The organism is Paracoccus aurantiacus (genome assembly GCF_007993065.1).
Lineage (GTDB): Bacteria > Pseudomonadota > Alphaproteobacteria > Rhodobacterales > Rhodobacteraceae > Paracoccus > Paracoccus aurantiacus.
In genome coordinates, this window is record NZ_VOPL01000003.1 from 389154 (window position 1) to 435274 (window position 46121).

Below are 46121 nucleotides of genomic sequence, written 5' to 3' on the forward strand. Positions count from 1 at the left end.
ATGTGGGTCCGTCGCTGGCGTCTTGGTGGTGGCGAGGCCGGGCTGGAATGGTCGGCCCATGCGCATCGCAGGCCTTCGGGCGAAGATGTCATCGGGCGCGACATGGCGCGGGCCTCTGTCGAACTGGACTGGCGCAGAACCGAGATCATGCCTGTCGGCCTTGTCGCGACCGGAGCAGCGGGTCTGGGCGCCGATTTTTATTCGATCCGGGATGACAGCCGCTATGACGACACCGTCACGCGCGCGCGGCCCTGGCTGTCGACGGAACTGCGCTTTCCGATGACCGGCAGCGACGGCACGGCATCTTACGTGCTGGAACCCGTGGCACAGCTTGTCTGGTCACCCCGCCGCGATTCCGACGACGATGCCGTCCCGAACGAGGACAGCCGGCAGATCGAGTTCGACGAGGGCAACCTGTTCTCGCTGTCACGCTATCCGGGCTGGGACGGCCGCGAAACGGGACTGCGCGCCAATCTGGGCGTGACATGGACGCGCTTCGACCCGGCCGGATGGCAGGTGTCGCTGGCCGCCGGACGGATCTGGCGCGATGACGACGAATCAGATGATGAAACGCCGGACCTGCTGCGCGGAACGCGGTCGGACTGGCTGCTTGCCGGTCACTATTCCGACATCTCGGGCCTCAGCGTCGCCAACCGGGCGCTGTTCAACGACGCGAGCGACATCACGCGGGACGAATTGCGCATCGGCTGGGCCCGGCCGGGACTGGAGCTGAGCCTTGGTTATCTGTGGATGAAGGCGGACCAGTTCGAGGATCGCGACACCGACCTTTCTGAACTGACCGGCGAAGTCGGCTGGCAGGTCGCCGAAGGCTGGTGGGCCACCGCGCATAGCCGCCACGATCTGGAAGAAAATCGCGCACAGCGCGCGGGCCTCGGCGTTACCTATCAGAACGAATGCCTCGCGGTTGAATTCAACGCGTCGCGGCGTTTCACCGACACGGATCAGGTCAATCCCGAAACCGACGTTGGCCTGTCGGTCAGGCTTGGCGGGTTCGGTCAGCAGGATCAGGGCAAGGGCACAGTGGCGCGGCGCGCGTGCATGCGCTAGATTGGCGCAAAATAATCAAGGGGGCATGGTAACATGCGGCAGTTTCTTCTTTCCGCGGCCTTCGCGGCGACCCTTTTCGGGCCGATGGGCACTCCGGTTCTGGCGCAGGATTTCTCGCCGGTGGTCTATATCAACAACTCGGTCGTGACGCGCTACGAGATTGATCAGCGGATCCGGTTCATGCAGGTGCTGAATGCGCCGCAAACCAGCGCCGCCGAGGCCGAGAAGCTGCTGATCGAGGATCGCCTTCGCCTTGAAGCGGCCAGACAGATCGGCGTCGAAGTCAGCGATGTCGGTCTGGAAGAGGGCCTCGCGGAATTTGCCGGGCGCGCCAATCTGACAACGGGCGAATTTATCCAGCTTCTGGAACGCAATGGTGTCGACAGACAGGCCTATCGCGACTTCATCAAGGCCGGCGTCGCCTGGCGCGAGGTCGTTCGCCGACGCATCCTGCCCTCGGTCTCGGTTTCAGATGCCGAGGTGGATCAGGCGATGAAGCGCATTATCGAAACGCCGATCGTCACGGGCGTGCTGCTGTCGGAACTGATTATGCCCGCACCGCCCGGACAGGAAGAAGCGGTCATGGCACGGGCCGAAAATATCGTCGCGACCGTCAGCAGCGAGGCCGCGTTCGCAGATGCCGCGCGCCGTTATTCGGCGACGCCGTCGCGCGACCGGGGCGGACGGCTGGAATGGATGAACGTCGACAATATGCCCCCGAGCCTGCGCCCCATCGTTCTGGGGCTGAGGCCCGGACAGATGACACCGCCGCTCAGCATCCCGGGCGCGGTTGTCCTGTTCTATCTGCGCGACACCCGCGGCCAGCTGCGTCCGGGCGCGAACGAGCAGACGCTGGATTATCTGACCGTGACGTTCCCCAGCATGGCGGATGCGCAGCGCGCCGCTTCCCAGTCGCATACCTGTGGCGAGCTTTACGTGTTCGCCAATGGCCTTCCCGATCAGCAGGTCCGCCGCGAGACGGCAGGTCAGGGTTCGATCCCGGCCTATACCGGCGTCCTGCTCGCCTCGCTCGACAAGAACGAAAGCACGGTCGTGGATCGTGGCGGGGCCGCGGATGTCGTGATGCTGTGCGACCGGACGCCCGCATTGCTGGCTGGGCTGGAAGCTGGTCCTGTGGCAACGGCGACGCAGGAAGGCGGGGAAACGACCGGCGCAGATGCCAATGCGCTTCCGCAACGCGAGGCCGTGCGAGAGCAGATTTTCAACCGCAAGATCTCTCAGGCCGCGGACGCATTTCTGGCCGAGCAACGGGCCGATGCGGTCATCCGCCGGCCGTGACGTGACGCGCCCGATCATAGTGACCTGCGGCGAGCCCGCAGGCATCGGGCCGGAACTTGCGCCGAGACTTCTGGATGCGGGGGTGCCATTCGTCTGGCTTGGCGATCCGCGCCATCTTCAGGGCGGCACGGACTGGACTGAAATCGAAACCCTCGACACCCTGCCGGATCAGGGACTTGCCGTCCTGCGTCACGATTTCGCGGCACCCGCCATGCCGGGCCGGATCGACCCTGCAAACGCGGCAGGTGTGATCGACGTGATCGAACGTGCGGTTTCACTGGTCATGGACGGGCAGGCATCCGGTATCTGCACGATGCCGATCAACAAGAAGGCGCTGAAGGACGGCGCCGGTTTTGGCTTTCCCGGCCATACCGAATTTCTCGCCCATCTTGCGGGAAACGCGACTGTCGCGATGATGCTGGCCTCGACGACCGTTGATCCGCCCTGCCGGGTTGTCCCGGCGACGATCCACATCGCGATTTCCGACGTGCCGGACGCGCTGACGCCTGACGCGCTGGAAAGCGCGATCCGGGTGACGCATGACGCGCTGATCCGCGATTTCGGCATTTCCGCACCGCGCCTCGCCGTCGCGGGGCTGAACCCCCATGCAGGCGAAGGCGGCGCGATGGGCGTCGAGGAAGTTGACTGGATCAACGCCCTGCTGGATCGGCTTCGCGACGAAGGGATGCGCATTTCTGGCCCCCTGCCCGCCGACACGATGTTCCACGCCCCGGCACGCGCCCGTTATGATGCGGCGATCTGCGCCTATCACGATCAGGCCCTGATCCCGGTCAAGACGCTGGATTTCGCGGGCGGCGTCAATGTGACACTCGGCTTGCCGTTCATCCGCACCTCGCCCGATCATGGCACGGCGCTTGATATCGCCGGGAAAGGCATTGCTGATCCCGACAGCGCCATCGCTGCGCTGCGCATGGCCTGGCAGCTTGCGCAATCGCGAGGCCGCGGCGCATGAGCACCATCGACGGTCTGCCCCCGCTGCGAGAGGTGATTTCGACGCATGATCTGCGCGCGAAAAAGCAACTTGGGCAGAACTTCCTTCTGGATCTGAACCTGACCGCCAAGATTGCACGGCAGGCCGGCGATCTGACAGGCAGCGACGTGCTGGAAATAGGTCCCGGTCCTGGCGGCCTGACGCGCGGGCTTCTTGCAGAGGGCGCGCGCCACGTCCTCGCCATCGAAAAGGACGCACGCGCACTGCCCGCCCTGGCAGAGATTGCCGAGGCCTATCCGGGCCGGCTGAGCGTCCTTCACGGCGACGCGCTGGAAATCGACCCTCTTGCGCATCTGACGCCGCCGATCCGGGTCGCCGCCAACCTGCCCTATAATGTCGGGACGGAACTGCTGATCCGCTGGCTGACACCGCCAGCATGGCCGCCATTCTGGGAATCGCTGACGCTGATGTTCCAGAAGGAGGTGGCAGAGCGTATCGTCGCGAAGCCCGGCAGCAAATCCTATGGTCGCCTCGCGCTTCTGGCGCAGTGGCGGGCGGATGCGCGGATCGTCATGCAACTGCCGCCGGAAGCCTTCGTGCCGCCACCCAAGATTCATTCTGCCGTGGTTCACCTGACCGCGTTGCCAGCGCCACGCTATCCTGCCGATCCTGCCGTATTGTCACGAATAACCGCCGCTGCCTTCAACCAGCGCCGCAAGATGCTGCGCGCCTCACTGCGCGGGCTGCACCCGGATATCGAGGTCATGCTGGAAGCTGCGGGCATCGCACCCACCGCACGCGCGGAAGAGATCGACCTGGAACATTTCTGCGCACTGGCGCGGATTCTGGCCGAAGCCGGTCCGCAGGATCGCCAGCGCTGACCCGAAGCGGTGTGAACGGTTGCGCATCACTGCGCGAAAATTCCCTCCCAATCGCGAAACCCCTTGATCTCTATCGGATTGCCTGACGGATCGGCGAAGAACATGGTCGATTGCTCACCCGGCTCATCCTTGAAGCGGGTTTGCGGCGCAAGGATGAAATCGACCTTGGCGGCCTCCAGCCGGTCGGCGAGCGCGCGCCAGTCGTCCTGGCGCATCACCAGCCCGAGATGCGGCATGGGCACCATGTGATCGCCGACCTTGCCGGTGTTTCCGGTCTTGAATGGGGTGCCAAGATGCAGGCTGATCTGATGGCCGAAGAAGTCGAAGTCGACCCAGCTGTCGGTGCTGCGTCCTTCCTTGCAGCCAAGAACGCCGCCGTAGAAGGCACGCGCTTCGTCCAGATCGGTAACGTGATAGGCAAGGTGAAAGCGGGTATCCATGACGGCCTCCTCGGGTAAACGTTGCCGTCAGCGTGCACTGTGCGAATGGCCGGGCCAAGTCCCATGCCGAACTACGGCGAACAATATGACGTCAGAAATGAAACAGACCCTTCACCTGATGGCGAAGGGCCTGTCTCCTCCCGCGTCGGATGCCCTGACCTCCCCGCCCGGCACCCTGCGTATTCCATTGCGTCGCGATGCATTCACATCTGCTTTACATTCGATCTCTTCTGCCTGACCGAAGGGCAGGCTGTCAACAGGACATGTGACAATTTGCCCGGTTGAACGCTTGACGCACCGCCCCCGCAGGCGCATGACAGCCGCGAACAAGGCACAGGAGTCTCGCATGTCCCGCACCGTTTACCTCAATGGCGAGTATATTCCCGAAACAGAGGCCAAGGTTTCTATCTTCGACCGCGGTTTCGTGATGTCCGATGGCGTCTATGAGGTGGTCAGCGTCCTGGACGGCAAGCTGATCGACTTCGACGGCCATCAGGCGCGCCTGAACCGCTCGCTTGACGCGCTGGAAATCGGCAACCCGATGCCAGATGCTGATTATCTGGCGATGTTCCGCGAACTGGTCGCGCGCAACGATATCACCGACGGCATGATCTATCTGCAGGTCACGCGGGGCAATCCGGGCGACCGCGACTTCGCCTATCCGCCCAAGGACACGCCACAGACGGTTGTGGCCTTCACCCAGTCGAAGCCCGGCCTTGCCGACAATCCAGCGGCGCAGTCTGGCTGGAAAGTCATCACGGTGCCGGACGAACGCTGGGGCCGGCGCGACATCAAGACGGTGCAGTTGCTGTATCCGTCCATGGCCAAGATGGCCGCCAAGGCACAGGGCGCGGACGATGCCTGGCTGGTCGAGGAGGGCAAGATCACCGAAGGCACCTCGAACAACGCCTATATCGTCAAGGGCAACACAATCATCACGCGCGAATTGTCGCATGACATTCTGCACGGCATCACCCGCGCCGCCGTGCTGCGCCTTGCGCGCGAGGCGCAGATGACCGTCGAGGAACGCGGCTTCACCCCGGATGAGGCCAAGCAGGCAGACGAGGCTTTCGTGACCTCGGCATCCGCCTTCGTGATGCCGGTCGTGTCCATAGACGGAGCGAAGATCGGCACCGGAACGCCCGGAAATGTGGCGGCAAGACTGCGCGAGATCTATCTTGACGAGATGCGCAAGACCGCGCTGTAATCCCGAAAGACCCGGCCATCGCGCCGGGTCTTTTGCTGTGACGGGCCGGGCGACAGTGCAGCCAGCGGCTGTTTCAGCGCCGTGCCTCGGTCGCCATGCGCACGGCAAGTCCGGCCAGCACGGTTCCCATCAGCCAGCGCTGCGCGACCATCCATGCCGGGTGGCGCAACAGAAAGCCTGCGAGGCCGCCAGCCGTCACGGCAATTGCCGCATTCACGGTGACGCTGATTGCGATCTGAACACCACCCAGCACCAGCGACTGCGCCAACACACTGCCATGGTCCGGGCTGATGAATTGGGGCAGCAGCGACAGATACATCACCGCAATCTTCGGGTTCAGCAGATTGGTCAGCAGCCCCATCGCGAACAGTCTGCGCGGCCCGTCCTTCGGCAGCGCCTTGACCTGAAAGGCCGAACGCCCACCCGGCCTGACCGCCTGCCAGGCCAGATACAGAAGATAGCCGGCCCCCGCGAACCGCAGCGCGTCATAGGCATATGGCACGGCCATGACAAAGGCGGTGATCCCGAACGCTGCGCAAAGCATATAGACCGCAAAGCCCGTGGCCACCCCGGCAAGCGAGATCAGCCCCGCCACGGGCCCCTGCGAGATTGAGCGCGAGATCAGATAGATCATGTTCGGCCCCGGCGTCAGCACCATTCCAAGTGCAATTGCGGCAAAGGCCAGCAGGTTGGTCATGTCAGGCATGGCGATCTCTCATCCGGGTCGCCGCACAGCATAGCTGCGCGCCGCCCGCGCACAACCACAATCGCGCGGGTATTGAACCCGGCTTGCAACCTGTCAGTCTGGGTGCAGGGCAACGCGAAAGGCGGCAGCATGTCATCCCCGGACGAGCAGGACGGCAAAGGACAGCCGGGCACGCATTTCTTCATCGCCGCCATAGTCGTCGCGGTGGCGATCTGGCCCATCGGCTTTGATCTGGGCGCGTATGGCACGATCTTCTTTGACAGGCTGCTGGAGATCTGGGCGATCTCGGTCGCAGCACTGCTGGCTGGGCTGCTGGTCGACCGAAAGCGCGATCAGGACATCCTGACCCGCCGCGACGTGCTTTTGCTGGCGCTGCCAAGTCTGTGGCTGCTTACGACAATACTGCGTTTCGAAACCGGCAGTACTCCCATGCGCTGGCTTAATGACGCATTGATGTTTGCGACCGGCTTCTTCTCGGTGCCGCATATCATTCGCGTGACACTGCCAATCGCCATGCCAGAGGTGTTGGCCGTGCGCGGACGGCGCCAGAGCCTGAACCTTGCAGTGCTGACCCTGATCATCGCGCTGGCATCGTTCCTGCTCGGCTATCGCAATGACCTGATCATGACCTGCGAAGACTTCCGTGTCGCCGGTGACGATCTGCCGACGAACTGCCGCCAGACCGAAGAACGCTATGAACACGGTCGCTTCCGATTTCCGGATTGACCGCCCCCTACCGTGCGCCGACGCGAAGCACCGGCGCCAGTGCTACTGCGCAAAGCGCCAGGCCGGCCAGCATCGCGAAGGACACGGGCAGCCCGGTCAACTGGGCAACAAAGCCGACAACGGGCGGACCCAGCAGCATGCCACCATACCCCACCGTCGCAACGCTCGCGATGGCCGGGCCGGGTGCCATATCGGGATCGTTCGCGGCGCGCGAGAATACCAGCGGCATGACCACCGCGTAGCCAATGCCGATCAGCGCGAAGCCGAAAAGCGCCACCACAAGATTGCCTGTCGCAATGACGACCGATAAACCGAATGCCGCGATCAACCCGCTGAGCCGCGTCACCCTGACCGGCCCAAGCCTTTCGATGAAGAAGCCGCCAGACATCCGGGTCAGCACCATCATGAGACTGAATGCGGCATAGCCGAGCGCTGCCTGTGCCTCGCTGACCTCGGGCAGACGGGCAAGGAAAACCGCGCTCCAATCCGCCATCGCGCCTTCGCCCATCGAGATTGCGAAAGCGACAAGTCCAACCAAGGCAAGCCTGCCGGTCGGCAGCGCGAAAAGGCGCGTCTTTGCGGCAGTGGCACCGGTTGCGGACAGAACAGCAGGACGCGGTTCCTGCGCCGGGATCATCATGGCAAGCGCGATAACCCCGCCCAGAACAGCCGTAATTGCGAAGTGGCTGATCGGCGCCAGTCCCATGCGCACAGCAACATAGCCGCTGGCCGCGCCTACCCCCGCGCCCAGGCTGAACATGGCATGAAAGATTGACATGGTCGCGCGCCCCATGCGGTTTTCGACCCGCGCACCCCAGCCGTTCATCGCCACATCCATCGAGCCGTGCAGCGCCCCAAAGATGAATAGGGCGATACCCAGCATCAACGGCGTCGGCGCAAGTGCCAGGCCGATCAATGCGGGGCAATAGATGATCGCGCAGATGACCGTCATGCGCGACGCGCCGAGCCTCTCGCTCAGCCCGCCGGCAAGCGGAAAGGACACGATCGCGCCTCCTGCCAGTGCCAACAGCAGGAACCCCAATGTTGCCTCGGACAGTGCGAAGCTTTCCTTGAAGCCCGGCACGCGCGATGCCCAGACACCGAACAGCAGCCCGTTCAGCGTAAAAGCCGCCGTGACGGCGCGCCAGCCGGCATCTGCCCACAAAGCCCCGCGATGAACTTTCGGATTTGCAGCGATCTCAGACATGATGCACCTCTGTTCCCGCGTCCCGGAACGGACCCGTTTCCTCGGGCGACGCATCGGTGACAAGCAGGTCGATTTCCTCTGCGCCGAGGATGCGATGCCGCCCCCGCCGCGCCAGTTTCGATTGCAGCGCTACGACTGCGACACGCCGCGACGCGCCCGCCATGGCGCGTTTCACGCCTGCCTCGGCGCTGTCTTCGGCGCTCAGGCCAAATCCGGGCCACAAACCACACGCGCCGAGAAGACAAATATCCGCTGCGATCTGCGATATTGCGCGCTCAGCCTCGCCACCCGTGGCAATCGCGCCATCGGGACACAGCGCGCCGCCGATAAGATGAACGCGCGCACCACGCTGCAACGCGGCCAGTGCGACCGACGGCGCTGGCGTCACAACCAGCCCATCAAACCCTTCCGGCAGACGCGCGGCGACGACATTCATCGTTGTGCCGCCGTCCAGAATTACCGTGCCAAGTCCGGCGAGCATCGGAGCCACGGCCTCTGCCAGTGCGTCCAGCCCCGGCTCGGGCCGAAGCGCGCGGGTCGCGTAGGGCGGCAATGGCGGCGAGGCGGGTATCGCACCGCCGCGTATCCGTTGAAGTACTCCGCGCTGCTCCAGCGCAATGAGATCGCGGCGAAGCGTATCGAGCGAGATATCGAATTCGGCGGCCAGTTCCGACGCGATCAGGGGCCGGTTGTTATCCAGCCGTTCGGAGATCAGCGTCTGACGTGTCTGCGGACAATTAAGATCGAGCATGTGCAAATTCCTGCAAGAACCTGCACGCTTCTGCAGGTTTATTTACAGGACTGCAAGCCCCGGCCGGCGCGGTCGCGGAAAGTCGCTGCGCGGCTATTTGCGGATCGTGTCGCCGGGCATGAAATGCGGGGCGAGTGACAGCTTTCCCTGTTCGGGCCGTGGCTCTTTTCCGGCGACGATCCGCGCGGCGCGGCGCCCGATATCGACCCGCCGTGCATCCGTCGTGGCAAGCCGCATGGGCAGGCCTTCCAGCAGATCGACGCCGTTAAACCCGGCCAAACCCAGCTTTCCCGGAATGTCGAAGCCCTGCTCGCGGCACCACAGAAGCCCGCCTGCCCCAATCATGTCATTGGAATAGTAAAGAAAGTCCAGATCGGGTTCGCGGGCGAGTATACGCTCCGTCAACTCTCGCCCCTTCGCCAGCGACGATCCGCCCTGATAGAATTCGCGCGCGACCAGCGGAACGCCCGCGTGCTGAAGCGCTTCCTCCAGCCCCGCGAGGCGCTTCTTGGCGCGGTGATCCTCGGGCATATGGGTGCCGATAAAGCCGATCCGGCGGTAGCCCGCGCCAAGGATCTCGGCGGCCATCTGACGCCCGGCCTCCAGATGACTGATCCCGACCGCAGTATCGATCACGTCGCCGTCGATATCCATGATCTCGACAACCGGAACCGACGCCGCTTCCAGCATCGCCCTTGACGAGCGATTATGTTCGAGGCCGGCCAGAATGACACCGGACGGACGCCATGACAGCATGTCATAAAGCACCGATTCCTCGCGTGAGAGAGAATAGTTCGTCACCCCGATGACCGGCTGCAGGGGCGTATCGTCAAGCTCTGCCGAAATCCCGCTCAGCACATCGGGAAACACGAGATTCGCCAGCGACGGTATGACCACTGCAACCAGGTTGACATGCTGGCTGGCCAGCCCGCCTGCTATCTTGTTGGGCACATATCCGAGCGTCTTGGCCGCCGTCAGCACCTTTTCACGCGTCGCCGCCGACACATCGCCGCGATTGCGAAGCACCCGGCTGACCGTCATTTCCGACACACCCGAGGCCTCGGACACATCACGGAGTGTCAGCGGACGGCGTTTCGTGCGTTGTGGCATGGAGTTTGACCCGAACAGTTTGCTTGTGTTAGCGCATAGCATGTTGGAAGGGCAAGCATATTGCCAAATCCGGCTTCTCACGGCACAAGGATGCCCGGCGGCCCCGTGGCTCAACTGGATAGAGCAGCCCCCTCCTAAGGGGCAGGTTACAGGTTCAAGTCCTGTCGGGGTCACCATCAATTTAAGTGCCTACCACAAATCCATCCGATTCGCGGTTGGGGGTGCAGCCGAGCGTAATTTCGGAACGGCGGCGCTGACGTCTGCCTGTCTCGCGACCTAGCTGATCCGGCGTCGCGATCAGAGACTCGCGGCGCTGGTCAGCGACGGATCGGGCAATACCAAAGCCGGCGTGACGCGCGGTTCGCGTCGGAGACATCAGGACAGGGGCTTCGCATCAGGATTTCGTTCGCCTCACGGAGCGTTTGCATTCGTATGCATAACTGCTAACGTTCCGGTAGGCGCACTCGCTTTTGATCGACCGGGGGAGGTTAGGAATGGCTGGTAATGACAAGAAAGACGGCGGTGACGTATCCCGAACCGCCGAACCGGTTCTGCAGGTGGAACGGCGCGATTTCGTCGAACTGGTCCCCGACGGCCGCAAACGCGTCCAGCCAATGGAGGGGTTCGACGAGATCTATACCGACATCGTCGACTATATCGTGCGCTGCACCCACAAGATCTGGGACGAGCGCGATATCGGGCTGATCTATACGCATTACACGCATAACTGCGTACTCTACGGCACGATGGGCACGATCTATGACCGCGAGGATGTGGTGCGTGACACGATTCAGCGCCTCGTCAGTCTTCCGGAACGGCGGGGGATGGCCACCCATGTCGTCTGGGGCGGGAACGACAAGGATGGGTTCTATACCTCGCACCTGGTCACGGGGTCGGGGCGGCATACGCAATACGGCCATTACGGCCCGCCAACTGGGCGCAATTTCACGTCACGGACCATTGCGGATTGTATGATCCACGCGAACAAGATCTATCGCGAATGGGTCGTGGCCGACCAAATGGCGATCATTAAACAGCTTGGTCTTGACGCCGATGCCTTTGCCGAGAAAATCGCAAAGCGCCTGTTCGACAAGGGGCTTGTGGCCGTCGATATCGGCGAAAACCGTCGGATGCTGGGGCAATACCCCCCGGATGCCGAAGCCGATCTGTCCATCGCGAATTCCGATCTGGAACGTGACACGCTGCGCTGGCTGCACGCGGTCTGGAACCAGCGCATGCTGGGTCGGATCAAGGATGTCTATGCGCCGACATGCCAGTATCACGGCCCGCTGATGGTCGAGATGTATGGCATCGCCGCCGTCACGCATCAGACGCTGGGGCTGATCGGCTCGCTTCCCGATGCGCGGTTCAGCCCGCAGCACATCTGTTCGACCCCCTGCGAGGAAGGCGGCACCAAAGTCGCGGTGCGCTGGATTCTGGAAGGGCACCACCTGGGCTATGGCCTGCTGCATGAGCTTGGAGAGCCGACCGGCAAGCATGTCCAGATCATGGGGATCAGCCATTTCCACTATAAGGACGGCAAGATCGTCGATGAATGGCGCGTCTATGACCAATTGTCGCTGCTGATGCAGGTGAAGCTTGCGCAGATGGCCGATGCGCCCGCCGCACGTCCCGAAGTCTCGACGGAATAAGTTCCCTTTCTCCCCGCCTGCCCGGCGTCGCGAAAGCGTCGCCGGGCTTTTTGATGGCTAACGGCCAAGCTTCAACTGCGTTTTCATTCGCCCCAGCACGTCGACGCCCATCTGCATCAGCAGGTCCAGCATATCCAGCGGAACCCAGTTTTCGCGGATCAGCCCTTCGTCGTGCAGGTAAAAATCCATGACACGCATCGTGACGGGCCGGCCAGTCGGTGGCAGGCCAAGAAAGCCGCCGCCGGTATGCATGGCGAACACGCTCGGCCAGCCGCCTGTTACGGAATATGGGCCTTCGCCGATACGGATGTAATGCCCGCCGCCGAGTTCGCTTTTCAGGGCCGCGATCTCGTCCCATTGCCCGCCACCCTTGCGGTTCGGGAAGGCTGTGCGGAAGGGAAGCTGGTGGCAATCGACGAAGCCCGCCAGCCCGCGCGCGGTGCCGATCCCGCTGGGGCCATACCACATCATCTTCGGGTGCCAGTGCTGCTTCTGGGGCATGTTCAGAAGCCCCTGCCGCCCCTCGCCCGCTTCGTCGTTATAGGCGCCCAGCGTGCCGTGCATCGCCAGCGTCTGCGCCAGACTGGCCGCGCCCTGTGCGGGATCTTGCGGGTGCAATATGATGCCGTCGCAGGTGATCGGGCCGGGCCACATGCCTTCAGCGCCAAGGCTGGGCGCGAGGGGCCAGATGCCGGTCTGCCGGATCAGGTCGAGCACATCCCAAAGGCAATTCGACTGCACAATCCGCCCGTCGCGGATCTGGTGAACCTCGCCATAGCGCAGAAACACCGCGCCGCCCGTCGCGGGAATGCCCAACCAGTCGCGCCGGAACGTGCCGCAGTAATGACCCAGCGCAGCGATATAGTCACGGCCCTGATAGCTGCCGCCGACAAGGATCAGGTCGCGCCGTTCAAGATCCGGGACGGCATCCATCAGCGGTTGCCATACATTCGCGGCAATCGCCTCGGTCCCCCGCATCTCGTTCAGCGGATGTGCCCCGCGCCACTCCGCGTCCGGGTGATACAGCGCCGCAATCGCGTCCGGCAGGCCGTCCGGGCGCACACCCGCCAAGTCCTGAAGCCGGGTCAGCAGCTGCTTTCGCGCCGTCATATTGTTGTCTTCCACTCCACCCTCCGCCACGCTCGGGCATTCCCTGAGAAATTTCTTGCATTCGTATGCAAGCCTTGTTAGCGTCAGATTGCAACAGGTTCTTTCACCTCCTGACGCCACAAAGAAACAAAGTTTCAATCGCCGCCTGTGGGCCCTTCCCCCGGCGCAAGCTGCTCTCAACAGGAGACGGATCATGAATAAATTTCTGAAGGCCTCTGTCGCGGTGGCGGCGCTGTTCGGCAGCGCCGGGCTGGCGGCTGCGGAATGCGGGATCGAAAAAGGTTCGGTGCGCATCCTCTCGAACGATTTCGCAGCACTGCGTGTCGTGGCGGACGCCGCCGAAACCTGCGCCAGCGACACGGTGACGGTGACGCGCAACCAGACGACCGAACACAAGAACATTCAGGTGCCGGCCCTGACCACCAACCCGGCGAACTATACCGTGGCCATGATCGCAACCAATTCGGTGACGCCGCTGCTGACCAACGGGCTGGTCCGCCCGCTTGACGAATATGTCGAAAAATGGGGGCAGGACCTTCAGGAAAGCCAGCTGATCCGCGTCGATGGTCAGATCATGGCCATCGCCTTCATGGCCAATGCCGAGCATCTTTTCTATCGCGAGGATATTCTGGCCGAGAACGGGATCGAGGTGCCGAAGACCTATGACGAACTGCTCGCTGCGGGGCAGAAGCTGCGCGACGCAGGCATTCAGGACCCGCTGGCAGTTGCCTATCAGGCGGGCTGGTATCTGGGGAACGCTTTCGTCAACACCTATCTCGGCACGGGCGGCGACTTCTTCAAGGACGGCACTGCCGAGGCGGATATCAACAACGAAAACGGCATCAAGGCGCTGGAAACCATGAAGGCGATGAGCGAATTCATGTCGCCCGACTTCATCACCTATGGCACCGATACCCTGCGCCCGATGTGGGAAGCAGGCGATACCGCGATCCAGTTCAGCTGGGGATCGACGACAGGCGAATATATTGCCGAAGGCGGTGCCAGCCCCGAAATCGCCGCAGCCACCAAGTTCGCCGCTGCCCCGACAATCGGCGGGGGCGACATCCCCGCGGTCGCGCTGTGGTGGGATGGGTTCGTCATCGCCAAGAACATCTCGGACGAAGATGCCGAGGCGTCGTTCCGCGCCATGATGGTCGGCATCTCGCCCGATACGGTGAAGGCCAATCCCGAAGCCGCCGTCTGGCTGGTCAAGGGATACGAGCCGACCCCAGCCGCTGCCGGCGTCGTGGCCGATCTGGACGGCGGCGCGCGGCCCTATCCGATGCTGCCCTATATGGGGCTGCTGCACACAGCGCTTGGCGATAACCTGGCTGAATACATGCAGGATCAGGAAAGCGCCGAACAGGCCCTGGCAGATGTGACCGCCGCATATACGACCGCGGCGCGCGAGGCCGGCTTCATCGACTGACCCACGCCGGGGCGCCCATCGCTGGCGCCCCCACCCGATCCAGACGTTCACCCCGCCTTCCGACGAGGTTGCCCATGCCGCACAGAACGTTCCTGGCCTTCATCTGGCCCTCATTGCTGGCGATGCTGCTGTTCATCGCCGTGCCGATCGTCTCGGTCGCGTATCAATCGCTGTTTGTCGAACATCAACAGATCCTGTCGGAGGTCGAAAGCTGCGGCCCCTTCGGCTGCAAGTCCGAAGTCAGGGTCGATGCTGCCGCCATGGCGGAGCTGCGGGCGGAAGAGCCGATGGGCCGCTATAACGGGCTTGGCACCTACACCAACCCCACGCATCTGGCATTTGACGAGGTGCGCGAGGCATGGGCCACCAGCGGCAGCTTCGGCAACTTCATCGGCAGGGTGATGAACCTGCCCTTCTACAAGGCGCTGATCTTCACGCTGTGCTACACGTTCATCGTCACGCCTCTGGTGATCGTGCTGGGCTTCTGCATTGCGGTCGCGGTCAACAATGTCTCGGCCCGGCTGAAGGGGCCGGTGATCTTCTTCTCGCTTCTGCCGATGATCGTCACGCCGCTGATCGGGGCGCTGGTGCTGTTCTGGATGATCGATTCGCGCGGGGTCATCGGTGCAACGCTGCAGGTCATTTTCAACGACCCGCAACTGTCGCTGAAAGCCTCGCCCACGCTGACATGGGTGACGCTGTTTGTTTACGGCGTCTGGCACAGCGCGCCCTTCGCCTTTGTGGTTTTCTATGCCGGCCTGCAGACGGTGCCGCAGGACACGCTGGAAAGCGCCATGGTCGATGGGGCCAGCCGGTGGGAGCGGATCAAGTACGTCACCATTCCCTATCTGATGCCGCTCGCCACCTTCATCGCGCTGATGCAGCTGATGGACAATTTCCGCGTGTTCGAGCCAATCATCAGTTTCTCGGCCGAGGCGAATGCGCCGTCGCTCAGCTATATGATCTATTCCGACCTGCGCTCTGGCGACTTCCCCCTGTTCGGATCAGCCGCAGCCAGTTCAGTGCTGACAATCATCGGCGTCATCATCCTGCTGTTCCCGGTGCTGATCCGGAACTGGCGCGAATTCAACCGCAAGGCTTGAACAATGGCAAAAAGCGTTAACCAAAAGCCCCTGCCCCTAGTCGCCCTGTCCACGGGTTTCGTTCTGCTGTGGCTGTTCCTTGCGGCCTTCCCGTTCATCTGGACGGCCTGGGGGTCATTCAAGGTCGAGGCGGATTTCTTTTCCCGCACCGACTGGATGAACGCCCTGACCGGCCCCGCGACCGAAGCGCAGACCGGCAGCCGTTTCACCGGTGACGGCTATTACGGCGCATGGATCGAGCAGGGCTTCTGGAAGGCCGTCGTCAACAGCACCATCGTCGTCTTCTGCGTCGTCACCATCTCGCTTACCTTCGGGACGCTTGGCGGCTATGCGCTGGCGCGGTCGGGCTTCAAATATACCTTCTGGCTGCTGATCGCGGCGCTGATCTTTCGCGCCATGCCGCATGTGACGCTGGTATCGGGCTATCTGCTGCCCTTCTTCGAGATGAACATCTGGGGCTATCTGCCCACCACCATCATCGTGCTGGTCGCGATCAACCAGCCCTTCACCCTGTGGATGCTGCACAGCTTCTTTCTGACCATCCCGAAGGATCTGGACGAAAGCGCAATGGTCGATGGCTGCACGCGCTTTCAGGCATTCCGGCTGGCGGTCATCCCCGTGATGTGGCCGGGCGTCGTGACGACGGGGCTGTTCAGTTTCCTGCTGGCCTATAACGATTTCACCGTTACCTCGATGCTGCTCAGCCAGGAAAACCAGACGATGATCCCAAAGATCAACAGCTTCCTCGGGTCCACCCAGCAAGAGGGCAAGGTGATGTATGCCGTCGCCGCCGCCGTGTCCGCGATGGCACCCCTGTTCGTGCTTGTCATGGTGTTCCAGCGCCAGATCGTCAGCGGGCTGACCGCCGGCGCCGTGAAAGGATAAATGATATGGCAGAGATGCATCTGAAGAATGTCAGCAAACGCTGGGGCAATTTTGTCGGCGTGGACAATTTCGACCTGCATATCGCGGATGAGGAATTCATCGTGCTGCTTGGTCCATCGGGCTGCGGGAAATCCACCACCATGCGCATGATCGCCGGGCTGGAGGATGTGACCGATGGCGAAATCTGGATCGGCGACCGGATGGTCAACCGGCTGGAGCCGAAGGACCGCGACATTGCGATGGTGTTCCAGTCCTACGGGCTTTACCCGCAACTTTCGGTCTATGAAAACATCCGCTTCCCGCTGAAGGTCCGCAAGGCACCGAAGGAAGAACACCACGAGCGCGTCATGCGCGCCGCCGAGATGGTGGAACTGACCGATCTGCTGGAACGCCGCCCCGCCGCCCTGTCCGGCGGTCAGCGCCAGCGCGTGGCGCTTGGCCGCGCGATTGTCAGGAAGCCCACGGTGTTTCTGATGGACGAACCGCTGTCGAACCTCGACGCGAAGCTGCGGGTGTCCACGCGTGCGCAGATCAAGAACCTGCAGCACAAGCTGCGCACCACGACGATCTATGTCACCCATGACCAGATCGAGGCGATGACGCTGGCCGACCGCGTCGTGGTGATGAACAAGGGCAAGATCCAGCAGGTGGGCACGCCCACCGATATCTACGACTATCCGGCCAATACATTCGTTGCCAGCTTCATCGGCAGCCCGGCCATGAATCTGGTGAATGGCCATATCGAAAACGGCGTGTTCAGCGCCGAAAATATTCGCGTCCCCGGCCTGCGGACCGACATTTCCGGCCCCGTCACGCTGGGGTTCCGGGCCGAGGATGTCAGCCTCGCCCCGGACGGCGAGGGCGAATTGCGCGCGCCCGTCTATTCGATGGAGCTTCTGGGCGAAGCCTCGATGATCTCCTACCGGCTTGGCGAGGCGCTGGTGTCGATCAAGGCGCCCAAGGACTTCCGTATCGAGATCGGCGACGAGGTCGGTACCCACATCCCGGCTGCCATGTGCCACCTGTTCGACGCCGACACCGGCGAGAGCCTGCGTCTTTCGGAATAGCCATTCACGAGGGGACCGACCAATGAACACATATGCCTTCCGCCTGTCTGCCGTGATCTTCGCGTCGGCAAGCTGCCTTGCAGCAGCCTCACATGCCGAATGCGGGATCGAGGCTGGCAATGTCTCGATCCTCGCGAACGACTTCGAGGCGTTGCATGTCATCGCCACCGCCGCCGAGGAATGCGCCAGCCCGACCGTCACCGTGACCAAGAACCACACCACCGAACACGCAAATCTGCAGGGACCGGCGCTGACCGCCAATCCCTCGACCTACACGGTCGTAATGATCGCCAATGACTCGATCAGCGGACTGCTGAGCACCGACAAGCTGCTGCCGCTGGATGATCTGGTGGCGGAATATGGCGGTGATCTGCAGGAAAGCCAGCTGATCCGGGTCGATGGCCAGGTTATGGCGATCGCCTTCATGGTCAACGCCCAGCATCTGTGGCTGCGTAAGGATATTCTGGACAAGGCGGGACTGGCGCAGCCCACGACCTATGAGGAGGTTCTGGCCGCCGCCGAGGCGATCCGCGAGCAGGGGCTGATGGCCGAACCGCTGGCCGCATCCTACAAGCCGGGCTGGGATCTCGCCGCTGATTTCGTAAATATGTACAGCGGCTTCGGCGGCGAACTTTTTGCGCCGGATGGCAGCGACGTCGCCATTGAAAACGATCAGGGCGTCAAGGCGCTGGAAATGATGAAGGCGCTGTCGGCCTTCATGGGGCCGGATTATCTGACCTTCAACACCAACGAGATGAGTGCGCGGTGGCGCGACAATCTGGCGGCTATCGAAAACGGCTGGGGATCGCGCGCAGGGCAGGCAATCGACCCTGCACAGACCCCGCTCGAAATCGCAGACGCAACCGTCTTTGCCGCAGCACCGACCGTGGGCGGCGGGACGATCCCCGCCACGACCATGTGGTGGGACGGCTTTGCGCTGGCACGCAATATCAGCGAGGAAGACGCCACGGCTTCCTTCCGCGCCATGATGCACGCGCTGCGCCCGGAAACCGCTGAGGCCCATCCGAAGGCGGCCACATGGCTGATCGAAGGATACCAGCCGACGCCCGCCGCCGCGGGCGTGCTTGCGTCGATGGAGGCCGGCGCAAAACCCTATCCGATGGTTCCCGCGATGGGCCTTCTGCACCGCGCGCTTGGGGACGAGCTGGCCGATTTCATGCAGGACCGCGAGGACGCGCAGACAGCGCTAGCCGACGCCGCCAGCGCCTACCGGACCGCCGCGCGCGAAGCCGGTTTCCTCAAATGACGATCAGCAGGAGCGAGAAATGAAAGGCTCAAGACCCGAACAGGCAGCGCTGTCGCGCGACACCGACCTGTCCAAGACCGAAGAAACCCGGCGGGTGATCGAAGGGATGGTCGATGGCCTGAACGATCATCGCATCGCCGATATCGGCGAGTTCTTTTCCGAAGGGTTTCGCTGGATGGGCAATCAGGGCTGCGGGACTAAGGAGGGCCTGAAGGAGTTCCAGAGAAACTGGCAGCGCCCCTTTCAGGCCGCGTTTCACGACAAGGTCTGCATCGACGAGGCGCGGCTGTATATGGGCGAGTGGGCCGCCTGCTTCGGTCGGCAGGAGGCGATCCACGGCGGCGAGTTCATGGGCATCCCTGCCACCGGAAAGCGGGTCGAGATCCGCTATATGGATTTCTGGAAAGTGGTCGATGGCAAGATCGTCGACAATTGGGTGATGGTCGATTTTCCGCATGTGCTGGCGCAGCTTGGCCATGATGTGTTCGACGGTCAGGGTTGGGAAAGCTTCGACCGGGGCGAACGCATACCTCCCGCCCCGAAGGAGGCGGTCGCATGACCATCGAACACCTGAAATCCGGCAAACCTGCCGAAGCGCGCGCCGAAGATGACGCCAAGGTCCGCGCCACGGTCGAAGCGACGCTGAAGGACATCGAAACCCGCGGCGACGCGGCGGTGCGCGAACTCTCGGCGAAATTCGACGGCTATGAACCCGAAAGCTTCCGCCTGTCGCCGTCCGAAATCGAAGCCGCCATGCAGCAGGTCAGCACCCGCGACATGGAGGATATCCGCTTCGCCCAGACCCAGATCCGTCGCTTTGCCGAGGCGCAGCGGGCATCGATGACGGATATTGAGGTTGAGACGATGCCCGGCGTTATCCTTGGCCATCGCAATATTCCGGTGCAATCCGTCGGCTGCTATGTGCCGGGGGGCAAGTTCCCGATGGTCGCCTCGGCCCATATGTCGGTTCTGACCGCATCGGTCGCGGGCGTGCCGCGCATTATCGCATCCGCGCCGCCGGTCAAGGGCGGGCCGCATCCCGCCATTGTCGCCGCCATGCATATGGGCGGCGCGCACGAAATCTATGTGATGGGCGGTATTCAGGCGGTGGGTGCCATGGCGCTTGGCACGGAAACAATCGAGCCGGTTCATATGCTGGTCGGCCCCGGCAATGCGTTCGTGGCCGAGGCCAAGCGCCAGCTCTATGGCCGCGTGGGCATTGACCTGTTCGCCGGCCCGACCGAAACGATGGTGATCGCGGATGACACGGTGGATGCCGAAATGGTCGCCACCGACCTTCTGGGACAGGCCGAACACGGCTATAACTCGCCAGCCTGCCTGATTACCAATTCGCGCAGGCTGGCGGACGAAACGCTGGCCGAGATCGACCGCCTGCTGGACCTGCTGCCGACGCGCGAGACGGCGGAAACATCCTGGCGCGACTATGGCGATATCTATGTCTGCGACAGTTATGACGAGATGCTGACCCTCGCTAATGATCTCGCCTATGAGCATGTGCAGGTGATGACGGACCGTGACGACTGGTTTCTGGACAATATGCACAGCTACGGCGCGCTGTTCCTTGGCCCGCGCACCAATGTCGCGAATGGCGACAAGGTGATCGGTACCAACCACACCCTGCCGACGAAGAAGGCGGGCCGCTATACCGGCGGACTTTGGGTCGGTAAGTTTCTGAAAACGCACAGCTATCAAAAGGTCACGACGGACGAGGCCGCGACACTGATCGGCGAATACGGATCGCGCCTGTGCCTGCTGGAAGGCTTTGTCGGCCATGCCGAGCAATGCAATATCCGCGTGCGCCGCTATGGCGGGGTGAACGTCCCTTATGGCGAGCCCGCGCCCTACCGGGAAGCGGCGGAGTAACCGGATGAGCCTGCCCAAGACCCCCTCGTTCCGTCTCGATCACCGTCGCGCACTGGTGACAGGCGCATCATCAGGCATTGGTGCCGCCTGCGCCTCGGCCCTGGCCGAAATGGGCGCGCATGTCGTCTGCGCCGCGCGGGGCGCCGACAGGCTGCAAGGCGTGGTGGATGAGATCAACAGCCGGGGCGACAGTGCCGAATCTCTGGTGCTGGACATGGCCGATCTTGATGCGCTCGGCGCGGCGCTGGATGCACAGGATGCTTTCGATGTGGTCGTCAATTCGGCGGGACTGGCGCGGCATTCGCCCGCGCTCGATACCACGCCGCAGGATTTCGATGACGTCATGGCGCTGAACCTGCGCGCGGCCTATTTCCTGTCCGCGGGCGCGGCCCGCAAGATGATCGCGCGGGGCAATGGTGGCTCGATCATTCATATCTCCAGCCAGATGGGCCATGTCGGCGGGATCGACCGTGCGGTCTATTGCGCGTCGAAACACGCAATCGAAGGGATGGTGAAGGCGATGGCCATTGAATGGGGCCGCGACCGCGTTCGCATCAACACCGTCTGCCCCACCTTCATCCGCACACCCCTGACCGAACAGACCTTCGACAACCCCGACCGCGTCGCGTGGATTGAGGACAAGATCAAGCTGGGCCGCACCGGCGAGGTTGAGGATATCATGGGCGCAGTCGCCTATCTGGCGTCGGATGCCTCGTCCTTGGTAACCGGGACGGCCTTGATGGTCGATGGTGGATGGACGGCGGACTGATGACGGTGGAAAAGGTAACTTCGCAGGATGTGGCAAGGCTGGCGGGCGTCAGCCAGTCGGCGGTCAGCCGGGTGTTCACGCCCGGCGCCTCCGTATCGCCCGCAATGGCGAAAAAGGTTCACGCGGCGGCGGCAGAGCTGGGCTATCGCCCGAATGTGCTTGCGCGGTCGCTGATTACCGGGCGCTCGCGGATCATCGGGCTGGTTGTCGCCTATCTGGAAAACCAGTTCTACCCGGTGGCCATCGAACATCTGTCCCGCGCGCTTCAGGCCGAGGGCTATCACATCCTGATCTTCATGGCCGAGAATTCGGAAAGCCAGGTCGCCGATGTCATTCAGGAGCTGATGGATTATCAGGTCGATGGCATCATTGCCGCGTCGGTCGCCATGACGCATGACCTGTCGGAACGTTGTGCGGCGGCGGGCATCCCGGTCGTGCTGTTCAACCGCGATCAGGACGGCCAGTCCCATTCCGCCGTCACATCCGCCAATACGATCGGCGGCGCGAAAGTCGCCGAATTCCTGATCGCGGGCGGGCATCGGCGCATCGCCCATATTGCAGGCTGGCAGGGTTCCTCGACCGGGCGCGACCGGCAGAAGGGATTTCTGGACGCGCTTGCCGCAGCCGGGCGCGAGCCTGTCGCCGTGATCGACGGCATGTATACGCGCGATGGTGCCGCCGACGCCGCCCGCCAGATGATGGCGATGCCCGATCCGCCGGATGCCATCTTCGTCGGCAACGATCACATGGCCTTCGCGGTCATGGACGTTCTGCGCAGCGAATTGGGGCTGAGCGTGCCCGGCGACGTCTCCATCGTGGGTTACGACGACGTGCCATTGTCGGCATGGCCCGCCTTTGATCTGACCACCTTGCGCCAGCCGGTCAATCGCATGGTCGCGGCGACGGTCGAAACCATTCTGGGTAAAATCCAGGACCGCACGCTGAAACCCCGCAAGATCGAGATAGACGGACCGCTGATCCTGCGCGGATCGGCCCGCATACCCGAAGGATGGGCAGGATGAAGGGCTTCGATCCGAAATTCAGTGACTTCCCCGACTATATTCTGGGGATCACTCGAGAGATCTGGGAAGATCGCGGCATTGCCACCCTGCATCAGTATTATGCACCCGATATCGTGGTGCGCTCTCCGCCGTCGGTGGTGGTGGGCAATCAAGGGGTGATCGCCGCGACAATGGCGACGCTGGCAGAGTTTCCTGACCGCCAGCTTCTGGGCGAGGATGTGATCTGGTCCGGGACGCCCGAGCAGGGGATGCTGTCCTCGCACCGGCTGATCTCGACCGCGACCCATGCGGGTGACGGCGTCTATGGCAGGGCCAGCGGGCGGAAGCTGCGCTACCGCATCATTGCCGACTGCCACGCCCGCAACAACACCATCGACGACGAATGGCTGATCCGCGATCAGGGGGCAATCGTGCGGCAAATGGGGCTGGACCCCGCCGAATATGCCCGCGATCTGATCGCCCGGGAAGGTGGGCCAGAGGCCTGCGTGCAGCCGCTGTCCCCGGCGACTGACCGGCCAGGTCCCTATACCGGACGCGGAAATGATGACGAATGGGGGCAGCGCTATGCCGACCTGCTGACCCGTATCATGCGCGCCGACATGGCGGCGATCCCTGCCGAATACGACCGCGCCTGTCAGTTGGAACATCCGGGCGGCGTGACCGGCCACAGCCATGATGCCGCCGACCGCTTCTGGATGGGCCTCCGCGCCGCATTCCCCGATGCCACCTTCACCATCCATCACCAGATCGGCCGAACCGATCCACTAATGCCGCCCCGCGCCGCACTGCGGTGGAGCCTGCACGGCAAGCATTCCGGCTGGGGCGCCTTCGGCCGCCCGACCGGGGCCGAGGTTTATCTGCTGGGCATCTCGCATGCCGAATTCGGGCCGTGGGGTCTGCGGCGCGAATGGGTCTTGTTCGACGAGACCGCGATCTGGAAACAGATCCTGCTGCAAACGGGTGATGTATGACCGTGCCGCGTTATTCCGACCCGGAAAGCTATATCCTTGGGATCACGAAGGATATCTGGGAAGATCGCGGCATCTCGCTGCTGGAAACTGCCTATGCGCCCGATATCGTCATGCGCAATGCGGGTGGCATGAAGGTCGGAAATACTTCGGTCATCGACGACACGCTGGCCAAGATGGCGGCTTTCCCGGATATCGAGATTCTGGGCGAGGATGTGATCTGGGCGGGCGATCCGGACGGGCGGTACCTCTCGTCACATCGCAGCATCATCACCGGCACCCATACCGGGCATGGCGTCTATGGACCGCCGACGGGCAGGCGGTTCACCGTGCGCTGCATCGCCGATTGTTCCGTGCTGGACGAGGTGATCGACGACGAATGGCTGGCCTATGATACCGGCGATCAGGCGCTTCAACTTGGTCACGACCCGGCGGATTTCGCCCGCGCCCGGATCATGGCGGAAGGCGGGCCGGACACGGCCGCCCGCCCCTTCACGCCCGATCAGGACCGGCCCGGCCCCTATACCGCGGCCGGGAATGACAGCGAATGGGGTCAGCGGCTGGCAGATATACTTACCCGCATCATGGGCAAGGACGTGACCGTGATCCGCCCCGAATACGACCGCGCCGTTCGCGTCGAACATGCAGGCGGCATGGGCGGCTGGGGCTGGCAGAATGCCGAAGCCTTCTGGATGCGCCTGCGCTCGGCCTTCCCCTCTGCCGCGTTCCGCATCCACCACGTCATGGGGCGGTCCGACCCGCACCAGCCGCACCGCGCCGCCGTCAGGTGGAGCCTTGATGGCAAGCATGACGGATTCGGCCGCTTCGGCGCACCGACCGGCGCGCCGGTCCATCTGATGGGCTTCACCCATGCCGAATTCGGCCAATGGGGGCTGCGCCGCGAATTCACCCTCTTCGACGAGGTCGCCATCTGGAAGCAGATCCACCTGCATACGGGGGCCGTCTGATGCTGCGCGAGGACGCGCGGCTGCGTCGGTTCCATATCTGGCGGCAGGCGCTGCGGTCTCGCCGTCTGAATCCGCACTATCCCGGTTGCGCCAGAAAACCGACACAACCGAACATCAATTTCATAGACGGATCAACGACATGACACCCCAGGAAATGGAAGCCCGCATCGTCCGCTATGGCGACCTGCAGCCCTGCAAGACCGCCTTTATCGACGCCCACACACCCGGCTCGAACCAGAAGGAAAACTTCACCATCATCGGCGGCGGGGTCAGCGAAAGCCCGGACCAGCATGTCCATATCTCGATCCCGCATGGCTTCAATATCGGCGCAGCGGGCCAGCCCCCGAAATGCCGCAACAGTCTGCATTCCCATCGCACAGCCGAGGTTTTCTTCGTTCTCAAGGGCCGCTGGCGCTTCTTCTGGGGCCGCTATGGCGATGCGGGCGAGGTGACGCTGGAAGAGGGCGACATCTTCAACATCCCCACGGGCATTTTCCGTGGCTTCGAAAACATCGGCACCGATTACGGGATGATCATGGCGATCCTTGGCGGTGACGATGCCGGGGGCGGCGTGATCTGGGCCCCGCAGGTTATCGAGGATGCAAAGGATCACGGGCTGATCCTGTCCGAAAAGGGCAAGCTTTATGACGGCAAGAAAGGCGAGGCGCTGCCCGATGGCGTAAAGCCCATGCCTGTGCTCACGGATCAGGAACTGAAGACCTTCCCCGAACCCACCACAGCTGATGTCGTGCCGAACTATGTGGCGCGCTACTGGGATCTGGTGGCGCTTGCCGACAAGCAGCCCGCCAAGGTCATCGGCGAAAACGCAAAGCTGCGTGACAAGCCGGGTTTCGAGGTCGATTTCATCACCCAGAAATCGGCAGGCGATACCCAACAGCGCCACGACAACCCGGCCGTGCTGATGCCGGTGCGCGGACATTGGAAAGTGACGTGGAACGACGGCGCGGCCACTCTCGCGCCCGGCGACACGATGAGCGTGCCCGAGAATACGGATTACACTGTCACGCCGTCCATGACCGGCGAATCCGCGATCTATCGAGCGGTCGGCACCGGCGATCCGGCTGGCCTGACCTGGAAACCCTGAGCCTCAGCGGGGTGCCGCATGGCGCCCCACCAACCGGAGACACTCATGTCCATCCTGACCACCCATGTCGGCAGCCTTCCCCGCACGCAGGAGGTCGTCGATTTCATTTTCGCCCGCGAACGTGGCGAGGATTACGACCAGTCGGCCTTTGACGCCGCCATGACCCGCGCCGTATCGGACACGGTAAAAAAGCAGGTCGAGGCGGGCGTTGACATCGTCTCGGACGGCGAGACGTCGAAGATCAGCTATGCGACCTATGTGAAGGATCGCTATACAGGTTTCGACGGCGACAGCCCGCGTAACGCGCCCGCAGACCTGAAGCAGTTTCCCAGCTTTCTGAAACGCATCGCGGCTTCGGGCGGCACCCCGCAATATGCGCGTCCGATGTGCGTGGGCGAGGTGAAGTCCAAGGGTCAGGGAGAACTGGAAAAGGACATCGCGAACCTGCAGGCCGCGATGGAAGAACATGGCGCGGAACGCGGCTTCATGAACGCCGCCTCGCCCGGTGTGATTTCGCTGTTTCTTCAGAACGATTTCTACCCGTCGCGCGACGCTTATCTGGCCGCGCTCGCCGATGCGATGAAGGCAGAATATGAAACCATCGTGGCAGCCGGGCTGGATCTGCAACTCGATTGCCCCGATCTCGCCTTGTCGCGGCATATGCTGTTCAGCGATCTGTCCGATGCGGAATTCGTCAGGATCGCCGCCAGCCATGTCGAGGCGCTGAACCATGCGTTGTCCGGGATTCCGGCCGAGAAGGTGCGCATTCATATCTGCTGGGGCAATTACGAAGGGCCGCATGTCTGCGACATTCCCATGTCGAAAATGTTCGACACGCTGATGACGGCCAAGGCGCGCTATGTGCTGTTCGAAACCTCGAACCCGCGCCACGGTCATGAATGGTCGGTCTTCCGTGATCGCAAGGCCGACATTCCCGCCGACAAGGTGCTGGTGCCGGGCGTGGTGGACACGACGACCAACTTCGTCGAACACCCCGAACTTGTCGCGCAACGGCTGCGCAATTTCATAGATATCGTCGGGACCGAGCGCGTGATCGCCGGGTCCGATTGCGGCTTTGGCACCTTCGCGGGCTTCGGCGCGGTCGATCCGGACATCGCCTATGCCAAGCTGAAAGCCATGGCCGACGGGGCGGCGCTCGCCTCGTGACTCCGCTGATGCTTCTGCCCGGAATGATGTGCGACGCGCGGCTGTTCGGCCCGCAGATCGCCGCATTCGGGCGCGACCGGGCGATCCAAGTTCCGGCGATGGGCCGGCATGACAGTATCACGGCGCTTGCTGCCGATGTGCTGGAACATGCGCCACCACGCTTTGCACTTGCGGGCCTCTCGATGGGCGGCATTCTGGCGATGGAGATCACGGCGCAAGCGCCTGCGCGTGTCGAAAGACTTGCGCTTCTGGACACCAATCCCCGCGCCGAACTGCCAGAGGTGAAGGCAGGTCGCACGCCCCAGATGGAAGCGGCGCGCAGTGGCAATCTGCGCGAAGTTATGCGCGACGAGATGAAGCCGAATTATCTGGCCGACGGCCCCGGCAAGCAGGCAGTGCTGGATCTGTGCATGGATATGGCGATGGATCTTGGCCCGGAGGTGTTCGTAAACCAGTCCCTCGCCTTGCGCGACCGCCCCGATCAGCAGGACACGTTGCGCCGGGTCAATGTGCCGACGCTGGTCCTGTGCGGGCGCGAAGATCGCCTGTGTCCAGTTGAACGCCACGAACTGATGCACAGGCTGATCCCCGGCTCGACCCTGACGATCATCGACGGCGCGGGGCATCTGCCCGTGCTTGAAAAGCCCGACGAAACGACAGCGGCGCTTGCCCGCTGGCTGGAGGAATGATGGATAGTGCCTTGTTGGACCTTTTGAAATCGGTCGATACCCCGACCGTCTGCAACGCCATCGAGGTCGCGCAGGGGCGTCGCGGCTTCGACGCGTTTACCCGCGGCACGGTCATCTGCACAGAACCAGACGGCGGCGCGATGGTGGGTTTCGCCCGCACCGCGAGCCTTGCGGCCATAGCCCCGCCGACAGAGCCGCCAGAGGTGATCCGCGCCCGGCGCATGGACTATTACCGCCACATGGCAGAGGCCCCGAAGCCCGCCATCGCCGTGGTCGAGGATCTTGATTACCCCAACGCCATTGGGGCTTATTGGGGCGAGATCAATACGACGGTCCATAAGGGTTTCGGCCTGTCCGGCACGCTGACCAACGGCGTCGTGCGCGACCTTGGCGATCTGCCGAAAGGCTATCCGGTCATCGCCGGCTCTGTCGGACCCAGCCACGGCTATGTGCATATCAAGACCATCGGTCGGCCGGTCCGCATCTTTGGTATGACCGTGGCAGAGGGCGACCTGATCCACGCCGACCGCCACGGCGCGCTTGTGGTGCCGAATGACGTGATCCCGGTTCTTGGCGACGCGATCCGCAAGCTGTTGGAAACCGAAAGGCTGGTTCTCGACCCGGCCCGCGCCGAGGGCTTCGATTTCGCCGCATTCGAGGCCGCGTGGGACGCGTTCGAAAAGGCGCGGACCTGACATGGCGGGCGAAGAACAGGGGCGTTTCGACGCGGCGCTGAAACAGGCGGGGCTGAAACTGGACGCGCGCGACAAGGCGGCGGCTTTGCGGGTGTTTCTCAGCCTCGAGCGCGCCGCGTTGCTGCTGAAGGCCGAAGAAGCGGTGCCGGATGAACCCCGCTGATCGCCCGATCCCAGAAATCGCATCGCAGCTGCGCGATCGTCGCCTGCGTGTCCCGGATCTGATCGAGGCGCATCTGGACCGGATCGCGGCACGGAACCCGACGCTGAGCGCTTTGGTCGGTGTTGATGCCGACGCCGCACGGCAGGCAGCGGTCAACGCGGAACGCGATTTGCGAGCAGGCGACGATCGCGGTCCGCTGCACGGTATCCCCTTCGCGGTGAAGGATCTGATCGACATCGAAGGGCAATCCAAAACCTGCGGCAGCCGGCGCTTCGCGGACCGCGTCGCTACGGCAGATGCTGCCGTTATCACCCGCCTGCGCGCCGCGGGTGCCATCCCCATTGCGCGCGCCGCAACATATGAGTTTGCGCTGACCGGCCCCAGCTTCGATGCGGCCTATCCGCCCAGCCTTAATCCGTGGTCGGCGGATCATATCACCGGGGGGTCGTCGTCCGGCTCTGCCTCGGCCGTCGCGGGCGGCATGCTGCGCCTGGCGCTCGGCACCGATACCGGCGGGTCGGTTCGCAGCCCTGCGGCCTATTGCGGGATCGTCGGCCTGAAACCCACCTATGGACTCGTCCCGATGGGCGGGGTCTTTCGGCTGTCACCCAGCCTTGACCATCTTGGCCCGATGGCGGCAAGCGTGGCAGAGGCGGCGCTGATGCTGGACGCGATGGCCCCCGGCTGCGGCGCTGCGGCGGCGCTTGGACACGACATTAAAGGTTTGCGCATCGGCTATGCCCGCGACTGGTTCGCGCATGATCCCGATGCCGCGCGCGATCTGGTCGCCGCGGTGGACGATGCGGCCTCGGCCCTGTCGATGCTGGGTGCGGAGATCACGCTGGTCCGGATGCCTGACTACGCACTGGCAGAATCAGCAGGTGCAGTCATTCTTCATTCCGAGGCGTTGGAAATTCATCGCGACGGCCTGACTGACAGCTTCGATCTGTATGGTCGTCAGCCGCGTCAAAGCCTGGCAGGGGGCGTCGGCCTCACGGCAGAGGATGTCGCGCGGGCGCAAGCTGCGGGACACAGGATCAGCGCCGCAATCGACGCGCTTCTGGACGAATGCGACGTGATCCTAGCACCGACGACGCTGGCCCCTGCCCCGCCCGTCGCGGCGTTTCGCGGAGATGAGACCGTCTGGACCGTGATGCGCACCCTGCCCTTCAACCTGACCGGTCACCCGGCGATGTCGGTCCCCATCGGCTTTTCGGAGGGCCTGCCGCTGGGAATGCAGATTGTCGGGGCCAGGCGGGCCGAGGCGATGATCTGCCGGATCGGCGCGGCCTTCGAAGCCGCGACCGACCATTCGGCGCAGCGGCCCTATTTCGCCTGAAGCCGTTCCAGCCGCAGGGCAGCCGCGCGGCGGTGGCCTTCCAGCCCCTCGCTGGCGCTTTGGCGCACGGCGGCGGGCGCCACCTGCTGGACGCCTTCCGGCGTCAGCCATTGATGCGTCACCACCTTCACATAAGCCCCGCCCCACAGCCCGCCGGTATAGCGCCCCGCCGCCATCGTCGGCAGCGTGTGATTGGTGCCCGCGCATTTGTCGGAATAGACCACGCTCGCCAGCGGCCCGATAAACAACGACCCATAGTTACGCAGCTTGCCCGCCGTTTCCTGCGGATCGCGGGTATGGACCTGCAGGTGTTCTGCAGCGATCAGATCGGAATAGGCCAGCATCGCGGCCTCATCGTCGCACACGGCAATCTCGCCATAATCGCGCCATGCATCACCCGCCGTATCAGCGGTGGACAGGGTTTCCAGCTGCCGGTCAACCTCGGCCAGAACGGCCTCGGCCAGAGCCTTATCGGTCGTAATCAGCCCCACGCGCGTGCGCACATCATGTTCGGCCTGCGCCAGAAGGTCGGTCGCGATCATCTCGGCGTCGCCGGTTTCGTCGGCAAGGATATAGATCTCCGACGGACCGGCCAGCTGGTCGATCCCGACGGGGCCAAAGACCTGACGCTTTGCCTCGTTCACGAAGGCGTTGCCGGGGCCGACAATCTTGTCCACGCGCGGCACGGTTTCAGTGCCGAAAGCCATCGCCGCAATCGCCTGCGCGCCGCCGATGCGGAAGATGCGGTCCGCGCCGGACAGATGGCAGCCCGCGATCATCGCCTGATGGGCGTTCGGTGGAAGGCAGGCAATCACCTCATCCACGCCAGCGACCTTGGCGGGCACGATGGTCATGATTGGAGCCGAAAGCAGCGGATAGCGCCCGCCCGGCACATAGCAGCCGACACGTTCCAGCGGGATCACGCGGTGACCCATATGCACACCGGGCCGTGGCTGAAAATCGTCCAGAACGCCGATGGTCGCGAACTGTGCCTCGGCAAAGGCACGGACATTGGCGATCGCAAATTCGGTATCCTCGCGCGTCTGCGGATCAAGGGCGGCGACGGCTGCCTCGCGTTCGTCCATGCTGACCTCGAACCGGGTCAGATCGGCCTTGTCGAACCGCTGGGAATAATCGCGCACGGCGGCATCGCCTTCTTCCCTGACGCGGGCCAGAACCTCTGCCACCGTCTCTGCCACGGGGGCATTGTCAGAGGCGGCACTTCTGGCCGGCGACTTCAGGTGGCTGACGCCGGGCAAGATGTCAGGTTCGGTCATGTCTTGATCCTTCGTTTACGGCGCTGGCGCGACTCGATGGTGTGCGGGCGAAGTCTAGCGCGCGAAAGCTGTGAAAATCCGGCAGCGGCAGTGGCCGGAAAATAAAATTTCCGTTGCAGCGCAAGAAAACGCTAACTAATCTTCTATCAGAACAAGAAACGGAATGTATAATGGCCAAGATCGGGAATGACCTGAAGGCGCTGCGGCTGCGCCGACAGTTGAGCATGCGCGAGTTGGCGATCAGGTCAGGCGTTTCGCACACAACCATCTCGATGATCGAACGTGACGCGATCAGCCCGACCATCGACACGATGCAGGCCATTCTGGACGCGCTCGGCAGCAGACTGGCCGAGTTCCTGGGCGGGCTGCGCGACGGCGGCGGCAGCCCCTTCTATCCCGCGGCAGAGCTTCCCGAGATCGGCAATCCCGACAAGATTTCCTATCGCCTCATTGGCCTGAACCACCCCTATCGCAGCTTCCAGTTTCTGAAGGAAACCTATGCGCCCGCCGCTGATACGGGCGAAATGCTGTCCCATGTCGCCCAAGAGGCGGGTTTGTCGTGTCGGGCCGGGTCGAGGTGACCGTCGGCCAGCAGACGAGAGAGCTTCGCGCCGGTGACGGCTATTATTTCGACAGCCGCGAGCCGCACCGCTTCAGAAATACAGGCACGGGAACCGCCGAGATCGTCAGCGCCATCTCTCCGCCGTCTTACTGAACCTGACCGGCCACGCGCGCTCATGCACCTTTTGGCGGACGGGTTGTGATCACGCCCGGCTGCTCGGCTCGCCCGATCACAATCAAATGCACGACAGGCACGATTACGCCCATGATGACGATCGCGAAGACCGTGTCGCTCAGGAAATGGCCACCAAAGGCGATACGAAGCCCCGACACAAACAAAGTAAAGCTGGCGGCAGCCACACTTCCCCGGACCCTGTCCCTGTGGCTCAGCCGCGGCCACGCCGCAAGCAGCAATGCGAGAGAGATCGCGGCTGCGCTGCTGGCCTCGCCCGATATGAAGCTGCAATCAAGACGACACTGATCGGTCGGGACCAGAGCTGGCGTGAAGGTATGTGTTCCGCCAAATTCCACAATGTCGCGTGGCCTTGCCCGGCCCCAGAAGGATTTGAAAAAGCCATTTGCGATCAGACCCGGACCAAGCGCATAGGCCGCCACAATGAAAGCCAGGGCGCGATTTCTGCCGATTGCCGCGTTCGGCCTCAGCAGGTTGTGGACCAGAAAGGCCAGCATAAGAAGCGCGGTTCCAGTGGTGATGATCCTGAAAAACAATCGCACCTCCTGCCAGACCCTTTGTTGACTGATCACAAAATCCTTGCCACTGGCCCCCGCGAACCAGCCGCTGACATTCAGGTCGATCTGCGGCTTCGCGGTGAACAGGACCGAGGCGATGATCAGCCCCAGAAGCGAAAGCAGTGCCAATCGGATTGAAAGGGAATGTGCAGTCATGATTGTGCTTCCGTAAAAGGCCCCGGCAGCAGATGCCAGGGCCGTGTTCGTCACGCGCGGCGCGACTGTTCAAGATCGACCTTGCTCAGGCCCAGATAACCGACCAGCCCAAGAATGATAGCCAGAAAGGCAATGCTCGTGACCGTCGTGCCAAGGCCAAGACCACCATTTGCCACCGGCTGCGACAGGAAATCGCCGAACGAGGCGCCAAGCGGGCGGGTCAGGATATAGGCGATCCAGAAGGCGGTAACAGCGCCCAGATGTCCGCTGCGCCACAGCGCGAAGATCAGCAGGATGCCGGCCGCGAAAACTGCGGTCGACGGCAGATAGCCAAGTCCGATCCGTTCGGCCATCAAGTCGCCGGCAGCGGTACCAAGCGCGAAGGTGAACAGGATCGCCAGCCAGTAGAAACCTTCCCGCGACGGCGTGTCGATCGCGTGGATCGAAAGGGTCTTTTCGCGTGCATACCAAATCGCAAAGGTCGCAGTCAGCAGGACCGCGAACACGGCGGTCGTGACTTCCAGCGGCACACCATAGGTATCGACGAGACTGTCGGTAATCAGCGTCCCGACAACCGAGATCATGGTCACGGTCGGCCAATAAATCCAGGCGCGGTAACGATCCGCGCGAAACTGCGCGACCAGAATAGCGATCAGCACAATCGACATCAGAACCGATGTCATCGGCAAGCCGAGCTTCATATTGAAGATCAGAAAATCGGCACCCGTCTCACCCACGGTCGTTGCCATGATCTTGATGATCCAGAAAAAGGCCGTGACTTCGGGGACTTTGTTGAATGCGCCGCTGAGCGGGGGCGTCGGCGCTGTGTCCAGTTGTGACATGAGAGAACTCCTTGCGATATGGGCGAAGTCGCGCTTCGTCGCCCTCCTGCATGGCAACGGCGGCTGACGCCGCGATTAAGCGCAGATTACGGTTCCGTAATGCGGCCAGCCCTCCGCTGGGTTACAAAACCGTAATCCGGGCGACAGCGTGACGTCAGCCGGCCTGCCCAACTGTCATGTCATCGAAAAAAAGGAGTGCCAGAGATGAAACGACTGAAAACCACCATCACAACTGTTCTGCTGGTCTCGGCCGGGGCGGCGGCAATCGGACTTGGAACTGTGGTTGCCGTGGCCGCAATGGTGATCGGCCTTGTGGTCGCGGCCGCTGCGAAGCTGGCGGTCGGTGCGGCAAAAGCAGATACCAGCCGCGCGAATGGCGTATCCGTCGCGACCGCCGAACCGGCCAACCCGACGGCCGCCTGAAGGCAGGCTTGATCGGCCGCCGCGCGGCTGGCAAAGGAAGTCTCGTGTAACGAGCCGCGCGGGGGCATGACTGTCATGCAGATAACCGAACATCGCATCCACGAGATTTTTCGCCTCAGCGTCATTCTGAAAGGTCTGCATGCGCTGATCGAAATCGCCGGCGGTATCGCATTCTACCTGATCAGCGCCGACAGCGTCGTGCGCTGGGTCAGCGTATTGACCCGGCCGGAGCTTGCTGAAAATCCCCGCGACATGATCGCGACCCATCTGCTGGCTGCGGCACATGGGCTGAATGCTTCGACGCAATCGTTCTATGCGTTCTATCTGCTCAGCCACGGGCTTATCAAGATCGTGCTGGTGATCGGACTGCTGCGCGAGAAGCTGATCGCATATCCCGCCTCGCTCGTCGCGATGACAGCCTTCATTGCCTATCAGCTTTACCGCTACAGCTATACGCACTCGTTCGGGCTGCTCGTGCTCACCGTATTCGATCTGATCGTCATGGTGCTGGTCTGGCACGAATGGCGGCTGCTTCGAAAGCATCTGCCTGTAGACTGATCCATGCCCTCAGAAATCCTTGGAAAAGCCGCCCCGCCGATCATGGCGGGGCGGCTTCGTTATGGCGCGTGAAGAGAGTGGCGAAGATTACGAACAGGTAATTCAGCGGCGATTTTTCGGTCATCGGCCATACCCAACTTGAGGTCATCGAAAGGCAATCACGCCCAACGATGAACCGAAAGGAACGACTAAGATGAAACGTAAACTGGTTACGCTCATGACCGCTGGTGCGGTTTCCGCTGCCGCTCTTGCAGGGGGCGCTGCTTTCGCAGACAGCCACCAGAACGACCAGGCTGAGGTTCAGGCCTTCCTGGGTGCATCGCAGGACATCGCCGCCGCAATCAACGCTGCGGAAACGGCGACCAGCGGCAAGGCTGTTGCAGCCGAGTTCGATGACAAGAACGGCACGGGCTTCTACGAGGTCGACACGATTGCCAATGGCAAGCAGGTCTCGGTCGAGGTCGATGCAAGCACCGGCAAGGTCATCAAGACCAATGACGAAGGCGATGTCGCCAACGCCGATGAAGACGATATCGTCGATCCCGCGCAGCTTGGCGCACCCCTCGCACAGCTTGTTGCCACGGCCGAGCAGAACGGTTCGGGCAAGGTGATGTCGATCAGTGCCGAGCATGACGGCGGCGCGAACGGCACCGTCGAGGTCGAGCTTGCCAATACCGACGGCACCACGCAAGAATTCGCCATGGCTGCCGACGGCACCCTGACCCAGAAAGCCGCCGATGATGGCGAAAAGGGCGAAAATGGTGAAGATGGTGAACAGGGCGAACAGGGCGAAGGCGCTGAAACCGCCGGCTGATCCAGCCGCCAGTTGATATGAAATGCCGGTCCCTTTTCGGGGGGCCGGCCTGATAATGGGACGGGACAACATGCGGATTCTGGTGATCGAAGATGATCGCACGACCGGCGACTATATCGCCAATGGCCTTCGGGAAGAGGGCCATGTCGTTGATCTGTCCCGCAATGGCCGCGAAGGGTTGCTGACGGCGCAGACCAGCGATTTCGATGTTCTGGTCGTTGACCGGATGCTGCCCGATCTGGATGGATTGTCGCTTGTGCGCACGCTTCGCGCGGCAAAAAATCTGACCCCTGCCCTGTTCCTGACCGCGCTTGGCGGTGTCGATGACCGGATCGAGGGGCTGAATGCCGGGGGCGACGATTATCTGGTCAAACCCTTTGCCTTCGGCGAACTGACTGCGCGCCTGACAGCGCTTGCGCGCCGTCCGCAGATGCGACAGGACGACGCGATCCTGACCGCCGGTGATCTGCACATGGATCTGATCCGGCGCAAAGTGACCCGCGCAGGTGCCGAGATTGACCTGCTGCCGCGCGAGTTCTCGCTGCTTGAATGCCTTCTGCGGCGCAAGGGCCGTGTCCAGACCCGAACGATGCTGCTGGAGGCTGTATGGGAGCTCAGCTTCGATCCGCAGACGAACGTTGTGGAAAGCCACATCTCGCGGCTGCGCAGCAAGGTCGACAAACCGTTTGAGACAGAGTTGATCAAGACTGTCCGGGGTGCCGGCTACAGGATCGAGGCGTGAGATCCGACTGGCAGGACATGCTGCGCTCAACGCCGATGCGGCTAACGCTTCGGCTTGTTGCGCTGTTCGTTCTGATTAGCTTGCTGACCTTCATCGCGACATGGTGGCTGGCCAACAAGACACTTCTCGATGCGGCAGAATACACGCTGGATCTGGAACTGGCAGAGCTGTCGGCCTCGGGCGATCCGGCAACGATAGCGGCAGCCGTTGCGCGGCTTGCCTTGCAGGCGGACCCGGAAACCATGATCCTGCGCTATGATGGCCCCGACGGTGTCACCGGCAATCTGGATCAGCAGGTTCCCGGCAGCGGGGTGCGCGAATTCGACCCGCGTGACCGGGACGATTTGTCCGATCGCTATATCGTCAATAGCCGCGAGGTTTCTGGCGGTGTGCTGACCGTCGGGCAAGCCGCCGATTCTTTCGAGGAATTGCGCGAAGTTTTCGGCAAGGTTCTGGGCTTCACGCTGCTGCCAACCGTCGTGCTCGTGTTTGCCGCCGGCATGTTAAGTGCCCGCCGCTCTGCGCGGCGGCTTGGCGCGATCGAGGAAACGCTTGACCGGCTGCGCAGTGGCGACCTGTCGGCACGACTGCCCGCAATGCCCGGACCTGCCGATGACCTGTCGCGCGTCGGTGCTGGCATCGACAAGCTGGCCGAGGCGCAGGAAGCCTCGACCGAGGCGCTTCGGCAGGTGTCTGCGGATATCGCCCACGATCTGAAAACCCCGATCCAGCGGCTATCGGTCCAGCTTGCGCAGACCCGCGAGGCGCTGCCCGAAGGCACCGCACCCGACGCTCTTGACCGCGCGGAGGCAGAAATCGAAGGTATCGTCTCGACCTTCCAGTCGCTTCTCAGCATCGCCCAGATCGAAGGTGGCAGCCCGCGTCTGCGCTTTGCGCCGGTCGATCTCGCAGGGATCGTGCGCACCATGGCCGAACTGTATGAACCTTCGGCAGAGGAAAGCGATCACCGCCTGCGCGTTGATATAGGACGCGAGGCGAACGTCATGGGCGACCGCGCCCTGCTGGGTCAGATTGTCACCAACCTGCTTGAGAACGCGCTTCGCCACACGCCTCGCGGCTGCGAGGTGGTGCTGTCGCTGGACGGCACCCGGTTGAGCGTCGCGGATGACGGTCCCGGCATTCCAGCCGCAGAACGTGGAAAGGTAATGCGCCGTCTTTACCGTCTGGATCGCAGCCGCAGCACGCCCGGCAGCGGGCTGGGCCTCAGTCTGGTGGAGGCGATCGTGAAGCTGCATGGTGGAGAACTGTCGCTGCATGACAACGCGCCGGGACTGCGCGTTGTAATCGATCTTCCAGAACTTCCTGAAACCTGACGAACAGCAGGCACATTCCGCGAAAAAGTCTGCCTTCGCGTCAGAAAATCAGCGTCACGCGCGCGCGGTTGCCGGAATCGTCGAATTCCAGCCCGATCCCTTCCTTGCCGGCGATCTTGCGGACGATGTCCAGCCCCAGACCCGTGCCGCCCGTCCGCGCCGATTTCTCGAACGCGGCATGACGATAGCCTTCGCCCGGACGGATCGGGTTCGAAATGGTCAGAACCGGCCCTTCCGTCAGCGCCACACGCACCGCCCCGGAACCATGATCGCGGGCGTTTCGCAGCAGGTTGCCAAGGATCAGCGCAAGCGCTTCGGGGTGGATCGCGACCTGCACGTGATCGACATCACCATCGTCGAACACGACATTGCCGCGCATCTCGGCAATGACCATGCGCGTCACCTGCACCAGATCGGACTGGCCGAGTCCTGCGGGCGCTGCATCGGCACGCGCCAGAAGCAGCAGCCGGTCGACAAGGCTGCCCAGCCTGCGCAACGCCTCGACGATGCGCTGCGGCGCGCCCGTATCCGCAATCCCCGCAGCAATCGCCTGCGCCTGCGCAGATGCGGCCGCAACCGGGGTGCGCAATTCATGCGCCGCATGGGTGGCAAACTGCCGCTCCGCCTCGACATGCCCGCGTATCCGGTCAAGATACAGGTTCATCGATGCGGCAACGGGCGCAAGGTCACGCGGCAGGCCCGGCGCACGGATCGGGTCAAGATCGCCGGGCTTGCGCGCCTGCAACTGCCGCGCGAAGCGGTCCGTCGGGCGCAGCGCCGATGTCACTGCGCGGCTGACCACCAGCAGCGTCAGCGCCAGCACCGGCAACATCATCACGACCAGCCAGCCGACGGTTTCGACGACCTCCTCGCGCCGCCAGGAATCGTTCTGCCCCGCCTCGACCACAAGGCCGCTGGCCGGATCGCTGATCCGGACCACACGCCAGCCTTCCACGTCGAAACCGCCGTCCTGTGCAAGCGCGGGCCAAGCCGCCGAAAGCCTTTCATCGCCGTTGTGGATGATGCGAAGCTGGGTGTCGCCGGAATAGGGCGGCAAGGCGACATCACCGGTCTCGCGATAGATCGACAGCGAGAGCTGCGCGATCCCGCCCAGACTTTCGTCCAGCAACTCGCCCATTTCGTACCTGACCGCCGAGATCGCGAGGATAAGCCCCAGAAGCCAGCCGAGCCCGACGCCGATCAGCACCCGACGCAGCAGGCGTCCGCGCAGCGACCAGCCTCCAGCAGACTTTCTTCGCGTGATGTCAGGCCCGGTCATGGGATCAGGTATCCAAGACCGCGCCGCGTCTCGATCACGCCATTGCCAAGCTTGCTGCGCAGACGCGAGATATAAACTTCGACCGCATTCCCCGCGATCTCATCCTCGAAGGCGTAAAGGCGCTCCTCAAGTGTCCTGCGCGACAGAAGGCGGCCGCGGGCCGCGAGAAGCGCCTCGAACACAGCCCATTCCCGCGATGTCAGCCGGATTTCGATGTCCTCGCGAAAAAGCCGCGCCCCGGCCCGGTCGATCCGCAGGTCGCCAAGCGCGGTTTCCGCCGCCGGGTCGCCATTTGCGCGGCGGCCATGCGCGCGAAGCCGCGCCTCGACCTCGCCCAGATCATACGGCTTTACCACGTAATCGTCGGCGCCCGCGTTCAAGCCTGCAATGCGGTCAGCAATCTGGTCGCGCGCAGTGGCGATGATGACCGGAACACGATTGCCGCGATGCCGCTCTCGGCGCAACAGGTCAAGCCCTTGCCCGTCGGGCAGCGCCAGATCCAGCAGGACGGCATCAAATTCCGCCACCGACAATGCCGCATCGGCATCGGCCAGATTGCCGACCAGATCGACGGCATGACCCTGACCCTGCAGAAAACGCTGCACTGCATCGGCAATATCGGCCTCATCCTCGACCACCAGCACGCGCACGGCCACGCCTCCGTTCGTTCGTCAGTCTTCTTCATGGCCCCGCAAACGGCGCAATTCAATCGCCTATGCCTGAGAGCCGGAAAATCCCGTTCAAGGCCAAGGTTGTAAGTCTTGCGTAAGGTTCGGGTGGTCAGAGCGGCGCACGAAAAAAACAATTGGATTGATTTCATGTCCGAGCAGATGATCTGGATCGGCGTTGGCTTTCTGGGACAGGCCCTGTTCAGCGCACGCTTCATAGTTCAGTGGCTGGCAAGCGAAAGATCGCGCCAAAGCGTGATTCCGCTCGCGTTCTGGTGGCTGTCCGTTGCCGGGGGCACCACGCTTCTGACCTATGCGATCTGGCGGCGGGACCCGGTTTTCATCATCGGCCAGGGCACCGGACTTTTCGTCTATGCCCGAAACCTCATGCTGATCCGTCAGCACCGCCGTGCGAACGAGGGTGCGACCACGCCATGAGACTTTCGATCTGGTCGGTCACATTGCTTTACGCATTGACCGTTTTGACATTGATTCTGCTGCGCCCCCTCCTGCCGATTGACGAGACGCGCTATGTCGCCGCCGCCTGGGAGATGCATCAGGGTGGCCCGGTCTTCGTGCCGCATCTGAATGGCGCGCTTTACGGGCACAAGCCGCCGCTTCTGTTCTGGCTTATCAATCTGGTCTGGATGGTGGCAGGCGTCAGCGAATTCGCGGCCCGTCTGGTTGCGCCCGCCTTCGCCGTCGCTTCGGTTGCAGCGACGGGCGTGCTGGCAAAGCGGCTATGGCCCGACCAGCCGTGGCGGGGCGGGGCCGCCGCGCTGATCCTTGCCGTCTCGCCGCTTTTCCTGCTGTTTGGTTCGTCAACAATGTTCGATGCGATGCTGGGCTTTGCCACACTCGCAGCGATGCTGGCGATCTGGAAAGCCGCAACAGACCCGCATCGCCGCGCCAACTGGCTGTGGCTTGGTGCAGCGATCGCGCTTGGCGTTTATGCCAAAGGGCCGGTTATCCTGATCCACGTGCTGCCCGTCGCATTGCTGATGCCGCTTTGGGCCGGCCGACCGCAGCCCAAACCGGGCGTCTGGTATCGCGGGGTTGGCCTCTCTATTCTTGTCGCACTCGCTTTCGTCGCGCTCTGGCTTCTGCCCTCGATCATCCTCGGCGGCGAGGCTTACCGGACCGAGGTTCTGTGGCGTCAAAGCGCGGGGCGGATGGTGTCGTCATTCGCGCATCAGCGGCCGTTCTGGTTCTTTCTTGCCTTGCTTCCTCTGATGCTTTGGCCGTTCGGCTGGACATTGCGCGGGCTGTCGAGCCTGCGCCCGGCTATCCTTTCGGCCTCGCCGCAGACGCGTATGCTGGTGGTCTGGTTTCTGGGTGCGCTGATCATCTTTTCGGCAATCAGCGGCAAACAACTGCATTACATCATACCAGAGCTTCCCGCGCTGGCGCTGCTGATTTCGGGGGGATTGCCCGCCCGGCAATGGCGCGCGCGTGACCTGTGGCTCGCGCTGCCGGTATTGCTGGTTTTGCTGGTCGTGCTGGCGGCGATGACCGGCAATATCGCCGATCTGCAGCGAATGGAATTTCGCCTGCCCGTCTGGGCGGGTGTGCTTGGCATTCTTGCGTTTGCCGCAGGGGCCGCAGCTTTCCTGAAACTGCGCAGCAGCACGATCGCGCTCGCCGCGTTGCCGCTTGCGCTGATCGTGGGTCTGCACTTTGCGGCAAGCCCGCTGCTGTTCGGGCATTACGACATGCGCGCGCTTGGCAAGGCCGTGGCACCCTATGACAAATCGGGCATCGCCGTGACCGACGGCACCTATCACGCGCAGCTCAATTTCGCGGGCCGGCTGACGCAGCCGGTTGCCAGGCTGGGCGATCCGGCCTCTGTCGAGCGCTGGCGCCACGAGCATCCCGACGGCCTGCTGCTCGACCAGTCCACCGATCCGCTGACCGGAATGCGCGCAATCGGCACGCTCCCCTATCGCAGCGGCCACTATACGCTTTATCGACCGAAGGAGACGGCGGAATGACGCTTGATATTTCAATAATCCTTCCCGCCCGCGACGAAGCCGGAAATATCGGTGAACTCCTGTCGGAAATCGGGCGCGTCATGGCTGACACCGATCACGAGATCGTCGTGATCGACGACGCGTCAAGCGATGGGACGCGACAGGTTCTGGCGCTGGCAAGGCGCCGGATGCCGCAGCTTCGCGTGATCTGCCATGAAAGCGCCTGCGGCCAATCGGCGGCGATCAGAACGGGCGTCATGGCAGCGCGAGGCCGGCTTATCGCAACGCTGGATGCCGACGGCCAGAACCCGCCCGGAAACCTGCCCGCGCTGCTTGCACCCTTGCTGCAGGCAGCACCGGAAGCACGGATCGGGCTGGTTCAGGGGCAGCGCGTTAATCGTCAGGATACCTGGTCAAAGCGTTGGGCGTCGCGCTTCGCCAACCGCGTCCGCAACGCCTTGCTGCACGACGGGGTCAGCGACAGCGGCTGCGGCCTGAAAGCCTTTCCGCGCGACGTCTATCTGTCGCTGCCGTTCTTCGACCACATCCACCGTTTCATGCCGGCCATGGTCCATCGCGAGGGCTGGAATGTCGTGACCGTCCCCGTGACCCATGCCGAGCGCCTGTCTGGCCGTTCGAAATACAGCAACCTCCAGCGCGGACTGGTCGGCATCGTCGATCTGCTTGGCGCGGCGTGGCTGACTGGCCGCCGCAAGCTTCCCCAAACGCACGAACTGCCGATGGGCCTTGCCGATACCGCCGGAAAAGATCAGCCACCATTGCCCCGGACCCGGACCGCGATTGTGCAGGATCCCGTGCTGAACTGATCGCGAAGCTGGACGGTGTCGCGCATCGCTGCGGCCGCAGGAACAGACATCATGGAGAACCCGCGATTTCAGACGGTTATAAGCTTAATTTCAAAGAAAATCGTCGCGGCGTGGCGTGAACGTGTCGATCAGCGTCCCTGCCTCGTGACAGGTACATCCGTGCCGGACATTCGAAGGGATCACGAGGCTGTCGCCCGGACCAAGTTCATATTCCCTGTCGTCCATGACAAAGGTAAAGCGCCCCGTCTTCACATAGGTCGACTGCACATGCGGGTGATTGTGCAACGCGCCTTTGGCACCCGCGTCGAAGCGGAACGCAACGACCATCATGTCAGCATTTTCGGCGAGGACCTGGCGGGTCACGCCGGGATCTGTGGTAACTTCAGGATAGCTCATGCTTCCCCTCATTGGGCTGACATCAAAGTCCGATGGCTTCTATTGCGAGCCGACACGTCAGCCCGCGCCCAGCATGGTGATCGCTCATCATGGATGATCAATCGCGTCCATTTCTGACGACCGATACCCTAGGTTTTCAAAGATCGTGGTGTCAACTAATATTCTAGTTGTCAGATTGGCGACGAATGTTGTTAATGTCGTCTCGGACCGAGCCGGAGAACCGATCAGCGTGAATGATATCGGGACACAGCGCGAAGCGTCGCTAGACCTTCCAACACTTACGCCCCCGACGCGGCCGTCGGTCGCAGATCAGGTTTTCAGGCTGCTGCAGCAACGCATCCTGACGCTGGAACTGCCGCCGATGACGAAGATGAGCGAATCCGACATCTCGAAGCGTCTCGGGGTATCTCGTCAGCCTGTCCGAGAGGCCTTCAAGCGTCTGGAAAGACTGGGTTTTCTGGTGATACGTCCTCAAAGCGGCACCATCGTCAGCCTGATCTCGGAAGAGGCGATCCTCAGGGCACGCTTCATTCGGACGGCGCTGGAAACCCAGACGACCCGCGCCGCCTGCGAGGTGTTTGACAGTGATGACATCGCCGCGCTTCAGGACCTGATCGACCAGCAGGCCACAGCAGCCGACGACAACAATGCGCAGCTGTTTCACAAGCTGGACGAGGATTTTCACCGCGCAATCTGCGCCCGTTCCGGTCACGACTATGTCTGGGACCTGATCCACGATCACAAGGCGCATATGGACAGGGTGCGCATGCTGTCGCTCAGTTCACGCTCTCAGAAGCTTGCGCTGCAGGAGCACGTGGCAATCCTTGCGGCGATCGCCTCCGGCGATTCCGAGGCAGCGGCAGCAGAGATGACGCGGCACCTGTCGCGGATCGAGACCTTGATCGAACAGATCAAGACGCAGAACCACGACTGGTTCGTGGACACATCGGCATGACCAGAGTCGTTGCCATCGGGGAATGCATGGTCGAGTTTTCCGCGACCGCCAGGCAGGGTCACTATCAGCTTGGCTTCGCGGGCGATACGCTGAACACCGCCTGGTATCTGCGCCGGCTGCTTGGCCCTTCGGATCAGGTTGATTACGTCACCGGCGTCGGCACCGACAACATATCCGATCAGATGTTGGCCTTTCTTGAAAGCGCCGGGATCGGAACGACGCATATTCAGCGAATGGCGGACCGGACTGTCGGGCTCTACATGATCCAGCTTGACGAGGGAGAGCGCAGCTTCGCCTATTGGCGCGGGGAAAGCGCCGCGCGCGCGATGATGCAGGACAGCGACAGGCTGCGCGAGGCTTTGACAGGTGCCCAGATCGCCTATCTCTCTGGCATTACGATTGCGATTCTGCCGCAAGCAGACCGCGAGATACTCGCCCGTATTCTGGGCGATTTCCGGCAGTCTGGCGGTCAGGTAGTGTTCGATCCGAACCTGCGCCCGAGGCTGTGGCAAAGTCCGGCGCAGATGACGGCCGCCGTCATGGCGATTGCAGGCGTGGCCGATACCGTGCTGCCGTCTTATGAAGACGAGGCGGCGTGGTTCGGCGATTCCGATCCTGCGGAAACCGCGCGGCGCTATCTGGGCGTGGGCGCGCAGAGCGTCGTCGTGAAGAACGGCCCTGGCGACATTCTCGCTGTGGCGAACGGCGAGGAGATCGTGATTCCCATCCGGCCAAGCACGAATGTCGTCGATACCACTGCCGCGGGTGACAGCTTCAATGCAGGCTTTCTGGCCGCGCTGCTGGACGGTCAACAGACGCGTGATGCGGTGCTGGCCGGTGCGGACCTGTCAGCAAGGGTGATCGGCCAATACGGCGCACTTGTGGATATCGGGCAATAGCGCCGACGCACGTTTCGCGCCCGCGTAGCTGCGTGTCGCTCCTGTCCGCCGTCTCGTCCCATCTTCATTGGCATCGCCTGTTGCACGATTTTCCGGCAGCACTTCTGCTCAAGCAGCTTATCCGGGCAATTCGCGTTGACAGCACCCGGCCGCCACCTACCCTTGCTGATGAACGAGGGAGACGAGATGCGACTGTCACTGTGCACTGCCCTTTGCTGCCTTGGCACTGGCCTGCCGCTTGCCGGATGGGCCGAAGATGTCAGCCCTGCCGCGCCCGCCGTCGAATGCCACAGCGCGATCCCGCGCGTCAGCAAGCAAGAAGAATGGCCGGGATATCTTGACCGGACGGAAGGCTCGGAAACCTGCATTCCCTTCACCCCGACCGGCCTGCTGCCGCCAGCCGGCTACGCAGGCGATTTCTATGTCGACGAGTTCACCGATGCGAAAATCCGCAAGGCCTGGGCGGATTGCAAGGCTCAGGGTGCGGCGTGTCTCGACAGCGAAATGGCCGTGATCGAAGGTCAGGGCGGCGAGAATGTCTTTCGCAATACCGGCAGCGTCGATCCGAATGGCCGCATTGACCCGCTTGCGGGCAATATCGACCTGACGCAGGTCCGCCGTCCTGCCTATTTCGGTCAGCCCCCCTATAACGAGCCGATCGCTGCGGTCGAGGGTCGCACCTATACGGTCGAGGTAACGGTCGCCTCAGAGCCGAACGAGCATAAATATATGGACGTGCCAGAGGATCAGACATGGCGGCTGCGTGGCTGGTATATCGAGGGGGACGGGGTCGAGAATGCCGAGGGTCGGGTCCAGCGTGCGCTGATCGTGCTCGTCGCCGGCAGAACCATCGAAACCACCGCCATGCAGCATCCCGACGACATGCCCTATACGCGCGACGCGGCAACCGGCGAATATGTCGATGTCACGTTTCCGACCGAGCGGTCGGAGAAATGGGGAACCCCGGCCTGGCGCGGCTATATCCTTGCGCTGAACGAAGCCGGTTTCGATGTGCTTACGCTCGACAAGCGGGGCCACGGTATTTCTGGCGGGCGGCAGGCCAGCAACAACGCGCTGATGGCGCGCGATCTGTTCGCCGCGCTGGAAGAATTCGACAGCGGCGCGGGGCTGCGCCTCGTGAACCCTGCCGGCGACGTTCTGGCAGGCCCGGATGCAGCCGGCATTCTGCTTGGCGGTCAGAAGTCCTCCGAAATTCCGCTGATATTTGCCGGACCGTCACAGGGGGCGATGGTTGTGGCTTTCGCAATGCATGACGCTCTGGTCGGCGATTGCAGCTTCGATGCTGTCGAAACGGTGTGCGGACCCAAAAGAGACGTGAATGTGAAGGCAGGGATGCTGCTGGCAGAGTTCGCGAAGGGTCCGGGCTATGCCCCCGCCCGCGCCATTCGCGAAGGCGCGTTCCGCAGCGACTATGATATCGCCTATCTGCCAACCAGCGAGATCATGCAGCATATCGGCGAGTGGCCGGCCACGTTCATCGGTCGCGGGCTATGGGATGTCGCGGGCGGACTGGAAGGCACGCTTGATCTTTACAGGCGTGCCGGTGCGCCGAAGGAACTGGTCGTCGTGCGCGGCCCGCATTCCGAAGTCGAATATGGCGAGCCCAATATTAAATTCATGCAGCAGCGTATGGTCGCCTTCGCGACTGCGGTCATGAAGGGGAACAAGACAATACCGGGTGCTGCGACATTTTCCGACCTGCGCGAGCTGGTCCTGTCGGCGCCTGCAGATTGGGCCCCGACGAGCGACCCGGCAGATCGCTGACAAGACAGCCGATTGTCACCGCCGCTGATGCTGGCGGTCACCCGGAAGATGCTCGCCAGCTTTGTCCTTCGCTTGGCTCACATCATTCGCTCGACCTCTGGTGCTGGGACGAATCTCCATTTTCTGCGTGGTCCTGCCATGACGTTGAGGTAGTAGAGCTCGAAGCCGTGGGGGGCGCCGCAGGGGTGGTGGCCTTTGGGGACGCAGGTGACGTCGCCGTTTCTGACGGCCATGGTCTCATCAAGGCTGCCGTCAT

50 protein-coding genes and 1 tRNA gene (1 of these 51 only partly in view) are annotated in these 46121 nt (G+C 62.8%); 38 read left to right on the plus strand and 13 right to left on the minus strand.

From position 1 onward, the window contains the following. The 4 genes in view from FQV27_RS10255 to rsmA are tightly spaced (at most 33 nt apart) and all read left to right on the plus strand, a layout consistent with a single transcriptional unit that may run on beyond the window. Nucleotides 1-1068, plus strand: the 3' end of a protein-coding gene (locus FQV27_RS10255; protein WP_246133064.1) for an LPS-assembly protein LptD. Its footprint begins 1281 nt before the window's first position; only the last 1068 of its 2349 coding nucleotides appear in the window; its start codon lies beyond the left edge, outside the window; its stop codon occupies nucleotides 1066-1068. 33 nt (nucleotides 1069-1101) lie between these two features. After that, nucleotides 1102-2367, plus strand: coding sequence for a peptidylprolyl isomerase (locus FQV27_RS10260; protein ID WP_147098029.1), 1266 nt, complete (start codon nucleotides 1102-1104; stop codon nucleotides 2365-2367). After that, nucleotides 2345-3340 (plus strand): 4-hydroxythreonine-4-phosphate dehydrogenase PdxA, encoded by a 996-nt coding sequence (gene pdxA, locus FQV27_RS10265; RefSeq protein WP_377768770.1) that lies wholly within the window; start codon nucleotides 2345-2347, stop codon nucleotides 3338-3340. The genes FQV27_RS10260 and pdxA overlap by 23 nt, the downstream gene beginning before the upstream one ends. Then, a complete protein-coding gene (gene rsmA / locus FQV27_RS10270; RefSeq protein WP_147098031.1) occupies nucleotides 3337-4200 on the plus strand; it encodes a 16S rRNA (adenine(1518)-N(6)/adenine(1519)-N(6))-dimethyltransferase RsmA in 864 nt (287 codons plus the stop codon). Before pdxA ends, rsmA begins: the two co-directional genes overlap by 4 nt. A 26-nt stretch (nucleotides 4201-4226) precedes the next feature. Here the strand turns inward: rsmA and FQV27_RS10275 are convergent, their stop codons facing one another. Beyond that, on the minus strand, nucleotides 4227-4640 hold the full coding sequence (locus FQV27_RS10275) for a VOC family protein (RefSeq protein ID WP_147098033.1): 414 nt from the start codon (nucleotides 4638-4640) through the stop codon (nucleotides 4227-4229). A 346-nt stretch (nucleotides 4641-4986) separates the two neighbouring features. Here FQV27_RS10275 and FQV27_RS10280 point away from each other — a divergent pair, with 346 nt between their 5' ends. Further along, on the plus strand, nucleotides 4987-5847 hold the full coding sequence (locus FQV27_RS10280; protein ID WP_147098035.1) for a D-amino-acid transaminase: 861 nt from the start codon (nucleotides 4987-4989) through the stop codon (nucleotides 5845-5847). Nucleotides 5848-5920: 73 nt separating this feature from the next. Here the strand turns inward: FQV27_RS10280 and FQV27_RS10285 are convergent, their stop codons facing one another. Continuing rightward, nucleotides 5921-6553, minus strand: coding sequence for a LysE family translocator (locus tag FQV27_RS10285; RefSeq protein ID WP_147098038.1), 633 nt, complete (start codon nucleotides 6551-6553; stop codon nucleotides 5921-5923). Nucleotides 6554-6682: 129 nt separating this feature from the next. On the opposite strand from FQV27_RS10285, the gene FQV27_RS10290 reads away from it, so the two are divergent. Next, nucleotides 6683-7279, plus strand: coding sequence for a hypothetical protein (locus tag FQV27_RS10290; RefSeq protein WP_147098040.1), 597 nt, complete (start codon nucleotides 6683-6685; stop codon nucleotides 7277-7279). Nucleotides 7280-7286: 7 nt separating this feature from the next. Here FQV27_RS10290 and FQV27_RS10295 read toward each other — a convergent pair whose 3' ends face one another. The 3 genes from FQV27_RS10295 to FQV27_RS10305 all read right to left on the minus strand — a co-directional run bounded on the left by FQV27_RS10295 (nucleotide 7287) and on the right by FQV27_RS10305 (nucleotide 10347). Continuing rightward, the gene (locus FQV27_RS10295) at nucleotides 7287-8486 is read right to left on the minus strand and encodes an MFS transporter (protein WP_147098042.1); all 1200 of its coding nucleotides are present in this window, start codon (nucleotides 8484-8486) and stop codon (nucleotides 7287-7289) included. Beyond that, nucleotides 8479-9237, minus strand: coding sequence for a DeoR/GlpR family DNA-binding transcription regulator (locus tag FQV27_RS10300; protein WP_147098044.1), 759 nt, complete (start codon nucleotides 9235-9237; stop codon nucleotides 8479-8481). Before FQV27_RS10300 ends, FQV27_RS10295 begins: the two co-directional genes overlap by 8 nt. A gap of 93 nt (nucleotides 9238-9330) precedes the next feature. Next, nucleotides 9331-10347 carry a LacI family DNA-binding transcriptional regulator gene (locus FQV27_RS10305; protein ID WP_147098047.1) on the minus strand — a complete coding sequence of 339 codons (1017 nt, stop codon included), beginning with the start codon at nucleotides 10345-10347 and terminating at the stop codon, nucleotides 9331-9333. A 99-nt stretch (nucleotides 10348-10446) separates the two neighbouring features. On the opposite strand from FQV27_RS10305, the gene FQV27_RS10310 reads away from it, so the two are divergent. Both FQV27_RS10310 and FQV27_RS10315 read left to right on the plus strand, forming a co-directional pair. Further along, nucleotides 10447-10523: transfer RNA gene (locus FQV27_RS10310), tRNA-Arg, on the plus strand. A 318-nt stretch (nucleotides 10524-10841) separates the two neighbouring features. Continuing rightward, nucleotides 10842-11999 carry a nuclear transport factor 2 family protein gene (locus FQV27_RS10315; RefSeq protein WP_147098048.1) on the plus strand — a complete coding sequence of 386 codons (1158 nt, stop codon included), beginning with the start codon at nucleotides 10842-10844 and terminating at the stop codon, nucleotides 11997-11999. A gap of 57 nt (nucleotides 12000-12056) precedes the next feature. On the opposite strand, the gene FQV27_RS10320 is transcribed toward FQV27_RS10315, so the two are convergent. Then, a complete protein-coding gene (locus FQV27_RS10320) occupies nucleotides 12057-13124 on the minus strand; it encodes an ester cyclase (RefSeq protein WP_246133065.1) in 1068 nt (355 codons plus the stop codon). Between the two features lie 178 nt (nucleotides 13125-13302). On the opposite strand from FQV27_RS10320, the gene FQV27_RS10325 reads away from it, so the two are divergent. From FQV27_RS10325 to FQV27_RS10400, 17 genes are all read left to right on the plus strand, one after another. Further along, nucleotides 13303-14538: an ABC transporter substrate-binding protein gene (locus tag FQV27_RS10325; protein WP_147098050.1), complete on the plus strand. Its 1236-nt coding sequence runs from the start codon at nucleotides 13303-13305 to the stop codon at nucleotides 14536-14538. A gap of 74 nt (nucleotides 14539-14612) precedes the next feature. Continuing rightward, nucleotides 14613-15641, plus strand: coding sequence for a carbohydrate ABC transporter permease (locus FQV27_RS10330; RefSeq protein WP_147098052.1), 1029 nt, complete (start codon nucleotides 14613-14615; stop codon nucleotides 15639-15641). A 3-nt stretch (nucleotides 15642-15644) separates the two neighbouring features. After that, nucleotides 15645-16526: a carbohydrate ABC transporter permease gene (locus tag FQV27_RS10335; RefSeq protein WP_147098054.1), complete on the plus strand. Its 882-nt coding sequence runs from the start codon at nucleotides 15645-15647 to the stop codon at nucleotides 16524-16526. A 5-nt stretch (nucleotides 16527-16531) separates the two neighbouring features. After that, the gene (locus FQV27_RS10340; protein ID WP_147098056.1) at nucleotides 16532-17593 is read left to right on the plus strand and encodes an ABC transporter ATP-binding protein; all 1062 of its coding nucleotides are present in this window, start codon (nucleotides 16532-16534) and stop codon (nucleotides 17591-17593) included. A 22-nt stretch (nucleotides 17594-17615) separates the two neighbouring features. Continuing rightward, the gene (locus FQV27_RS10345; protein WP_147098058.1) at nucleotides 17616-18860 is read left to right on the plus strand and encodes an ABC transporter substrate-binding protein; all 1245 of its coding nucleotides are present in this window, start codon (nucleotides 17616-17618) and stop codon (nucleotides 18858-18860) included. A 19-nt stretch (nucleotides 18861-18879) separates the two neighbouring features. Beyond that, nucleotides 18880-19419 (plus strand): ester cyclase, encoded by a 540-nt coding sequence (locus FQV27_RS10350; RefSeq protein ID WP_147098060.1) that lies wholly within the window; start codon nucleotides 18880-18882, stop codon nucleotides 19417-19419. Further along, nucleotides 19416-20744: a histidinol dehydrogenase gene (gene hisD, locus FQV27_RS10355; RefSeq protein ID WP_147098063.1), complete on the plus strand. Its 1329-nt coding sequence runs from the start codon at nucleotides 19416-19418 to the stop codon at nucleotides 20742-20744. Before FQV27_RS10350 ends, hisD (FQV27_RS10355) begins: the two co-directional genes overlap by 4 nt. 4 nt (nucleotides 20745-20748) lie before the next feature. Next, on the plus strand, nucleotides 20749-21513 hold the full coding sequence (locus tag FQV27_RS10360; RefSeq protein ID WP_147098065.1) for an SDR family NAD(P)-dependent oxidoreductase: 765 nt from the start codon (nucleotides 20749-20751) through the stop codon (nucleotides 21511-21513). Continuing rightward, nucleotides 21513-22535: a LacI family DNA-binding transcriptional regulator gene (locus tag FQV27_RS10365; protein WP_147098178.1), complete on the plus strand. Its 1023-nt coding sequence runs from the start codon at nucleotides 21513-21515 to the stop codon at nucleotides 22533-22535. Before FQV27_RS10360 ends, FQV27_RS10365 begins: the two co-directional genes overlap by 1 nt. Then, nucleotides 22532-23506 (plus strand): nuclear transport factor 2 family protein, encoded by a 975-nt coding sequence (locus FQV27_RS10370; RefSeq protein WP_147098067.1) that lies wholly within the window; start codon nucleotides 22532-22534, stop codon nucleotides 23504-23506. Before FQV27_RS10365 ends, FQV27_RS10370 begins: the two co-directional genes overlap by 4 nt. Further along, nucleotides 23503-24471 (plus strand): nuclear transport factor 2 family protein, encoded by a 969-nt coding sequence (locus FQV27_RS10375; RefSeq protein ID WP_147098069.1) that lies wholly within the window; start codon nucleotides 23503-23505, stop codon nucleotides 24469-24471. Before FQV27_RS10370 ends, FQV27_RS10375 begins: the two co-directional genes overlap by 4 nt. 139 nt (nucleotides 24472-24610) lie before the next feature. Then, a complete protein-coding gene (locus FQV27_RS10380; protein ID WP_147098071.1) occupies nucleotides 24611-25576 on the plus strand; it encodes a cupin domain-containing protein in 966 nt (321 codons plus the stop codon). A 45-nt stretch (nucleotides 25577-25621) separates the two neighbouring features. Next, entirely contained in the window at nucleotides 25622-26743 is a 1122-nt protein-coding gene (locus FQV27_RS10385; RefSeq protein ID WP_147098072.1) for a cobalamin-independent methionine synthase II family protein, read from the plus strand. After that, nucleotides 26740-27432: an alpha/beta fold hydrolase gene (locus FQV27_RS10390; RefSeq protein ID WP_147098074.1), complete on the plus strand. Its 693-nt coding sequence runs from the start codon at nucleotides 26740-26742 to the stop codon at nucleotides 27430-27432. The genes FQV27_RS10385 and FQV27_RS10390 overlap by 4 nt, the downstream gene beginning before the upstream one ends. Next, nucleotides 27432-28127: an RraA family protein gene (locus tag FQV27_RS10395; protein WP_147098076.1), complete on the plus strand. Its 696-nt coding sequence runs from the start codon at nucleotides 27432-27434 to the stop codon at nucleotides 28125-28127. Before FQV27_RS10390 ends, FQV27_RS10395 begins: the two co-directional genes overlap by 1 nt. Nucleotide 28128: 1 nt before the next feature. Continuing rightward, on the plus strand, nucleotides 28129-28290 hold the full coding sequence (locus FQV27_RS18885) for a hypothetical protein (RefSeq protein WP_186827277.1): 162 nt from the start codon (nucleotides 28129-28131) through the stop codon (nucleotides 28288-28290). Further along, nucleotides 28277-29629 carry an amidase gene (locus tag FQV27_RS10400; protein WP_147098078.1) on the plus strand — a complete coding sequence of 451 codons (1353 nt, stop codon included), beginning with the start codon at nucleotides 28277-28279 and terminating at the stop codon, nucleotides 29627-29629. Before FQV27_RS18885 ends, FQV27_RS10400 begins: the two co-directional genes overlap by 14 nt. Here the strand turns inward: FQV27_RS10400 and hisD (FQV27_RS10405) are convergent. Further along, nucleotides 29617-30906: a histidinol dehydrogenase gene (hisD, locus tag FQV27_RS10405; RefSeq protein WP_147098080.1), complete on the minus strand. Its 1290-nt coding sequence runs from the start codon at nucleotides 30904-30906 to the stop codon at nucleotides 29617-29619. The genes FQV27_RS10400 and hisD (FQV27_RS10405) overlap by 13 nt on opposite strands. 170 nt (nucleotides 30907-31076) lie before the next feature. On the opposite strand from hisD (FQV27_RS10405), the gene FQV27_RS10410 reads away from it, so the two are divergent. Then, nucleotides 31077-31487, plus strand: a complete 411-nt coding sequence (locus tag FQV27_RS10410) for a helix-turn-helix domain-containing protein (protein ID WP_222611685.1) — start codon at nucleotides 31077-31079, stop codon at nucleotides 31485-31487. Continuing rightward, nucleotides 31466-31621 carry a cupin domain-containing protein gene (locus tag FQV27_RS19025; protein ID WP_222611686.1) on the plus strand — a complete coding sequence of 52 codons (156 nt, stop codon included), beginning with the start codon at nucleotides 31466-31468 and terminating at the stop codon, nucleotides 31619-31621. Before FQV27_RS10410 ends, FQV27_RS19025 begins: the two co-directional genes overlap by 22 nt. 20 nt (nucleotides 31622-31641) lie before the next feature. On the opposite strand, the gene FQV27_RS10415 is transcribed toward FQV27_RS19025, so the two are convergent. Next, entirely contained in the window at nucleotides 31642-32373 is a 732-nt protein-coding gene (locus FQV27_RS10415) for a phosphatase PAP2 family protein (RefSeq protein WP_147098082.1), read from the minus strand. Nucleotides 32374-32423: 50 nt separating this feature from the next. Continuing rightward, on the minus strand, nucleotides 32424-33215 hold the full coding sequence (locus tag FQV27_RS10420; RefSeq protein ID WP_147098084.1) for a COG4705 family protein: 792 nt from the start codon (nucleotides 33213-33215) through the stop codon (nucleotides 32424-32426). 204 nt (nucleotides 33216-33419) lie between these two features. Between FQV27_RS10420 and FQV27_RS10425 the strand changes: the two genes are divergently transcribed. The 5 genes from FQV27_RS10425 to FQV27_RS10445 all read left to right on the plus strand — a co-directional run bounded on the left by FQV27_RS10425 (nucleotide 33420) and on the right by FQV27_RS10445 (nucleotide 37086). Beyond that, nucleotides 33420-33638 (plus strand): hypothetical protein, encoded by a 219-nt coding sequence (locus FQV27_RS10425; RefSeq protein ID WP_147098086.1) that lies wholly within the window; start codon nucleotides 33420-33422, stop codon nucleotides 33636-33638. Nucleotides 33639-33713: 75 nt separating this feature from the next. After that, nucleotides 33714-34196 carry a DUF2127 domain-containing protein gene (locus FQV27_RS10430; protein WP_222611687.1) on the plus strand — a complete coding sequence of 161 codons (483 nt, stop codon included), beginning with the start codon at nucleotides 33714-33716 and terminating at the stop codon, nucleotides 34194-34196. A gap of 193 nt (nucleotides 34197-34389) precedes the next feature. Next, nucleotides 34390-35010 (plus strand): PepSY domain-containing protein, encoded by a 621-nt coding sequence (locus FQV27_RS10435; protein WP_147098087.1) that lies wholly within the window; start codon nucleotides 34390-34392, stop codon nucleotides 35008-35010. A gap of 70 nt (nucleotides 35011-35080) precedes the next feature. Then, a complete protein-coding gene (locus tag FQV27_RS10440; RefSeq protein ID WP_147098089.1) occupies nucleotides 35081-35752 on the plus strand; it encodes a winged helix-turn-helix domain-containing protein in 672 nt (223 codons plus the stop codon). Next, entirely contained in the window at nucleotides 35749-37086 is a 1338-nt protein-coding gene (locus FQV27_RS10445; protein ID WP_246133066.1) for a HAMP domain-containing sensor histidine kinase, read from the plus strand. The genes FQV27_RS10440 and FQV27_RS10445 overlap by 4 nt, the downstream gene beginning before the upstream one ends. 40 nt (nucleotides 37087-37126) lie before the next feature. Here the strand turns inward: FQV27_RS10445 and FQV27_RS10450 are convergent, their stop codons facing one another. Together FQV27_RS10450 and FQV27_RS10455 are read right to left on the minus strand one after the other, a co-directional pair. Continuing rightward, nucleotides 37127-38365 (minus strand): histidine kinase dimerization/phospho-acceptor domain-containing protein, encoded by a 1239-nt coding sequence (locus tag FQV27_RS10450; protein WP_147098091.1) that lies wholly within the window; start codon nucleotides 38363-38365, stop codon nucleotides 37127-37129. Beyond that, nucleotides 38362-39015: a response regulator transcription factor gene (locus tag FQV27_RS10455; RefSeq protein ID WP_147098093.1), complete on the minus strand. Its 654-nt coding sequence runs from the start codon at nucleotides 39013-39015 to the stop codon at nucleotides 38362-38364. Before FQV27_RS10455 ends, FQV27_RS10450 begins: the two co-directional genes overlap by 4 nt. A gap of 168 nt (nucleotides 39016-39183) precedes the next feature. Here FQV27_RS10455 and FQV27_RS10460 point away from each other — a divergent pair, with 168 nt between their 5' ends. Genes FQV27_RS10460 through FQV27_RS10470 form a run of 3 tightly spaced genes read left to right on the plus strand, consistent with a single transcriptional unit; the run spans nucleotide 39184 to nucleotide 41830 of the window. Continuing rightward, a complete protein-coding gene (locus FQV27_RS10460) occupies nucleotides 39184-39471 on the plus strand; it encodes a lipid-A-disaccharide synthase N-terminal domain-containing protein (RefSeq protein WP_147098095.1) in 288 nt (95 codons plus the stop codon). Next, nucleotides 39468-41024: an ArnT family glycosyltransferase gene (locus FQV27_RS10465; protein WP_147098096.1), complete on the plus strand. Its 1557-nt coding sequence runs from the start codon at nucleotides 39468-39470 to the stop codon at nucleotides 41022-41024. Before FQV27_RS10460 ends, FQV27_RS10465 begins: the two co-directional genes overlap by 4 nt. Continuing rightward, entirely contained in the window at nucleotides 41021-41830 is an 810-nt protein-coding gene (locus FQV27_RS10470; RefSeq protein WP_147098098.1) for a glycosyltransferase family 2 protein, read from the plus strand. The genes FQV27_RS10465 and FQV27_RS10470 overlap by 4 nt, the downstream gene beginning before the upstream one ends. Before the next feature lie 90 nt (nucleotides 41831-41920). Here FQV27_RS10470 and FQV27_RS10475 read toward each other — a convergent pair whose 3' ends face one another. After that, nucleotides 41921-42226, minus strand: coding sequence for a cupin domain-containing protein (locus FQV27_RS10475; RefSeq protein ID WP_147098100.1), 306 nt, complete (start codon nucleotides 42224-42226; stop codon nucleotides 41921-41923). Between the two features lie 229 nt (nucleotides 42227-42455). Between FQV27_RS10475 and FQV27_RS10480 the strand changes: the two genes are divergently transcribed. The 3 genes from FQV27_RS10480 to FQV27_RS10490 all read left to right on the plus strand — a co-directional run bounded on the left by FQV27_RS10480 (nucleotide 42456) and on the right by FQV27_RS10490 (nucleotide 45865). Beyond that, nucleotides 42456-43181, plus strand: a complete 726-nt coding sequence (locus FQV27_RS10480; protein ID WP_246133067.1) for a GntR family transcriptional regulator — start codon at nucleotides 42456-42458, stop codon at nucleotides 43179-43181. After that, the gene (locus FQV27_RS10485; RefSeq protein ID WP_147098102.1) at nucleotides 43178-44080 is read left to right on the plus strand and encodes a sugar kinase; all 903 of its coding nucleotides are present in this window, start codon (nucleotides 43178-43180) and stop codon (nucleotides 44078-44080) included. Before FQV27_RS10480 ends, FQV27_RS10485 begins: the two co-directional genes overlap by 4 nt. A gap of 186 nt (nucleotides 44081-44266) precedes the next feature. Beyond that, the gene (locus tag FQV27_RS10490) at nucleotides 44267-45865 is read left to right on the plus strand and encodes an alpha/beta hydrolase family protein (RefSeq protein ID WP_147098107.1); all 1599 of its coding nucleotides are present in this window, start codon (nucleotides 44267-44269) and stop codon (nucleotides 45863-45865) included. 77 nt (nucleotides 45866-45942) lie between these two features. On the opposite strand, the gene FQV27_RS10495 is transcribed toward FQV27_RS10490, so the two are convergent. Continuing rightward, nucleotides 45943-46121 (minus strand): 5-deoxy-glucuronate isomerase (locus FQV27_RS10495; protein WP_186827278.1); only part of this gene is annotated, 179 nt, incomplete at its 5' end.

What these genes read in the sequence shown, in the direction of transcription:
- FQV27_RS10460 (WP_147098095.1), top strand. Translation starts at nt 39,184, where the DNA reads ATGTCCGAGCAGATGATCTGGATCGGCGTTGGCTTTCTGGGACAGGCC.
- FQV27_RS10485 (WP_147098102.1), top strand. Translation starts at nt 43,178, where the DNA reads ATGACCAGAGTCGTTGCCATCGGGGAATGCATGGTCGAGTTTTCCGCG.
- FQV27_RS10365 (WP_147098178.1), top strand. Translation starts at nt 21,513, where the DNA reads ATGACGGTGGAAAAGGTAACTTCGCAGGATGTGGCAAGGCTGGCGGGC.
- FQV27_RS10285 (WP_147098038.1), bottom strand. Translation starts at nt 6,553, where the DNA reads ATGCCTGACATGACCAACCTGCTGGCCTTTGCCGCAATTGCACTTGGA.
- FQV27_RS10345 (WP_147098058.1), top strand. Translation starts at nt 17,616, where the DNA reads ATGAACACATATGCCTTCCGCCTGTCTGCCGTGATCTTCGCGTCGGCA.
- FQV27_RS10260 (WP_147098029.1), top strand. Translation starts at nt 1,102, where the DNA reads ATGCGGCAGTTTCTTCTTTCCGCGGCCTTCGCGGCGACCCTTTTCGGG.
- FQV27_RS10430 (WP_222611687.1), top strand. Translation starts at nt 33,714, where the DNA reads ATGCAGATAACCGAACATCGCATCCACGAGATTTTTCGCCTCAGCGTC.
- FQV27_RS10290 (WP_147098040.1), top strand. Translation starts at nt 6,683, where the DNA reads ATGTCATCCCCGGACGAGCAGGACGGCAAAGGACAGCCGGGCACGCAT.
- FQV27_RS10315 (WP_147098048.1), top strand. Translation starts at nt 10,842, where the DNA reads ATGGCTGGTAATGACAAGAAAGACGGCGGTGACGTATCCCGAACCGCC.
- FQV27_RS10465 (WP_147098096.1), top strand. Translation starts at nt 39,468, where the DNA reads ATGAGACTTTCGATCTGGTCGGTCACATTGCTTTACGCATTGACCGTT.
- FQV27_RS10370 (WP_147098067.1), top strand. Translation starts at nt 22,532, where the DNA reads ATGAAGGGCTTCGATCCGAAATTCAGTGACTTCCCCGACTATATTCTG.
- FQV27_RS10470 (WP_147098098.1), top strand. Translation starts at nt 41,021, where the DNA reads ATGACGCTTGATATTTCAATAATCCTTCCCGCCCGCGACGAAGCCGGA.
- FQV27_RS10395 (WP_147098076.1), top strand. Translation starts at nt 27,432, where the DNA reads ATGGATAGTGCCTTGTTGGACCTTTTGAAATCGGTCGATACCCCGACC.
- FQV27_RS10295 (WP_147098042.1), bottom strand. Translation starts at nt 8,486, where the DNA reads ATGTCTGAGATCGCTGCAAATCCGAAAGTTCATCGCGGGGCTTTGTGG.
- FQV27_RS10335 (WP_147098054.1), top strand. Translation starts at nt 15,645, where the DNA reads ATGGCAAAAAGCGTTAACCAAAAGCCCCTGCCCCTAGTCGCCCTGTCC.
- FQV27_RS10410 (WP_222611685.1), top strand. Translation starts at nt 31,077, where the DNA reads ATGGCCAAGATCGGGAATGACCTGAAGGCGCTGCGGCTGCGCCGACAG.
- rsmA (WP_147098031.1), top strand. Translation starts at nt 3,337, where the DNA reads ATGAGCACCATCGACGGTCTGCCCCCGCTGCGAGAGGTGATTTCGACG.
- FQV27_RS10375 (WP_147098069.1), top strand. Translation starts at nt 23,503, where the DNA reads ATGACCGTGCCGCGTTATTCCGACCCGGAAAGCTATATCCTTGGGATC.
- FQV27_RS10425 (WP_147098086.1), top strand. Translation starts at nt 33,420, where the DNA reads ATGAAACGACTGAAAACCACCATCACAACTGTTCTGCTGGTCTCGGCC.
- FQV27_RS10275 (WP_147098033.1), bottom strand. Translation starts at nt 4,640, where the DNA reads ATGGATACCCGCTTTCACCTTGCCTATCACGTTACCGATCTGGACGAA.
- FQV27_RS10415 (WP_147098082.1), bottom strand. Translation starts at nt 32,373, where the DNA reads ATGACTGCACATTCCCTTTCAATCCGATTGGCACTGCTTTCGCTTCTG.
- FQV27_RS10350 (WP_147098060.1), top strand. Translation starts at nt 18,880, where the DNA reads ATGAAAGGCTCAAGACCCGAACAGGCAGCGCTGTCGCGCGACACCGAC.
- FQV27_RS10450 (WP_147098091.1), bottom strand. Translation starts at nt 38,365, where the DNA reads ATGACCGGGCCTGACATCACGCGAAGAAAGTCTGCTGGAGGCTGGTCG.
- pdxA (WP_377768770.1), top strand. Translation starts at nt 2,345, where the DNA reads ATGCGGTCATCCGCCGGCCGTGACGTGACGCGCCCGATCATAGTGACC.
- FQV27_RS10305 (WP_147098047.1), bottom strand. Translation starts at nt 10,347, where the DNA reads ATGCCACAACGCACGAAACGCCGTCCGCTGACACTCCGTGATGTGTCC.
- FQV27_RS10360 (WP_147098065.1), top strand. Translation starts at nt 20,749, where the DNA reads ATGAGCCTGCCCAAGACCCCCTCGTTCCGTCTCGATCACCGTCGCGCA.
- FQV27_RS10435 (WP_147098087.1), top strand. Translation starts at nt 34,390, where the DNA reads ATGAAACGTAAACTGGTTACGCTCATGACCGCTGGTGCGGTTTCCGCT.
- FQV27_RS10440 (WP_147098089.1), top strand. Translation starts at nt 35,081, where the DNA reads ATGCGGATTCTGGTGATCGAAGATGATCGCACGACCGGCGACTATATC.
- hisD (WP_147098080.1), bottom strand. Translation starts at nt 30,906, where the DNA reads ATGACCGAACCTGACATCTTGCCCGGCGTCAGCCACCTGAAGTCGCCG.
- FQV27_RS10300 (WP_147098044.1), bottom strand. Translation starts at nt 9,237, where the DNA reads ATGCTCGATCTTAATTGTCCGCAGACACGTCAGACGCTGATCTCCGAA.
- FQV27_RS18885 (WP_186827277.1), top strand. Translation starts at nt 28,129, where the DNA reads ATGGCGGGCGAAGAACAGGGGCGTTTCGACGCGGCGCTGAAACAGGCG.
- FQV27_RS10490 (WP_147098107.1), top strand. Translation starts at nt 44,267, where the DNA reads ATGCGACTGTCACTGTGCACTGCCCTTTGCTGCCTTGGCACTGGCCTG.
- FQV27_RS10400 (WP_147098078.1), top strand. Translation starts at nt 28,277, where the DNA reads ATGAACCCCGCTGATCGCCCGATCCCAGAAATCGCATCGCAGCTGCGC.
- FQV27_RS10380 (WP_147098071.1), top strand. Translation starts at nt 24,611, where the DNA reads ATGACACCCCAGGAAATGGAAGCCCGCATCGTCCGCTATGGCGACCTG.
- FQV27_RS10420 (WP_147098084.1), bottom strand. Translation starts at nt 33,215, where the DNA reads ATGTCACAACTGGACACAGCGCCGACGCCCCCGCTCAGCGGCGCATTC.
- FQV27_RS10385 (WP_147098072.1), top strand. Translation starts at nt 25,622, where the DNA reads ATGTCCATCCTGACCACCCATGTCGGCAGCCTTCCCCGCACGCAGGAG.
- FQV27_RS10475 (WP_147098100.1), bottom strand. Translation starts at nt 42,226, where the DNA reads ATGAGCTATCCTGAAGTTACCACAGATCCCGGCGTGACCCGCCAGGTC.
- FQV27_RS10280 (WP_147098035.1), top strand. Translation starts at nt 4,987, where the DNA reads ATGTCCCGCACCGTTTACCTCAATGGCGAGTATATTCCCGAAACAGAG.
- FQV27_RS10330 (WP_147098052.1), top strand. Translation starts at nt 14,613, where the DNA reads ATGCCGCACAGAACGTTCCTGGCCTTCATCTGGCCCTCATTGCTGGCG.
- FQV27_RS10340 (WP_147098056.1), top strand. Translation starts at nt 16,532, where the DNA reads ATGGCAGAGATGCATCTGAAGAATGTCAGCAAACGCTGGGGCAATTTT.
- hisD (WP_147098063.1), top strand. Translation starts at nt 19,416, where the DNA reads ATGACCATCGAACACCTGAAATCCGGCAAACCTGCCGAAGCGCGCGCC.
- FQV27_RS10325 (WP_147098050.1), top strand. Translation starts at nt 13,303, where the DNA reads ATGAATAAATTTCTGAAGGCCTCTGTCGCGGTGGCGGCGCTGTTCGGC.